We start from the raw sequence: 44,836 nt of genomic DNA, 5'->3' as shown, positions 1-44,836 counted from the left end.
GCTACCACCGTAAGTTTTTGCCAGAACAGTATTAATTGCAGCAGTCAGGGTAGTTTTACCGTGGTCAACGTGGCCGATAGTACCAACGTTAACGTGCGGTTTTGAACGTTCAAACTTTTCTTTAGACACGACTCTATTCCTTAATACCGCTCCCCCGTCACAAAGAGGAGGGAGCTAAAAAGATAGTAAACTCGAAAACTTATCTAGATTTACGAGCTTCAATAATAGCCTGAGCGACGTTGCTAGGCGCTTCGTTGTACTTCAAGAACTCCATGGAGTAAGAAGCACGACCTTGGGTCTGAGAACGCAGGTCAGTAGCATAACCAAACATTTCAGACAATGGTACTTGAGCACGAACAATTTTGCCCGTAGCTATATCATCCATACCATCGATCATACCACGGCGACGGTTCAGGTCACCGATGACGTCACCCATGTAGTCTTCTGGTGTTTCCACTTCGACTTTCATGATTGGTTCCAGCAGAACTGGTTTCGCTTTCATGAAGCCTTCTTTAAATGCCATGGATGCAGCAATTTTAAAGGCGATTTCTGAGGAGTCAACGTCGTGGTAAGAACCATCGAACAGAGCAACTTTAACGTCAACGATTGGATAACCAGCCAGAACACCGCTCTTCAGCTGTTCCTGAACGCCTTTATCGACGCCTGGGATGTATTCTTTAGGAACAACACCACCAACGATTTCGTTCGCGAACTCGTAACCAACACCACCTGCTTCCAGAGGCTCGATACGTAGCCAAACGTGACCGTACTGACCACGACCACCGGACTGTTTAGCGTGTTTACCTTCCTGCTCAACAGAAGCACGGATGGTTTCACGGTAAGCAACCTGAGGTTTACCTACGTTCGCTTCAACGTTGAATTCACGACGCATACGGTCAACCAGTACGTCGAGGTGAAGTTCACCCATGCCTGCGATGATAGTCTGACCAGTCTCTTCATCACTGCTCACGCGGAAAGATGGGTCTTCCTGAGCCAGACGGCCTAAAGCGATACCCATTTTTTCCTGGTCAGCTTTAGTTTTTGGCTCAATAGCAACAGAGATAACTGGCTCTGGGAATTCCATGCGCTCCAGAATGATTGGCTTGCTCAGGTCACAAAGAGTATCACCTGTAGTGACATCTTTCAGACCGATAGCAGCAGCGATGTCGCCTGCACGGACTTCTTTAATTTCTTCACGTTTGTTGGCGTGCATCTGAACGATACGGCCAAAACGTTCTTTTTTGTCTTTCACTGGGTTCAGTACGGTATCACCAGAGTTAACCACACCGGAGTAAACGCGGAAGAACGTCAGGTTACCCACGAATGGGTCAGTCGCGATTTTGAACGCCAGTGCTGAAAATGGTTCGTCATCGCGGGAGTGACGTTCCGCCGGAGTATCTTTACCGTCTGGCAGCATACCTTTGATGGATTCAACATCCGTTGGAGCTGGCAGATATTCGACCACTGCATCCAGCATTGCCTGAACACCTTTGTTCTTAAATGCAGAACCACAGGTAACCAGGATAATTTCGTTAGCCAGAACACGCTTACGCAGAGCTGCCTTGATTTCTTCTTCAGTCAGCTCTTCACCGCCCAGATATTTATCCATCAGTTCATCTGATGCTTCTGCTGCGGATTCAATCAGGTTCTGATGCCATTCCTGAGCCTGCTCAAGCATGTCAGCTGGGATATCTTCATATTCGAAGGTAATACCCTGATCTTCGTCGCTCCAGTTGATTGCTTTCATTTTCAGCAAATCAACAATGCCGGTGAAAGTATCTTCTGCACCAATTGCCAATTGCAGAGGAACAGGGTTAGCAGCCAGACGAGTTTTGATCTGCTCAACAACGCGCAGGAAGTTCGCTCCCATACGGTCCATTTTGTTAACGAACGCGATACGTGGAACGTTATATTTGTTCGCCTGACGCCATACAGTTTCAGACTGTGGCTGAACACCACCAACTGCACAGTAAACCATTACTGCACCGTCAAGAACACGCATGGAACGTTCTACTTCGATAGTGAAGTCAACGTGGCCTGGGGTGTCGATGATGTTGATACGGTGTGGCTCAAACTGTTTAGCCATACCAGACCAGAATGCGGTAGTCGCAGCAGACGTGATGGTAATACCACGTTCTTGCTCCTGTTCCATCCAGTCCATAGTAGCAGCGCCATCATGAACTTCACCGATCTTATGGCTTACACCAGTGTAGAACAGAATACGTTCGGTGGTAGTGGTTTTACCCGCGTCAATGTGCGCACTGATACCGATATTACGGTAACGAGTTATAGGGGTTTTACGAGCCATTTTTTCCTCTCTCGTGGGCGTTCAATTTAGAGAACGGGTAGCTGGACAGCCACCCGGAACATATTCACTGCCGATGGAATACCCAATAAAGGATTTTACCAACGGTAGTGTGCGAACGCCTTGTTAGCTTCTGCCATACGGTGAACGTCTTCACGTTTCTTCACAGCAGCGCCTTTATTTTCAGCCGCATCAGATAATTCATTTGCCAGGCGCAGAGCCATGGACTTATCACCGCGTTTACGAGCAGCTTCAACGATCCAACGCATTGCCAGAGCATTACGACGAACCGGACGAACTTCAACTGGAACCTGATAAGTAGAACCACCAACACGGCGGGACTTAACTTCTACAGTCGGGCGCACGTTATCCAGTGCCAGCTCGAATGCTTCCAGATGATCTTTACCGGAACGCTGAGCCAGGGTCTCAAGCGCACCATATACAATAGCTTCTGCGACAGACTTCTTACCGTCTATCATCAGGATATTTACAAATTTGGCCAGCAGTTCAGATCCGAACTTTGGATCTGGCAGAATTTTACGTTGACCAATTACACGACGACGTGGCATGGAAATACTCCGTTTCGAATTTCAGGGTTGTCCAAAACTCTACGAGTTTATTTTGACATTAATGTGAAAAATGTTTGGCCTTACTTAACGGAGAACCATTAAGCCTTTGGCTTCTTCACACCGTACTTAGAACGACCTTGTTTACGGTCTTTAACACCGGCACAGTCCAGAGCGCCGCGAACGGTGTGGTAACGTACACCTGGCAAGTCTTTAACACGACCGCCACGGATCAGGATAACGGAGTGTTCCTGCAGGTTGTGGCCTTCACCACCGATGTAGGAAGAAACTTCGTAACCGTTAGTCAAACGCACACGACATACTTTACGCAGTGCGGAGTTTGGTTTTTTAGGGGTGGTAGTATATACACGAGTACATACGCCACGTTTTTGCGGGCAAGCTTCCAGAGCAGGAACGTTGCTTTTCACAACTTTCGAGCTACGAGATTTGCGAACCAGCTGATTAATAGTTGCCATTATTAAAAAAGCTCCTGGTTTTTTGCTTCGTAAACACGGATTTTACCCTCTCTCTGCCATTATGACAAAACAAGAGGACGCGGAATTTTATTGCTGACTTGACGAGGTGTCAAGAAATATACAGTTTTTCTATATCGGCAAAATATTATCGGTAAAGTACTGCCAGTAAAGCGTTGGGCTGGTAAAGTTGCTGAAAAGTGCCATTCAGATCTACCCATCACCTCTACCATGCAAAATTTTGCTGATGTTTTACTGTTAAGCTAACAAAGCCATTGTAATCAATTACCATTACACGGTCTGAAATCTGTTCAATCAGCCCCCGTGCATCAAGATCTTCTTTTAAAACATAAATGCCTGCCCTCGTACGGAGCAACTCCGCCAAATAACGGTTATCATTAATGCCCAATAACACACCATTGTGCATCAATAAAACATCATCGGTATCAGATACAAGGCCAAGCATTGCATTGAAGTCACTATGGTAAGGTGAGCGACTGACAGTATATAACATGTTACCCGCCTGAAATAGATTAAAATTTCAACACAAAATCATAACCCGCCAACAATTCTCGGATTGCGGCGGCAGAAAGAAATTCAGCTTCCAGCACAAAATTGTTTGCTGGGCTGCCTCCCCGAATCACTAAATCATCCAGACAGACGTAACATTTATCAATGTCATAGAGCGGCAAGACCTTAAAGGTTGAGATATAGTCACGGGCCAGGATTTTATCCGGCTGCTGATTGGCCAATAATTGAAATACACCATCAGAAATAAAAAATACACCGATCTGCTCAGTCAATGCCGACGTCGCAAGCAGTGCATCCAGCCCTTCCCGGCCGGCAGAAGAGCCGTGAGGAGCTTCAGTAAAAATAAAGGCAATTTTTTTCATCGATACCCACGAAGATTCCCAAACCTAACCAGCGCTAAAATTGTATGACACGATCACATAACATCATGGCTTCTGCCAACGATCCCAATCCACTGAACTCAAATCCTTCAGCTAAATTAGCGGCGGGCAGATTCAATTCACGGGCTTGCTGTTCATCCACGACACCACGGCGCAATGCCGCAGCAACACAGATAAACAGATCGAATTGATGCTGGATTGCCAATGCCTGCCAGGCCCTGACCAAATCAAACTCATCATTGGCAGGGGCAACCCATTGATTGCCGTTTTGGACACCTTCGCGATAAAAAAACACGCTATGCAGTTTATGGCCAGAGGTGATCAATGCCTGAGCAAATTGGTAAGCGCTGCTGGCTTGTTGAGTACCGTAAGCTGGCCCAGTGACCAGCAAACAATAAGACAGTGACGACATTACTTCTCCGAACCCGCATATTCACCATTTTTGAACTGGCGAATATAGAGATATACCGTATGTTTGGAGATATTCAAACGATCAGCCACCTGATTAATCGCATCTTTAATATCAAAAATACCTTTCTCATAAAGGTTCAGCACAACCTGTCTGTTTTTCGCATTATTGGAAACATTGCGATCAGCATTCACTTCTTCAATTGTGAATTCCAGAGTTTGTGCTACCAGATCATCCACGGAAGAAGCAAAATTGACGTTTGAAGCAACTTCATGGGTTTTTTCCGGGATAAAGGTCTGAATAATTTCAGAGAAAGGCACATCAAGATTCATATTGATGCACAAAAGCCCAATGACTCGACGCTGGCGATTGCGGATAGCAATCGTGACAGATTTCATCAACGAGCCACTTTTAGCCCGTGTGAAATACGCCCTGGAAACGCTACTGTCTTCATCCGTAATATCATGCAGCATTCGCAACGCCAGATCGGTAATCGGAGAACCAATTTTACGCCCTGTATGCTCGCCATTAGCTATTCTGACGGCTGAACATTTAAGATCTTCCAGTGAATGAAGAACTATTTCACAATGCCCACCAATCAACATAGCCAGGCCATCCACAGCAGCTTCGTAAGATTTTAAAATTTCGTGATCAGTTTCACTAAATGGTTGGTTTTCCAGTAAATCAATATCACTGTTTTCACCAGAGATATTATCACCAGTTAATAGCGGGGTAGACATGTAATACACCATCCTTCAAATTCTGACTTTGCCTCACCAAAAACATCGGGGCAAGATTTATTATAAAATCACATTACTGCAACTCAGCATCTACTTCGGTAAACGCCTATTGTTACAAGAAAGTTAAATAGCCTTATGAGATAAGCGCTAAAAACAAACAGTTAAAAATGTTTGCTCTATATTATTCTATTCGGACTATTCAGAATAGTGACGTTAAAACCACATCGAACTGCCGTCAAGCTCTTGCTGAGTATAGCGCGGGGTTCAATCACAGCTTTATGCCGAATCCATCTGAAATACGAAAAGCAATATCCCATTTAATACCGTGGGAAATAATAAGCAAATAAATTTATTATTTTTTATCCATGCTTATTACTCATCAAATAGAGGTAAATATCAGCAGCAAATCGAAAGGTAGAAAAAATGTGTGATAAAGCAGGAGCCTTAAGCCCCTGCTAATATCTTTTTATTTTGCCTTGGCCGCAGGCTTAATATCCAGTAATTCAACATTGAAAACTAAAGTGGAGTTAGCTGGAATTTTAGGTAAATTAACCTGATCATAAGCCAGCTTAGGTGGAATAACTAATGTGATTTTTCCACCTTTCTTCACATGCTGTATACCTTCACTCCAACCTGGAATAACGCTATCCAAACGGATTGTCAGCGGCTCTTTACGGTCATAAGAGCTGTCAAAACCCTGACCATCAATCAAAGAACCATTGTAGTTAACAACGACAGTATCAGTCTCTTTAGGTGCGTTACCCGTACCTGCTTTTTCAATTTTGTAAAGAAGCCCGGTTTTGGTTTCCACTACGCCCGCTTGTTTAGCAAACTCTTTGCGATATTGGGCACCTTTTTCACCATTTTCACTGGCTTCTTTTTCTGCCTTAGCCAGTGCTGCACTTTTCACTTTAGATTCAAAGGCTATCAGGGTTTCCTGTATTTCTTTATCCGTCAGTTTGGCTTTATTATTTAATGCATCTTCAACACCAGCCAGCAACTTTTCTTTTTCTATATTGATACCGAGCGCTTTCTGTTCTTGCAATGAGTTGGCCATATAGCCTCCCAGAGAAGCACCCAGAGCATAAGAATTTTGCTGTTCTGCTGTTTTAAAAGCACTATTTAGTTTGACTTCGTCTTTGGTTTCGGTGTTAGCAGCCAAAACCTGGGGTACGCTAAATGCCACCGCTAGCGTTGTTGCCAGCAGAGTTGTTTTAAACAGTGATTTCATCCTATTCTCCAATAAGTTTGGGTGGGGTTGCCATCAGCATAGGGCATAACATTTACTATAACCGCCTAAGAAAACCAATGACAATATTTGCTATACCTTGCCATAAAAATCGTTGAGACAACATTAAAGCAAAGAGGTTTCGTGAAATTCTATTTCACTGGATATATGAGCATTATAGTGGCATCTTGACCGAATCATCGGTCCGTCATTTAAATTAATTGATTCAGAGGCAGGAGGAAAGATAATGGAATTATCTGAATTTGAGCGAAGATTTGAACAACTAGAAACCAAGCTGGCTTACCAAGAAGCCACCATTGAAGCATTGAATCAGGAAGTGATAAAGCAACAGCTCGAAACAGACAGATTGAAAGAACAACTAAAATTAATCGCTGAACGTCTGAAAACTCACCAGGCATCCATCATTGCACCGCTTTCTGAAGAAACACCGCCCCCCCATTACTGATATTCATCAGGGAAGCGACCCGCCAAGGAAGGCTAGACGCAAAATAAAGAAAGAGAAGCTTAAAACCCGCTTCTCTTTTTCTGCTTACTGATATTTCAGGTGACTAACGATTTTCAGTTAGCCCCGATTAATCTCAATGGCAGCTACCGCCGCAGCATCCGTGATCACCGTGATCGTGATCATGGTGATCATCACAGCCACCCTGACCATGTACATGGCCATGAGCCAATTCTTCTTCGGTCGCCTCACGGATCGCAACAATTTCAACATTGAATTTCAGATTCTGGCCAGCCAACATGTGGTTTGCATCAACAACCACTTCATCACCTTCTATCGCAGTGATTTCTACTGGAATAGGTCCCTGATCGGTGTCAGCCAGGAAACGCATACCAACCTGGAGATCATCAACGCCAACAAACACATCTTTTGGTGCACGCTGAACCAGGTTGTCATCATACTGACCGTATGCATCTTCTGCTTCTACGCTAACATCAAAATGTTCACCCACCTCACGGCCTTCCACTGCTTTCTCTAATCCGCTGATCAGAGAACCACGGCCATGCAGATAGTCTAACGGTGCACTCACCGAGGACTCATCAACTAAAACACCATCTTCTGTTCTTACTTGATAAGCCAGGCTGACCACCAAGTCTTTTGCTACTTTCATGACAACTCCTACATACCCGAGGGAAAAAATCCGTGAGGGAAAATTTTTACTGCTCAAAAAAATGCTGCCAATTGTAACGGAATTCTACGTTACTGTACCTAGGCAATGGCAAAATTTATCCACAATTCATTGTACATGTATTAAGTTACTGTGGTGTAAAGATCCCAATGACCTGTTCCTGGTCTCTGATATGAGATGTGACAGCGTCCTCCGTCTGCCTCTGTATATGGCCACAACGGACACACTCAACAACATCAACCTTATTTTCCTGCCACATTGCCAGCGTATCCTGTGATTGGCATTTTGGGCAAACTGCTCCTGCAATAAAACGCTTACGACTAATTGACATAATTCCCCCTAAGACGTGTCAGAACATCTATTTTCCGCTACCATGCACACCAGGTACTTAAAACTCAATACATATACCCAATAGATTTCAAATTGCGGCCCATCGATCACTATACGTATCAACGATCACTATGCATATCGATATACGATTGGTATGAGGAACGCAGTCAACAAAGCGGCAACTTGAAAGATGAAGGATATATAAATCTAACTATTAATTAACTTAACACATTATATATAGACGACATCTATGATTGTTTTCTCTTCACTGCAAATCCGTCGTGGCATTCGCATCCTGCTGGATAACGCCAACGCAACGATCAATCCTGGACAAAAAGTCGGATTAGTTGGCAAAAATGGCTGCGGTAAATCTACCCTGCTGGCATTACTGAAAGATGAACTTCAAGCTGAAAATGGCTCTGTCACCTTCCCCAACAACTGGGCACTGGCTTGGGTTAATCAGGAAACGCCAGCCCTGGAAACATCAGCGCTGGAATATGTCATCGATGGTGACCGTGAATTCCGGCAACTGGAGCAAAAACTCAAAATAGCCAATGAACAAAATGACGGTCACGCCATCGCCCACCTTCATGGTTTGCTTGATACTATTCAGGCATGGACAATCCGCGCCCGAGCCGCTAGCCTGCTGCACGGATTAGGTTTTTCCCAGGTTCAGCTAGAACAACCGGTACGTTCATTCTCTGGGGGCTGGCGTATGCGCCTCAACCTGGCACAAGCGCTGATCTGCCGCTCTGATTTGCTATTACTCGATGAACCGACCAACCATCTTGATCTGGATGCCGTTATCTGGCTGGAAAAATGGTTGAAGAGTTATACCGGCACCTTGATCCTAATTTCCCACGATCGCGATTTTCTCGATCCAATCATCGATAAAATTCTGCACATTGAACAGCAAGATCTATACGAATATACCGGTAACTACTCTTCCTTCGAACGGCAACGCGCGGCCAAACTTGCCCAGCAACAGGCGTTATACCAAAGCCAACAGGAAAAAGTGGCCCATTTGCAGAGTTATATTGACCGCTTCCGCGCCAAAGCCTCTAAAGCAAAACAGGCACAAAGTCGCATCAAAATGCTGGAACGCATGGAGCTTATCGCGCCCGCTCATGTCGATAACCCTTTCCATTTCAGTTTCCGCCAGCCGGAAAACCTGCCAAATCCACTCTTAAATATGGATAAAGTTAGTGCTGGCTATGGCGAAAAAACGGTATTGAACTCGATCAAATTAAATCTGGTGCCAGGTTCACGAATCGGCCTGCTAGGTCGCAATGGTGCGGGTAAATCCACGTTGATCAAGTTGCTGGCAGGAGAGCTTGCACCTCAGCAAGGAGAAATTGCCTTATCGAAAGGCATTAAACTGGGTTACTTCACACAGCACCAATTGGAATACCTACGGGCAGATGAATCTCCATTACAACATTTAGCCCGAATCGCTCCCAGAGAGACAGAGCAACAGCTTCGAGATTATCTGGGAGGATTTGGCTTCAAAGGCGATCAAGTGACCGACCCAAGCGGACGTTTTTCCGGTGGTGAAAAAGCGCGTTTGGTACTGGCTCTGATTGTCTGGCAACGTCCAAACCTCCTTCTGCTTGACGAACCGACCAACCACCTTGATCTCGACATGAGACAAGCATTGACTGAAGCACTGATTGATTTCGAAGGTGCTCTGGTCGTCGTATCGCATGACAGGCACTTACTGCGTTCTACAACAGACGAACTTTATCTGGTACATGATGGCAAAGTAGAACTTTTTAAAGGTGATTTAGACGATTATCAGCAATGGCTCACTGAACTGCAACGCCAGCAAATGCGGGATAGCCAGGAAAAAGAAAAATCAGAGAGCGAATCTTCAACAAATAGCACTCAAAATTACAGTGCTCAAGAGCGTAAAGATCAAAAACGGCGTGAAGCTGAATTCCGTAACCAAACGCAGCCATTGCGTAAACAGCTTACAACCCTTGAAAAACAGATGGAAAAACTGGGTACGGCATTGACAGAATTAGAAGAGAAGCTGTCAGACAATACGCTTTACGACCATGATCGTAAAACTGAACTGACTGAATGCCTGCATCAGCAGACGCAAACAAAATCCAAACTGGAAGATACTGAAATGGAATGGTTGGATATTCAGGAACAGCTCGAACAAATGACAACAGAATTTGATGCGAGTCAAGGAGTCAGTTAATTTTTCAGGTATAAACCTGTAAGTATATAATCGGGTATTGTCATTCAACACCCGATTATTCCCTATTTACAAAGAAAAAATATAAAATTGCTTGCAAACAGCCAGAATATTCGTCGTAAAAAATAATAATTCATCAATTATGCAGGAGATCATTTATAATTGAAAAATGTTTCAGATTTTCATTTTTTGCTCATTGACTGAGAAACCTTTTAAAAATCACACCTCAAGCTTGATTATCATGAGAGACAAAATGACAATATTCCGTATAAAACAAGGAATAATGACTGACTCATACATTAGCAACTAAGGCAGAAAAGTTTTCAGCATCTTCAATCAAAGGCTCATCTATGTATTTTGCCCATACCACCCCAAGATCAATTTTTTTATCCGTTTCAACAATTTCTAAAAAATTCATATAATACTCAGGGATAGAACTAATAATCCGTTTAGGCACACAGGTATAGGCATTATTTTTTGTAATCATCTCTACTATCAACATGATATCATTTGTTTTTAATAGCAAATGCATATTGTCACCAGTATAAATAGGAAAAACATTGAGGCAATCCGTTAACTCAACCTCCTCTTTTTTTTCTGGTGAATTTTTCGGAGTAACTCCGTTGCCAAACTTACGTAAGGCTATTCTGCATTTAGATACCAGATGACTTCCTTTCTTAAAGATATAGATCAACCTTTCCGTAAACACCTTTTTTGGCTCTAACGGAGCGCTAATAGATGATAGCGGCATCACTGCAACATGTAACATCCTTGCATTCAATAAATTTATCTGCTGCTCAACTGACAGTCCAGTCACCAATGACAGCACAACGCTCCCTTTTTTTTCCACGAACTGTCGCTCTATTTGAGAATAATTGTGGATAGGAAAACAAGAGCCGACGTATAAGTGCCTGACCATATCCTCTTTTGAATCGACATGAACCTGACTTTTGAAGCGTTCATAGTGAGATAAAAACTTCCGGGTATTTTCCAACGTCTTCTGCCCAAAATCTGTCAACCTTGTTCCATTTGGTCCCCTTATAAATAGTGATGCACCAAGAATATTTTCCAACCCGTGAATTCTCTTCGTCAAGGCTGGCTGAGAAAGATAAAGCCTCTCAGAAGCCTTATGATAATTAAGCGTTTCAGCCAAAACGATAAAAGCTTCAAGATTGCGTATATCCATGTTCTTTAGCCCAATGATTGTTGAATAACTACAAAACATTACAGATTCATGGTGATAGCATTTTAACTTAGTGTTTTGCCAAAGGTTTTATCAGGTAAAATGGTCAAAATGTTAACTAATAAAATGTTAGTTAATAAGAGGGCAATTCGCAAAATATTTATTATAATTATGTTTTAATTTCATTAAAAAATAATTTCAACAGTAACTAATTATTCTGGCAATGTGGATATCCTCCTTGTTAGTCATATTATTTATCACTCCATTTCATTTTTTAAACTACAGCGTCATTAATATTTATTAAGGTTAAAAACAATCGAGATATAGCCTATAAACAGATCCACAATGGATACTTTTCTTTATTGATAATCTGCCAAATCAAATGCTAGAGATCATTGAAAGTTAAAATATCATATTGTGAAACTATTGTGTGAATAATTTAATTGAAGAACATAAAGAAAAGCATATACACCTAGCTTACCCGTATAATGTAACAAACAGCAGATAATTTACATCCATTATATTATTAATCGCTCATCCATATTTTACTTTTATGGTCATTTTAATATTTACTCTTATTACGTGTTAATAAGAAAATGTGACATTAAAAAATAGCAATACGGCAATGACAGGCTTGATAGTGATAATGCATACTTATTCTTAACGATTTTTTAATCTTTTTTTATATCGGAATACTCTGTATTGAATTTTCATTTTATGGATAAAACGTGTTTATTTTTAGTCATCTAAGAAACCACCTTCAAACATCGTATCGACAATTTTTCCAATATATACTCGATAAACTTCAAGTTGCAATCCGCAAGACGACGCGAGGCCTTATATTTCCCCGCTGCGCGGGGGAATATAACACGTACCTTGAAGTTGGATTGATATAAAATAAAAAGCGGGAAATCGTGTTTTTAATCTATTTTGGTGTATATTTTCTATTAAACGCTCAGTAAGCTAATCTGACGTACATAATTCACTTCTTAATTTCAATAAAATATGACAGATAAATGATGAAAATCGACTTGAGCAATATGATAACAGAGAGTTGTAACCCCGCCAGTACCCACATTGATCAACTCTCAACTCTCGATATGCTCCGTGTTATCAACGATGAAGATAAAAAAGTGGCTATTGCCGTTGAAAAAACACTGCCTCAAATTGCCCGTGTCGTTGATAAAGTTGCCGAAGCATTTCGTCAGGGTGGGCGCTTAATCTATAGTGGAGCCGGCACATCTGGGCGCTTAGGTATCCTAGATGCCAGCGAATGTCCACCCACTTATGGTACAAAACCAGAACAGGTAATCGGCTTAATTGCCGGAGGGCATCAAGCCATTTTGCAAGCTGTCGAAAATGCGGAAGATAATCGGCAATTAGGTACAAAAGATCTTCAGGCATTACACGTTAATCAAAGAGATGTTCTGGTAGGGATCGCAGCCAGTGGCCGAACCCCCTATGTATTAGGTGCCATGGAATATGCCAAATCAGTTGGTGCTACTGTCGCCTGTATCAGCTGCAATCCAAACAGCTCAATGGTGCAATTAGCTGATATTGCCATCACGCCCGTCGTAGGGCCAGAAGTGATAACGGGTTCATCCCGCATGAAGGCAGGCACGGCACAAAAATTGATACTGAATATGATCACGACAGGTGCCATGATCCGTATTGGCAAGGTATATGGTAATTTGATGGTTGACGTAGAAGCCACCAATGCCAAATTAATCGAACGCCAGAAAAATATTGTCATGGCCGCCACGGAGTGCAGTAGAGAAATGGCAGAACATGCCTTAAACGCCTGTGGTGGTCATTGCAAGACCGCAATCGTCATGATTTTATCGGGTGTCAGCGCCGAACAAGCCAAAGCGTTACTGGCAGAACACCAAGGGCTTATCCGGCCAGCTATCTCAATAGACCGATAATCATTAAAATACTCAACGCCATTGACGGAATGGACTTCACTAACGCTATTTTTCAGGTGCAAAAATATTGACTTAACCAAACCAGATTAACGGCACACAAGCAGCAGTCAGAACACCCATTGCGACATTGAAGGTAAACCACGCGCGACGGCTTCTCAGTAACTGACCAATCAGTGAGCCGAGAACCAGCCAGATTGCACCAGCAAGAGTATTGACGATTAACATCACGATGCTGATAACAAAAATGGAATAGTTATACAGCTCTCCAGCCAGACTGTAACTACTGATTGCGCCCAATCCCATCAACCAGGTTTTTGGATTTAAGAACTGCAATAACCAACCCTGATAAATTTTGATAGGTTCTCCTGCCGACGTTGTGGTGTCCAGCCGCTTATAATGCGAAGTAGCTGTCTTCCAGGCTAGCCAGAATAAATACAGGCATCCGAGTATTTTCAGGCCCGTATGTAACGCAGGATAAATCAGCAGTAACGCAGCAACACCAAACGCAGACAGCAGCAAAATTGTCTGCATCCCCAAAATAATGCCCAGACAAAGCGGGATAGAACGGCGAATTCCAAAATTAGCTCCCGATGATGTCAGTAACAAATTATTTGGACCCGGTGTGACAGCGGAAATAAACATAAATATACTAAGCGAGAATATCAGGCTTAAAGTCATGGGTAGATTCCCCTCCCACCCAGGTGGTTGACATTTCTTTTCAAGAAAATAACAGTATGTTATTTCACATACAAGATAACTAATCATGAAATCAATTCATTATGAATCCCGGCCTACAACTCCATTGACACTGACTAAGTTTACCCAATGATGAATTACCGTATTTTCAGGAGCAATCACAATGATTATCCCGTGGCAACAATTGGAAGCCGATACACTCCACAACTTAATTGAAAGCTTTGTCTTGCGGGAAGGTACTGATTACGGCGAACAGGAAAAAACGCTCGAACAAAAAGTGCAAGATGTCAAACGTCAACTTGAGCGAGGTGAAGTTCTGCTGGTATGGTCTGAACTACATGGAACCGTTAATATCTTGTCTAAAGCGATGTTCCGCCCGTAAAGCTCGGTTTGTTTTATTCATTCTAATTGACTGATTCGCCAATTTTATTGATTAAGGAGTCTGTTCATGTCTGCCAAACACCCCATTATCGCAATCACTGGTTCCAGTGGCGCAGGAACAACCACGACCAGTGTCGCTTTTCGCAAGATTTTCCAACAATTTGACGTAACAGCCGCACTGATAGAAGGGGATAGTTTCCATCGTTATACTCGTCCTGAAATGGATGCCGAGATACGGAAAGCAAGAGAACAAGGCAGACATATCAGCTACTTTGGGCCAAAAGCTAACGATTTCGGTACGTTGGAAAAGACATTCCTTGAGTACGGAGAAACGGGCAATGGCCGCTGCCGAAAATATCTCCATACCTATGATGAAGCCGTCCCCTATAACCAATTACCAGGTACTTTCACACCGTGGGAACCTCTGCCATCAAATACAGACGTCCTATTTTATGAAGGACTGCACGGTGGTGTTGTCACGCCACAACACAATGTCGCCAGTCATGTTGATCTGTTGATTGGCGTTGTGCCTATCGTCAACTTAGAATGGATACAAAAACTCATCCGTGATACCGGTGAGCGTGGGCATTCCAGAGAAGCTGTCATGGATTCCGTTGTCCGCTCAATGGATGACTATATCCGCTACATCACTCCTCAGTTTTCACGTACCCACATCAATTTCCAACGTGTCCCTACCGTTGATACCTCTAACCCCTTCTCTGCCAAAGCGATTCCCTCGCTGGACGAAAGTTTTATCGTGATCCGCTTCCGTGGTCTCACTCAAATTGATTTTCCTTATTTACTCGCTATACTTCAGGGTTCATTTATTTCCAGCCTAAATACTATTGTCGTTCCGGGTGGAAAAATGGGACTGGCAATGGAATTAATTATGGCACCGCTTGTTAAACAATTACTGGAAGGCAAAAAAATCTCGTAATTTAATCCCCATTTAATTTTTAATAAGGCAGGTAACAAAAAATAATGTTACCTGTTTTATTAAAATAAATAGGCCATTTTTTGTGACATAATTTTTTCCCTTTTATAAATGTAAAATCAATAAAACCAACTCTTCTACCTGATTTCTGGTAATCTGGCAGTCAGTTTAATAGGCTGAAGCGATACAGGAGAAGACAGAAACGCTTTCCTGTGTTACAAACAAGGTTACAAGTAGGGACTGGCAAGGTATATGGGTTAAGATCAATATGCCCAAATTTTGACATCTTTATAATCAATATAAAATTCCCCGCTTGTCAGCTTTTCAGCAGGTTAATATGTTAACCTATTGACTTTATAAAGCCAGCCTGAAGAGGAACGACAGTTTCTCACATCATAAAGGCAGAAATAACAACAGAGGATAAAGCGAATGGTTCTCGGCAAGCCACAAACAGACCCAACTCTTGAATGGTTTTTGTCACACTGCCATATTCACAAATATCCATCCAAGAGCACGCTTATTCATCAAGGCGAGAAAGCAGAAACGCTTTACTATATTGTTAAAGGTTCAGTTGCTGTTCTAATAAAAGATGAAGAAGGTAAGGAGATGATTCTCTCTTATTTAAATCAGGGAGATTTCATTGGTGAACTTGGATTGTTTGAAGAGGGGCAAGAACGTACTGCATGGGTGCGAGCCAAAAGTGCCTGTGAAGTGGCTGAAATTTCCTATAAGAAATTTCGCCAGTTAATTCAGGTCAATCCTGATATTCTGATGCGTTTATCTGCCCAGATGGCAAGTCGCCTACAAACCACTTCCGAAAAAGTAGGTAACTTGGCCTTTCTGGACGTTACAGGCCGTATCGCCCAGACGTTGCTCAATTTGGCCAAACAGCCTGATGCAATGACTCACCCTGATGGTATGCAAATCAAAATCACACGTCAGGAAATTGGGCAGATTGTGGGTTGCTCCCGCGAAACGGTTGGCCGTATCCTGAAAATGCTGGAAGATCAAAACCTGATCTCTGCACATGGCAAAACCATCGTCGTTTACGGGACACGTTAATTCCCGATAAACCAGAAACTCAGCCAGTGCAATCCGTTACTTCGCACTGGCTTCTTTTTTACTTTTATTTGTTTAACCAGCGGAATATCGCCATTTCCAGCCGCATCATGCCGTCTGTAATTTCGTCCTCAGGAATGATCAATGATGGTGTAAAGCGCAAGATGCTGTCTCCTGCACTTAATAACATCAATCCCGATTCCGCCGCTTGCTGTATTATCTCTCTGGCCTTGCCCTGATATTCAGCTTTCAATACGGCGCCAATAAGCAAGCCTTTTCCACGAACTTCATGGAAAATACCATATTTTTGGTTCAGTTTTTCCAGAGCATGAATGAGCCTATCGTGCCGTTTTTCCACGCCCATCATCACTTCTGGCGTATTGATGATATCCAATACGACACAACCGATACTACACGCTAGCGGGTTTCCACCATAAGTCGTTCCATGCGCACCCGTTTCCATTGCTGCCGCTATTGTATCTGTCGTTAACATTGCACTGATGGGAAAACCGCCCCCCAGCGCTTTTGCTGTCGTCAGGATATCCGGCTGTACGCCATAATGCTGGTAAGCATATAATTTACCCGTGCGCCCTATTCCACTCTGGACTTCATCAAAGACCAACAAGACCTGATGTTTATCACACAATTCCCGCACTCCATGCAGAAACTTCATCGTCGCAGGAGTCACTCCCCCTTCTCCTTGAATTGGCTCCAAAACAACAGCGCAAGTGTGATCATTGATTTCTGCCCTGACGGCATCCAAATCGTTAAAAGGTACGTGAACAATATCAGCAGGTTTAGGTCCGAACCCATCGGCATATTTCGGCTGCCCTCCTACCGAAACAGTGAAAAAGGTGCGTCCATGAAATGCCTGATGGAAAGCAATAATTTTAGTTTTATTCGGATGATGACGAGTAATCGCATAACGACGTGCCAATTTAAATGCCGCTTCATTAGCTTCCGCTCCCGAATTAGCGAAAAAGACTTTCTGGGCAAAGGTCGCATCAATCAATTTCTGTGCTAAAGCTAAGGCTGGCTCATTGGTAAAAATATTGCTGACATGCCACAATTTTTCACCTTGCTGCTTCAGGACGTTCACCAAAGCCGGATGACAGTGCCCCAAAGCCAGAACCGCGATCCCTCCGGCAAAATCAATATATTCTTTACCCTGTTGATCCCATACTCGACTTCCTTGCCCTCTGACAGGAATAAAATTCGCCGGTGCATAAATGGGCAACATCACGTGATCATAGGTATTTCGTTTTGTTGCCTTATTTTCTGACATTTCCCCCACCTTATTTTTATCTTTACCATTTAAAAATGAAATAATAATCATAAAATATGAATAAAAAATCACTTAAGAGCAAATAAAAAAACACTGAATGAGGGAATATGGAGGTAACTGACTAATATTTGAGGAAATTATTCAACAATTCATGTCCCTGCTCACTCAGAATGCTTTCTGGATGAAATTGCACGCCTTCCAATGGCAAAGTACGATGACGTATTCCCATGATTTCATCTACGTCGCCATTGCGCTGACTCCAGGCCGTCACTTCAAATGAAGCAGGAAGCGTTTCTGCGGCAACGACCAGAGAGTGATAACGCGTGACCGTCAATGGACGATCTAATCCTTTAAATACCCCTTGCTGGCTATGATGGATCAGACTGGTTTTTCCATGCATCACTTCACGAGCTTTAACAACGCTCGCCCCAAAAGCCTGACCTATTGCCTGATGTCCCAGGCACACACCGAGGATGGGCAATTTCCCTGCAAAATGTGAAATCGCTTCCAACGAGATCCCTGCTTCATTTGGTGTGCAAGGCCCCGGAGAAATGACTAAATGAGTGGGAGCCAAATCTTCGATATCTTCAAGCTGAATCTCATCATTACGCTTAACTAAAACCTCTGTCCCTAACTCACAAAAATATTGATATAAATTGAATGTAAAAGAATCGTAGTTATCTATTATTAGTAACATAGGAGTATATCCTACTGATTATTATAGTCTTATAAGTTACCCTACCCCATAGGGGTATTATGCATTCTGTATAACAGTAAAATCAGGTAAAGCAGTATTAACAGCAATGGGGGGCTAATCATACCACAGAAGCACTTTTAAAATAGTGGTACGGAGACCGCATTACCATAATGCAGCATGATGTAACAACGTAGAAATGGCGGAGAGAAGGGGAATGCAAACGGTACTCAAACAACCAGTAATGATTATCCGAATACCGTATTATGTCGGTCTTCGGGCTGTTAAGGTTCAACCTTGGCAGACAAGATCACAATAGGTTTTGCCGGTACATTTTGGTAAGGACCAACGTTTTCTGTTTTGACCTGAGAAATTTTATCAACCACATCCATGCCCTTAACCACTTTACCAAAGACTGCATAACCGAAGTCACGCTGCCCGTGGTCAAGGAAAGCATTATCAGTCACATTAATAAAAAACTGGCTGGTTGCGCTATCCTTATCTGCGGTACGTGCCATAGCAATAGTACCCCGCAGATTCCTCAGGCCGTTATCTGCTTCATTTTTAATTGGCTCCCGGGTAGCTTTTTGCTTCATATCCTTTGTAAAGCCGCCGCCCTGGATCATAAAGCCCGGGATAACACGATGAAAGATGGTGTTGTTATAAAATCCCTCATTGACATACTCAACGAAATTCTTGGTAGTCATTGGAGCCTTATTGCTATCTAACTCAAGTTCGATTTCTCCAGCCGATGTGACCAGCTTCACGTGAGTTTCAGCGGCTAATGCTGGGACAGCTATCGCACTGATAGCACATGCAGCCATAAGCGACACAAAAATACGTTTAAACATTAATGGTTCCTTTATTTTTGAAATCAACAATAAAACTCATAACAACAAAACGCCTTAAGTGTAATTCCCTATAGCGTGAAGTTCCAAAGATTTACCTACATTTACGAGTATCTTAGATGAATAGAGGGAAAATCTACCGATAACTTTTATATTCGCATAGTTCAGCAAAGTCTATTTTGTGAATAACCCCATATTGATATGCTTTCCATGCTAAAACATAGAAATTGAAGATTGATATACACTCGACAGCATGATCAGAGTAATTCAAAATCTGTAAGCTCAGTTTCTTACACTGTGCCTTCGGATATTTTTTCCAGAATAGTCACCAACATGATCTATACCAATCCAACTTTAAGATGCGTGTTATATTTCCCCGCGCAGCGGGGAAATATAAGGCCTCACGTCGTCTTGCGGATTGCAACTTGAAGTTTATCGAGTATATAAGGAAAGTTTGAATCCCGAAAAAGTGTTGATTTGGCGAATTGTTCACAAAAAGAACCTATTACGGATTCCTCAAGTTACTCCTGTCCACAAGCAACTCCCCTCGGTATAATCATCGCGCTATTTTTGTGTATTCCTCAGGGAGATAACCATTTTGACCATCAAGAACTACAACTATCATATGACTCACTTTATTACGAGTGCACCTGACATTCGCCACCTGCCTCAAGATGTGGGTATTGAGGTCGCGTTTGCCGGTAGGTCAAATGCGGGTAAATCCAGCGCCCTGAATGCACTGACCCGCCAAAAGAGCCTTGCGCGTACCAGTAAAACCCCTGGCCGTACCCAATTAATTAACTTGTTCGAAGTAGAAGAAGGAGTCCGTCTGGTAGACTTGCCGGGCTATGGCTACGCCGAAGTACCAGAAGAGATGAAACGTAAGTGGCAGAAAGCGTTGGGGGAATACCTCCAGAAGCGTGAATACCTTCAGGGATTGGTGGTTTTGATGGATATCCGCCATCCACTGAAAGATCTGGATAGGCAAATGATCGAATGGGCGGTCGTGATGCAAGTCCCTGTCATGGTATTGCTGACTAAAGCTGATAAACTGGCATCCGGTGCCCGTAAAAGCCAACTGGCAAAAGTTCGTCAGGAATTAGCCTCTCTGGAAGGTGATATTCAGATCGAATACTTCTCCGCCCTGAAAAAAATCGGCATTGATAAACTAGAGCAAAAACTTAACCAGTGGTTCAATCAGCCAGCCATTGAGATGGAATAACATCCGCCTCTGCCCCATAAAAAAACGCCCCAGTCAAAAGAAATGACTGGGGCAGCTAATATTCAGCTAAATCCGATTACGTGAAGTAAAAGGTCTGAAAGATAGAACATCTTACCTCTGTACCCTACGCCGATAACTTTAACCTATTCTTTTAATCAAAAAAAGACTTTTTTGTAATTAATTTTCACTAATTACCTCGATTCAGCTGTTAACATTTAAGCAAATCAGGTTATTATGGCGTCATTAATGTAGTTTAATTACATATTTATGAGATCTAGATCTAATCTACAACCTAACTGAAATTCTTGTCACATGCCTTTTCGCGGCATAATTGAGATAATTCCAGTTCATTAAACAAGCAGTATTTTCATAAAAATCATTCAATAAAAAAAGAACCGCATTTCTACGGCTCTTTTTCTGCTTCTTAAGATAAAAAGGTATATCAGTGTGCCTGCTCCCAATTATCACCAATCCCAACATCCACATTTAACGGCACATCAAGCTGCATACTTTGTTCCATCAGCTCTCTGATTTTCTGCCCTGCGGTCTCCAGCTCTGATTCATGCACTTCAAATACCAGTTCATCGTGAACCTGCATGATCATGCGCACATTTGGCTGCTCACTGATAATCCAGTTATCTACCGCAATCATTGCCAATTTGATGATATCTGCTGCCGTCCCCTGCATAGGTGCATTGATGGCTTCACGCTCTGACGCCTTACGACGCATGGCATTACGCGATTTGATATCCGGCAGGTACAACCGGCGACCTTCCAGCGTTTCGACAAATCCCTGCTCAGCCGCCTGCGTCCGTGTACGTTCCATATAAGCCAGCACTCCCGGATAACGCTCAAAATAGAGATCCATATAGCGCTGCGCTTCACCACGCGGAATACCTAACTGGCGGGATAGGCCAAACGCACTCATGCCATAAATCAGGCCGAAGTTAATCGCCTTAGCACTGCGACGCTGTTCACTGGTCACTTGTTCCAATGGTACGCCAAACACTTCCGCAGCCGTTGCGCGGTGGATATCTTTGCCTTGGGCAAATGCCTCCAACAAGCCTTTGTCCTGTGACAAGTGCGCCATAATGCGCAATTCAATCTGCGAATAGTCCGCCGCCATAATGCGGTAACCTTCCGGTGCCACAAATGCCTGACGGATGCGGCGCCCTTCATCATTACGAACAGGGATGTTTTGTAAGTTTGGATCACGGGAAGAGAGGCGTCCCGTCGCAGTTACCGCCTGATGATAAGACGTATGAACGCGATTTGTCAGTGGGTGCACCATCAGAGGCAATTTATCCGTGTAAGTGGTTTTCAGTTTTGCCAGGCCACGATGTTCCAGAATCACTCTTGGCAATTTATGACTCTCTGCCAACTCTTCCAGTACTTCTTCATTCGTTGATGGTGCGCCATTTGGCGTCTTTTTCAATACAGGCAAGTTCATTTTTTCAAATAAGATGACTTGTAACTGTTTTGGTGACGCCAGATTGAATTCTTCCCCTGCCAACTCATAAGCAGACTTTTCCAGTTCATCCAGACGTGCAGTGATTTCCCTTGAATGTTCTGCCAACGTTTGGGCGTTGATCAGCACCCCTGTTCTTTCCATACGGGACAAAACCGGCACCAGAGGTATTTCGATCTTCTGGAAAACTTTTTGCAGCGTTGGCGCATTCTCTAACTGAGGATACATGACCTGATGTAGCCTAAGAGTCACATCCGCATCTTCCGCCGCATATTTTGCGGCTTCCTCCAATGGAATTTGATTGAAGGTGAGTTGCTTTTTGCCCTTGCCCGCAATTTCTTCAAATGTGGTGGTTTTATAGCCCAGATGACGATCAGCCAGGCTATCCATGTCATGCCGCCCCGCTACGCTGTTCAAAACATACGATTCCAGCATGGTATCGAAAACAATGCCATTTAAAGCAATGGCATAACGCGCTAAAACACCACGATCAAATTTCAGGTTTTGACCAATTTTAGGCAGATTGGCATCCTCCAGCAGCGGTTTTAATGCTGCGAGAACTTCGTGCAGCTCCAATTGCTGTGGCGCATCCAGATAATCGTGTCCCAATGGCAGATAAGCGGCTTCAACGTCTGATTTCCCCACGGCAATGGCAAAGGACATTCCCACCAGATTAGCTGTCAGGGTATCAAGACTGTCGGTTTCCGTATCAAAAGAGAATGCCGGAACTTGTTTCAGCTTTTCAATCCACTCATCAAAGGATTGACGCTCAAGGATGGTTTGGTAATTTTCCGGTGAAATTTTAACAGCGGCGGGTGCAGCAGCCACTGATTCTGACTTAGTGCCGGCTGCAACAGGTTTCTGTCCATTACCTGCCAACCAACTACCATTCTGTACGTCACTGATCCAACGTTTAAATTCATAATGACTGAACAGAGACAGTAACTCATCCGCATCCGGTGGGATAACAGAAAGATCTAAACAGGTCCTATCCAACTCAACGTCGGTTTTGATTGTTGCCAATTGGTAGGAAAGATAAGCCATCTCTTTATGCTGTTCCATTTTACCAGCCAGTGTTTTGGCTCCACGGAAACCAAGTGTGGCAATGTCATCAAGCCGGGCATAGATCTCATCCAATCCGCCAATCCCCTGCAATAGCCCCAGCGCGGTTTTCTCACCTACACCCGGCACCCCCGGAATATTATCGGAAGAATCCCCCATTAGGGCGAGAAAATCGATAATCAGCTCAGGAGGAATACCATATTTTCCCTCAACCTCTTCCGGTCCCAAAATAGTGTTGGTCATGGTGTTAATCAGCGTGATATTTGGCGTCACCAATTGCGCCATATCTTTATCACCTGTGCTAATCAGCACCGAACGGCCCTCTTTTTCAGCCTGCAAGGCCAACGTACCGATAACATCGTCAGCTTCAACGCCTGGCACAACCAGAATAGGCAGTCCCATTGCATTAACCATTTTGTGCAACGGTTCAATCTGCAAACGCAAGTCATCCGGCATTGGGGGTCGATGGGATTTATATTCAGCAAATAGCTCATCACGGAACGTTTTGCCTTTGGCATCAAACACAACCGCCACATGGCTGGGTTTATACTGCATAATCAAACTTCGCAACATATTCAGCACACCATACATGGCACCCGTCGGTTCTCCCGAACTGTTTGTCAGTGGTGGAAACGCATGATATGCACGATAAAGGTATGAAGAACCATCAACCAAAATCAGGGGATTGTCTGCTATCTGTGCCATAAAATTTTCTTCGTCGTTCTGTGGGATGAATAAAGAATAGAATGCCATACTGTGTCGTTATAGACGAATTTTGCGGGAATTTTCTCGTACTAACTTGCATTTTATGACAAATATTCTGATCAGTGCTCTGTGGATAACTTTGTGCACAAAAAAATGGCATATAAAACAGATTTATGTATATCACCGCAAAGAGAGGATAACAGGAGGTAAAAATCAATGAATTACGCGAAATATTAAATAAATATTACAACCGCTTTAAAATCACTGACTTGTGGATATTACCGGAGTTTATGTTATGAAAGGTGTTTTTTGGCAAGTATTGTGCCAACTCTCTCATGGCTGGCACAATACCTGTATTATTTTATATTAATACTCGCGTTTTTGTTTCGTTACGCTACCTTCTTGCAACTTATTTTTTGTTTACCAGATAGTTCACGACCTCAGAAAATTTCTGTGAGTAGTCCAAAGCTGAACGAGTGTCAATTCCGCCATTGTTGATCAGGTACTTACCATTAACAAACATCGCTGGAACACCACGTAAGTTGAAATCTTTGGCTGCCTGACGCTCTTTAGCAGCTACCGACTGCACGATAAAGCTGTTCAGGGCTGCATCATACTCTTCACCAGATATACCCGCTTTGATGAAGGCATTGCGGATATCGTCCTTGCTAGTGATGGTTTGGCTTTTCTGAATGCCATCAAACAAAATAGGAGTGACTTTATCTTCAATCTTCATGACAATGGCGACTGCCCAGGCATCGGTCAATGCTTTGCCCAACGGTCCCAGAAAATCCACATGATAACGTTCATGAGTCACACCTGCTGGTAAGTTTTTCTCAACCGTAGCAGGAACGTGATACGTATTTTCAAACTGATAGCAATGAGGACAATAAAAAGAAAAAAACTCCACCACCTGAGGCTGATTTGCAACCGGATCTTTTAACTCGGTATACTGTTTGCCTTCAGAAAAACCGGAAGCAGCAGCATTAAATGCCATAAATGCTCCCACCAGCGCTAGCCAAAATTTCTTCATAATGGTCTCCAAAAAAATTAATACATCGGATTAAGCTGTAAAGGCGGTTCCTGTAACAGCCTGACTTGTTCAGAAAAAAGACTCACTTGCTTATGCCAAAAATCACTATCAGCCATCCACGGAAACGCTTTTGGAAAAGCCGGATCTTGCCAGCGACGAGCAACCCAGGCTAAATAATAGACCATTCGCATCGCACGCAGAGGCTCTATTAATGCCAATGTCTTGGGATCAAATGCCATAAACTGACCATATGACTCAAGCAAGATATCCAACTGGATCACCCTTTCTTGTCGTGAGCCACTCAGCAACATCCACAAATCCTGAATAGCGGGACCATTGCGGGCATCATCAAGATCCACAAACCATGCTCCATCACGCCACAAGATATTACCAGCATGGCAATCACCATGCAGCCGCAATACTTGCCAGTTATCATGCCATTGGCTTGCGACTGCCTGATTCAATTCATCGAGTGCAACCAGAAAATTCTGTTTATGCCGGGCGGAAATGAGTTTACATTCAGCGAGATGTTGATACGGCTGATATAAATATTCATTCAGATTAAGGGTAGGACGAGCAGAAAATGGCTTTTTTGCCCCGATTTGATGCACTCTTCCCAGCAATCGCCCAACGTCTTCCAATTGGTCAAAACTATCTGACTCGTACTGACGCCCCCCCACACTGGGAAAAATGGCAAAAAAGAAACCGCCGTAATTCAGCACTGTCTGCCCGTCAAACATTAACGGGGCTGCCACGGGCAAATCAGCCTGCTGCAATTCATGGGCAAAATCGTGTTCTTCCTGAATTTGCTGCTGGCTCCAGCGCAGGGGGCGATAAAATTTCACAACATAGCGTTTGCGGTTCTCATCCATGAACTGATACACCCGATTTTCATAGCTGTTCAGTTCAGTCAGACCAGAATCAAGATACAGGCCAGATTGCCCCAATGCATCCATGATTAAATCTGGCGTAATATTTTGGAAATTAAAAGCTTTCGGTTCTGTCACAACACAGTTCTCTCTTTATCAATCTTCAATAATGCCCCGGGCACGCAACAATGCCGTCTTAAAATCTGCTTCATAATCTTTTTTCAACCCAGGGATTTCTGCATGGCTATCCGTACCGCGCATTTTCAGGTGATAAATCAAAATATCATCCGTTAATTCAGACAACTGCCCTGTGAATCCCGCTTCATCAGCCAGTTTTTGCAAAAGCGCCAGCAAATTTAAATTCGGCTCATTCTTCCATACTGGATGTAAAAGTTCGATAACTTCATTGAGGCGGTGATACTTCATTTTTAGTTCCTTATAAATCACGATACAAATTAGCAGGGTTAATGACTTTGAGAAAGCATTGGTCTGTCAATCAGCGTAAAGTTATACTGCCACCTCAAGCAGCATGGTGGGATATTGATTCACAATTGAAAGACAAAGGGTATACCAAACATTAAATATTTCATTGCCCAATATCAGGTGATTTTACATGACGCATCCAAAAATCAGTGGCGCAATTCTGGCTGGAGGATTATCCACCCGCATGGGAGGAAACGACAAAGGATTGCTGCAATTTAACAATGCACCACTCTACCAACACATTGCCACAAGATTGCAGCCGCAGGTTCATGAACTGTTGGTTAATGCCAATCGCAATCTGGCGGTTTATTATCAGAGTGGCTATCCCGTCATACCGGATATCATTGCCGATTTTTCCGGGCCATTGGCAGGTATGCTGGCGGTTTTAAAAAGCGCCATCCACGAGTGGGTGGTATTTGTTCCTTGCGATGTCCCCAATTTCCCGGAAAACCTGGTCGCAACACTGTGGCACTACAAACAAAACGCCTTGGCTGCTTATGCTCATGACTGCGAATGCGCACATCCTACTCTGGTATTAATGCACCGCAGACTAATCCCCCGCCTGGAAAACTATCTGGCTTTGGGAGACAGAAAACTGATGTTCTTTATGCAGATGATTAAGGCAAAAGCGGTTTATTTTCCCAATCCCAATGCGTTCACCAACTTAAATACACCTGAAGAATACCATCATTGGGAACGCCTTTAGGAGATGGCATGAACCACAGCACCAACAACACAACACTGCCTATTCTGGGTATCACCGCTTATAGTGGAACCGGAAAAACGACACTATTGAAGCACGTTATTCCACTGTTACGCCAGCAACACATCCGCGTTGGGCTGATTAAGCATACTCACCACAATATGGATGTCGATAAGCCCGGCAAGGACAGCTACGAGCTACGCAAAGCGGGGGCTGCACAAACATTGGTTGCCAGCCAGCAACGCTGGGCTTTGATGACTGAAACCCCAGAGTTGCCGAAACTGGATCTTGACTACCTTGCCCGTCAATTTGATGTCAATTTGTCGGATCTGATTTTGGTTGAAGGATTCAAACATGAACCCATCCCCAAAATCGCACTTTATCGAGATGGCTTAAACTCTACCGTTGATGAGCTTCTCGATCCGCATGTCATAGCAATTGCCAGCGATATTACGCTGGCAACACCACTTCCACAGTTTGATATTAATCGGCCGGAACAAGTGGCAGCGTTTATTGCCGAGTGGTTACATAATAAAAAAGAAGTAATACCTGATTATTAATGACATGAACGGCCTGATGTAACCTAAGCATAAAATGGCTCTTTGAAACCGAACCCTTTTTTAGGCGCATCAGGCGCGGGCATCCCTGCCCATATTGATGCCAGATAGATTTACGCAAGCCCAACATTATCTCTGGAGAGAAATGTAAATTTCTATTGATTGGCTATTATTAATAAATGTTGCGGAAAATGAAAAATTAGACAATAACCAATAATTAATATTAATCCTCATGAGGTACTTATATATGTCTTCATATATCAGAAAAATAAATTTATTTTTTGCATTATTTATGATTATCTCAATGAGTAATGCTTCAGAAGTGCATAACATAAATCCAGCGAAACCGGATACACATTTAGAACAAATGCATAAAACTATCGAAGCTGGTACATCACATAGCATTGCTGGTCATATCCAAACATTGGGGAATGTTTTATCATCACCTTCAAACCTTGCTGAACAAGCAAAATCCTATGCGTTGGGTAAATTTAATAATACTGTATCTTCCGAAGCTCAAAAATGGTTATCTCAGTTTGGGGCGGTGAGAGTTAACTTTGGATTAGACAGGAAATGGAAGCTGAAGAATAGTTCACTCGATATTTTACTGCCACTTTATGATAACAAAGCAGATTGGTTGCTTTTTTCCCAGTTAGGTTATCGTAATAAAAACAGTAGAAATACGGTTAATCTAGGTTTAGGTGGCCGCTATTTTAATAACAACTGGATGTATGGCTTAAATACTTTTTATGACCATGAACTGACCGTAGGAAATCAAAGATTAGGACTAGGTGGGGAATTTTGGGGGGATTATATTAAATTTTCAGCTAATGCTTATTATCGCTTAAGTAATTGGCAAGAATCTCGAAAATTTCAGGATTATTATGAACGTCCAGCCACGGGTTATGATATTAATGGCGAATTTTTCTTGTCGGTTTATCCTAATTTAGGAGCAAAACTGACCTATGAGCAATATTTTGGTGATAACGTGACGTTATTCAACCGTGATACGAAACAAAAAAATCCACGCCAAGCGAAATTAGACCTAACGTATACTCCGATCCCGCTGGTTACTATTGGCGTAGGTTATCGGCAAGGCGAAGAAGGACACACTGATACCCAGTTTCAGGCAAACTTAAATTATAAATTCGGAATTCCTCTGAATACTCAATTATCACCGGCTAATGTCGCATTGATGCGAACATTAGCAGGCAGCCGTTACGATTTTGTCGGAAGAAATAATGATATTGTTATGGCTCATCAAAAAAGAGAAAAAGACGAACTGTTCACGTTAGGACCAATTATTGGATATGGCCAGCAAGAAATACCCATTAATGCCCCTATCCACTCTTATACAAATATCAAACATATTAGCTGGGTTGTACCAGATAAAGCATTTAAAGATAATCACGGGAAACTCTCTTCCGATTCAGGTAGGAGTATTGTTATTACGCTTCCCAGTTATCAGGAAACGCATAAAATAGATTACAAATTGGATATATTGATCACTGATAATCAGGGAAAAACACAACCTATTCAGACCACTATAAAAGTTTTGCCTTTTTTGATCGATGGAGAAGTGAATATTACAGGTAATGAAAAAAATGGCTATACGTTTAGTGACCCCATTATTACTTATCAGGGGTCGCCCGATGGAGAATTTGTCAAGAATGCCAGAATTAACAAAGTGACCTGGACAACGGAGCCTGCTTTAGGTGATGAATCTGGCTTAAGCTTCAAATGGAATGATAAACCTGCCCAAACGAGTGAAAAAGGAGAATTGACAAATAAGGAGGGGAAATTAACGCCCAATATTTTAATCAGCAAAAAGCCACATAACGAAGTTAAAGTTTACATACAACTAGATGGTGCTCCACGGCAGGAAATAGGTACCGTGAAATTTAGCACGGTTAAATACCATGTTAAAAACCTCGCTATTGATAAGAAAAGTCCGCTGACCGCCAATGGTGAAGAGAGTTATACCTATACGGCCTATATCATAGATCAGGATGGAAATCCGGTAGCCGAGGGGCGGACCATTTCCAACGTCCAGTGGAATAAGGACAATAACAACCCGGGACTGAAATTCACGTTCAAGAATGGGGAGGATAAAACCGGCAAGGGCGGCACACTCACGGCAACCCTGAGCAGTACAGCCGATGTCGATAATGTGGTGGTTTCGCTGGCAGTGGAAGATAAGAAGTCCCCCCTTCCGGCAACCGCGGTGTCTTTTGTTGTTGATCCTAAACAATACCGTGTTAAAAACCTCGCTATTGATAAGAAAAGTCCGCTGACCGCCAATGGTGAAGAGAGTTATACCTATACGGCCTATATCATAGATCAGGATGGAAATCCGGTAGCCGAGGGGCGGACCATTTCCAACGTCCAATGGAATAAGGACAATAACAACCCGGGACTGAAATTCACGTTCAAGAATGGGGAGGATAAAACTGGCAAGGGCGGCACACTCACGGCAACCCTGAGCAGTACAGCCGATGTCGATAATGTGGTGGTTTCGCTGGCAGTGGAAGATAAGAAGTCCCCCCTTCCGGCAACCGCGGTGTCTTTTGTTGTTGATCCTAAACAATACCGTGTTAAAAACCTCGCTATTGATAAGAAAAGTCCGCTGACCGCCAATGGTGAAGAGAGTTATACCTATACGGCCTATATCATAGATCAGGATGGAAATCCGGTAGCCGAGGGGCGGATCATTTCCAACGTCCAGTGGAATAAGGACAATAATCACCCGGGGTTGAAATTCACGTTCAAGAATGGGGAGGATAAAACCGGCAAGGGCGGCACACTCACGGCAACCCTGAGCAGTACAGCATATGTCGATAATGTGGTGGTTTCGCTGGCGGTGGAAGAACAGACATCCCCTATTTTAGCTAAACCGGTTAAATTCATACTGGATGAAAAAGATTTAGAGATAAATATCAGCATATCTTCGACAGGACCATTAATGGCTAATAATTCTGATACATATATTTATACAGCTACAATTACTGATAAAAAAACAAATAGTAACGTATCAAATTATACGTTTGATTCAGTAGAATGGACTTTACCAGACAATATAACAGGTATGACTGTATCTAAAGATTCAGACGTTACTGATGCACAAGGGAATTTAGTTGCAAGGGTAAAAAGTCATGTAGGTATTGATGATTTTAGCGTGAAATTGACCCTCAATAAAAAAATAAGCAAAACTAGCGATAAAAGAACTTTTAATCCTATCCCCAAAAAAGCAGAGATATTTCTATATAATAACCAGAACTCCTCGGTTAATAGTGATAATAAAAACATAATCTTTTCTAATGCACACGCGCCTGTTAATGCCTTTTATTCTTTAAGTGGGGCATTAAGAAACTCAAATGGGGAGAAAATTACCAAATCAAACAATCAATCAGTTATTTTTACTTCAACCAATCCAGATATAACTTCTATTGATGCAGACACGGGCGAAATATCCTTTAATAAGCCAGGTAACGCAACATTGTCTGCTACAATAACAAACAAAAGCAATAGTATAAAAGAATTATATGTTTATATGACAAAAGTTAAAAGATATTTCTCACAAGATCCAAGTAGTTACGATGATATACAATGGAATAATGGAAAAAAATGTGAAACTAATGGCCTTGTTACACCAAACTTTAAAGCAGACATTTTTAATGACAATAGTAATAATAATGAAAATGTCCCCCCTGTGTTAGCGGTAGAATTTCCAGATATTAGTTTATGGAATTTGCTACCAACGGGTAGTAGCACTAATAGTTCTACATCTAGTGGTACTATATTCTTTTTTGTTAAGGATGATAGTAATGACTATCTAATCTATAACTCGTGGGATCATAGTACACCATCAGCTAGTTTAGGAGGAGGAGGATACCTACTTTGTGTAGTTAAGTAATGTTGATAGTTTGTTGCACTAATGCAATATATCATTAGTGCAACAAAAGCTAAATATATCTATCTTTAATACGTAGAATCTGTTATTAATTTATATTAACCTGATCTTCTTGGTCATAAGTAAAACGAACATCTTCACTCTTATCCCTAGGAAATGTTATTCTTATGACAGGTAGCAGTATACCGGTAGATTGATAAAAATCTTTTTGATCATGCTGCGCATCTTGTAATCCATCATTTTGATAAAAAAAAGCTTCTATCGGTAATTTTTCAGGAATATCTTGATCCCAAACAGCCAAAAGTAATTCATTGTTTAATGGCAAATCAATCAGTGAGCTAACTTTAATAGCCTGCATAAAGATATCTGCACTGCCATCACCAGTTACATCAAAACCACATTGAGCATTACGATCAGAATGATTGACATTTATGTAATTATTAACCCATTGTTCTGCTGTAGTAATATTCTGTTGTTGACAAGACCCTCTATTGGGATACCCTGAATAAGAACCACATCCTTTATCATTTCTAGCATCAGTACCTCCATCGATAGGAAAATAACAGAGAGTTTCAGGATTAATTTTAGGGTTATCTACATTATCAAAAACTTCAAGATAGGGAGAAAAAATATAACCATTATGATGATCAATTTCTAATTCACTAATTTTGACGTCAGATCTTAGGTAAGAAAATGAAACACTTCCCTTTCTTTGAGAAGTTGGGCTAGGATTCCATGAATGATATTTATCTGACGCAACAGTTCCTCTTATTAATATTCCCGAACATAAAAATACCGGAAGCCCGTCATCCCCACAAGATATTTGATTATCAAAATACCTTTGAGTTATTTTTTTCGCAACATCGTACCCAGTATCGGCGTTAGCATTAGCGACAGGCATAATAAATGCCATATACAGAAATAATTGAATAACCAATTTTATTCTTACCATAATATTCACCTATGTTTTTTAAATTATGATGAAATTTGTCAATATTTTAAAAGACATTGGCGCACAGGAATATAGATAATGAGAGCAATAATTATGTCTATCAATCTCAATATATTTCCTTTGTTATGCACCAACATCTTATTTAAAATATGATGATTTATTAAAAGTATGATAATTATTATAGAACTTGCCTTAATACCTCAGAAAAATCATACTCTACGCCCGGATGCATGCTTCCTACCGCATAATCAACCAGCACAATTTGTCCCCTATTTTCTTCTACCCAATCAGCTGAAAGCCGTGCACCCATTTGTTGTACATCATCAACGGGTTTATAAGAAGTTTGTATCATTGTTTTTCCAACAGCACGTATTTCTACTGATTGATCTGGTGTCATATTAGGATATTCAATGATTACGTGAACAGTTCCATCACCTCGATAGAAAAGTCTGGGTGGCGGTAAATTAAGTTTTTGCCCTTCAATATCCAGAGATAAAGTCCCTGAATATACAGCGGCATTTTGGCTTAATCCGTCAACTTTAAACCGGATTTTTGCTGCACTACCAATACTATTAATAAACTCCATCCGGGGAATATAAAATGTCAGCGGCATAATTTCATCTATTTCTTGTGATGGTGTTGAGTAAGGTGGTATATTATTACGACCTTGCCATAAAACTTGCACAGTTTGCCCTGAAGCCATGCCGGTATAGACTGGTACAGTTATCTTTAAATTATCTAACCGATAATAATCGCTTTTTGTTAGCAGTGTCCCATGATTACCTGTAGCTTCTGGAACAGTTGGAAAGTAATCAGGCAAACTGGATAATGCTGTCTCAATATTTACCGTTGCTATTTTAGATTGTACTGAATTACCCGATAGTTTTGTTACAGTATAATATCCTGTATACTCTCCATTTGTTGAAAAATCATCTATGGAAAATACAACCTCAAAAAAATCAGAGGGAATAATACTCATATTAGAAGAGAAAGGAAATGAAGTTATAGTATTACCTTTGTTGTCTGTCAAGTAACCCACAATTTTGTCGCCAGATTTTTCATCACCATAACCTGGAATTAGCATTGTTATGTATCTAGCCCCTTCAGCTTTTTGAGCATCTATATCAATCACACCTCCTAACGCTTGTGGGTAGGACGGTGGATTTAATTTATATTCATATGTCATATTTAGTATGTAAATGCATCCCATTGATATGAATTTATTCACAATTTTCAGCATTTACCCTTTTAAAATTATTGAAAGTATTTTATTAGCCGTCTATACTCATTAAAAACAAGTGACGGCTTGGTTTATAATGGAAAAAGAATAATATTTTATATTTAAATATTAATTAATTCCTCCCCCAGGCAGAGTCGTGTCTATATACCCTTGCCAATTATGACTGTATTTAATATTATTCCCATCCACTTTATAATATAAAATATAAATAACAGCTTCCCCGCCGGATATACTTGAATCAACATCTCCTGTTACAGTAATCGGGATAGATATATGTCCTTTCGATGTTGTAGCAGGAGCAGTTGCTTGAGGTAATTGAAGTTTATTCTTATAGGATATAGGACCTCTATTTGAGGATTTAATAAATACCTGAATCTCAACATTATCTCCAGGATTTACTTTCTGGTTATCTGCTGAGTCAGCTTCAATTTCCACATAAAGGGTATCTCCCCCATTAAATCTATATTGATTAATTGTCGTGAAATTAATCCCATCTCCTGGGTTTAAAATAGAATCCGGATTAATTCCATAGCTTGAATATATTTTAGGAAGATCAAAAACTCTATTTTTATCGGAGTCTGGTGGACCATACTGATAACCATCATACTTAAAAAGAATACCATCTGAATATCTAATATTTGAGTTTTCTCTTGCAATAATATAACTAAATGCACTTTCCTTTGATATGGGTAACATTGAGAATGGCAACTGATAAGAATAATCATCTAATTTTGACAAATCCGAAATTTCAACATAGTTTCCTACTACATTACCATTAACAAGATACAAAATATAATCTGTTTTTCTTATGCCATCATAAGAAGGGATTTTTATATTAAAATCCTCTTCATTATTTAATGGTTTTAAGGTATCACCATATAGTTCTGCTATATCAGGAGCTGTTAGATGTTCTTCAAATTCAGCACCTACTAAATCTAAAATAAATAAAGGATTTTTAGATTTTCGTTCAATAGATAAACCTTCTATTGAACTATAGAAAGCTAATACAGCTGGATGATTTTTTTGAGGAAACACATAAAATTTCAAATTACCCTGAGAATCTGTGGTTAGGGTAATCTGTTGATGTTTTTCAAAATTATTAGTATTAGGCTGTAATGGATGACCATCAGCATCCATTACAGCAACTTTTGATAAACTATCTAGACTATTTGCTGATATATTAATACTTAAATTTGGAATTACTATTCCTGAACTGTCTTTCACAGTTGTTGTTATTGTTACCCTATTAAGATTTGTCTGAACTGGCTTGTTTTCACCAGAGGGTGTTTCGATATAAAATTTATCTGTTGTTAGTGATAAAGTATCTGAATTTATATCTGAGACTTTCCAACTGAAAGGCTGAGATTTATAACCTGTATTTGATGTGCTTATAGTAAAAGTTTGTGGAGCCTTGAAAAATTGTGTATCTTTACTAACTTGAATAAGAAACTCAGCAGTAGCAGATTTATGCTCAATTTTAACTTCAACTGTACTTTTGTCAATAACTGTTATCCAATTACCGGTTGGAGTAAGCGTCACAGTATCTGTACTTACAAAATCTTTCGCTCCTTCTGATAAATTAATTGTTAATTTCAAATTTTGACCAGCAATTAATGTTGCATTTTTAGATAAGTCTGTTCCCTTATCTGTTACTACTGTTATTTTTTGATTGTTAGATGTCATTTTTTAATTTTCCTTTCTATTAACTTGGCTTAGGTTTTCATTTTTTGAAATGCAACTATCAACAACGAATTTAATAATAGAATAGGCATTTACTTTAGCAGAGCGTTATTTTCCACAATTAGTTTTATTTTTTCTCAACAATCATATTGATTGATTTTTATTGTATGTTACAATTTTAATCAGTAATTACCTTACCCCTAATTTTTTAAATTTAAAATCCTGTCTGTTTATTTCTTGACAGTATCTTATATTCAAATCATAAATTCAATGCATACATTAAAAATATAATTTTATGTTAAAATAATTATTTTATAGTATACGTACTCGCTTTTTATTGTATATTTATTATTAATTTGGTTTTTTGTATTATTTTTTACTGAAAAATAATGTGCAGAGGTTCAGGTTAAATAGGCGAGAGCATAGTTACACTAAAACGGAAGGCGCGACACTGACAAAACGGGTATCATCAAGCAAGGTGGGAAAATCGTTGTGGTGATACTTCCAGAGGCATTCCAAACAGAATGTTCCTTATCCAGAGTTCAGATACCCTCTGTTATCATTAATTATCCGATAAACAGAGGGTTAAACCCGTCCTACTTTCCAGTTAATGACAGACGACAATATTTCCTGTCACTCGATCTGATATCCTCTTTTGCCTTATTTTCCTTCCGGCATCAAACCAATAAACGTGGTTTTTTTACGGGGTTCAGTCATCAATACTTCTAGCCTTTCCACACAACGCAGGTAATGAGGCGTTTTCTTATGCGCTGCAACTGCCGCTTCGTCAGCATAGGCTTCATAGATATAGAAGCGAGTCGGGATATTCTCATCACGCAATACATCGAACCGTAAATTACCCGGCTCTTTAACCGAACCAAAGTGATTATCCCGAAATACTTCGATAAATTCGTCTATCTTGTCGGCCTTAACATTAATTTCCACTAATGTGACGTGCATATTATTTCCCCCTGGCTTTTTCACTCAGGAAAAGCTCATAAGCCTGAGCAGGTTTCTCATGATGATGCACCACGGCCTGCACCGCTTTCAGCATCGCAACAGGGGCTTCCGACTGGAAGATATTGCGTCCCATATCCACACCAGACGCCCCCTGATCAATCGCCTGATAGCACATATTCAACGCCTCCGGTTCCGGCAATTTTTTACCACCCGCAATCACAATCGGCACTGGACAACCCGCCACAATCCGCTCAAAACCGCTTTCGACATAATAGGTTTTGATGATGTTCGCCCCCATTTCAGCTGCAATGCGAGTCGCCAGCGAGAAGTAACGTTGGTCACGCGCCATATCTTTACCGACGCCCGTCACCGCCATTGTTGGCATGCCATAACGTGTTCCCTGATCCACCAGCTTGATAATGTTCTTGATAGATTGGTGTTCGTGTTCTGAACCGATATAGACCTGTGCTGCAACCGCACAGACGTTGAGGCGCAGTGCATCTTCCATCGCCACCGCAACAGCTTCATTGGAGAGTTCAGTCAGAATCGAGTTAGCCCCAGACGCACGCAGAACGACAGGTTTATTGGTTGCAGGCGGAACCTGACTGCGCAGGATACCGCGGGTACACATCAACACATCGGTATATTCAAACAGCGGGGCGATATTGATATCAATACGCTCCAGGCCTGTCGTTGGTCCCTGAAAATAACCGTGGTCAAATGCCAGCATCACCGTTTTATTGGTGGTGGGATTGAAAATCCGTGACAAACGGGACTGCATACCCCAATCCAGCGCACCACAGCCTTTCAGTTCAAACAGCGTGTTCTGTTGCGGTGTATTAATGCCAAAATCTTTACCCTCTTTGATATCATCTAAATCTGCCATTTCTCCCTCCAGAAAGGTGTCAGGGGCTGTATACCCGCCCCATGAATTAGAAACCGTACTGATTGATATTGTCTTTGGTGAAAATTACCCGCTCCAGCATAACAACAATGCCATTGCCTTTCGTTATAGCCAAATCGGGTAGTGGCAATTTCCCAATCCATAACGTTACTGACGTCAGTTATCCAACGACCCGATGCAAACCCCCTCCAAATACCAACACCACCAACTTAGCTCTAACACAACCAAACATGAACATTTATTTATTAAAAATATTTTTGTTCAAAACTCTAATTCATAATTATAGATTTTTGCAGTATTCCGATCACATTCTGTGAAAAAGTTAAAATTATGTTAAAGTTCATTCAGATCGCTATGAAAATTGATCGACGAATAGTACTCATCCACTCCCTGTGACATATCGAACAAAGGTAACGACAGACGAGGATAGCATCATGAATCAACGCGCTTATACCCCCCCATCAGGGAAGTATCTGATGGCGCTTGATGCAGGAACTGGCAGTATCCGGGCAGTTATATTTGATCTCGAAGGCAATCAGGTTTCCGTTGGACAAGCTGAATGGATACATCATCCCGTACCGAATGTTGCGGGTTCAATGGAATTTGATCTGAAAAATAACTGGCAACTGGCCTGCCAATGCATTCGGCAGGCACTGCAAAAGGCAGAACTGCCTGCCAAGTCGATTCAAAGTGTTGCCGCCTGTTCAATGCGGGAAGGGATTGTCCTTTATAATGGCGACGGCGATCCTATCTGGGCATGTGCCAACGTAGATGCCCGCTCCAGTCGTGAAGTCAGCGAACTGAAAGCGCTTTACAATAATACCTTTGAATATGATGTCTACCGCTATTCCGGCCAAACGTTGGCATTGGGAGCCATGCCACGCCTGCTTTGGCTAGCGCACTATCGCCCTGATATCTATCAACAAGCCAGTACCTTAACCATGATCAGTGATTGGCTGGCTTATATGCTAAGTGGCGAGCTGGCCGTTGATCCCTCTAACGCGGGCACAACAGGCATGCTGAATTTAGCCAGCCGCGATTGGTGCCCCAACCTGTTAGAAATGGCAGGATTGCGCTCTGATATCCTCTCTCCCGTCAAAGAAACGGGCACCTTGCTCGGCTATATTACGGCAAAAGCCGCGGCAGAATGCGGCCTGAACAGCGGTACTCCCGTGATTATGGGTGGTGGCGATGTTCAACTCGGCTGTCTTGGCATTGGTATCGTCAAGCCCGCCCAAACCGCAGTACTCGGCGGAACATTCTGGCAGCAAGTCGTCAACCTGCCTGAACCGATCACCGACCCCAACATGAACATCCGTATCAATCCGCACGTTATCCCCGGCATGGCACAAGCAGAATCCATCAGTTTTTTCACCGGTCTCACCATGCGCTGGTTCCGCGATGCTTTTTGCGCAGAAGAAAAACGGCTGGCGGAACGACTGGGCGTTGATGCCTACAATCTGCTGGAAGAGATGGCGGCAAGGGTTCCTGCCGGTGCACATGGCGTCATACCGATTTTTTCCGATGTTATGCGCTTTAAATCGTGGTATCACGCTGCGCCATCTTTCCTCAATCTCTCGATTGATCCAGAAAAATGCAACAAGGCAACGCTATTTCGGGCGCTGGAAGAAAACGCCGCTATCGTTTCGGCATGTAACCTTGATATGGTTTCGGCTTTCTCTGGTGTCCAGGCAGAATCGCTGGTCTTCGCAGGTGGTGGGGCAAAAGGCAAACTCTGGAGCCAGATTCTGTCTGACGTTACGGGGCTGCCTGTTCGCGTGCCTGTGGTAAAAGAGGCAACGGCATTGGGTTGTGCCATTGCGGCAGGGGTGGGGGTTGGATTATATGCTTCCATGCCCGCAACAGGAGAAAGATTGGTACGTTGGGAGCGGGAATATCAACCGAATTTAAACCACAGTGAGGTTTACCAGAAAGCGAAAAAAGACTGGCAGGCGGTGTATGCAGACCAACTGCATCTGGTGGATGACGGGCTGACAACTTCGTTATGGAAGGCACCGGGGTTGTGATTCAACATTTAATAAAAAACTTTCCACCTGATATGTAGTGCCTATCTCAGATAAAAAAGCCAGAATAACTCTGGCTTTTTTCAGCAATAAATAATGGGGAATTACGCTTAAAACCTATCCCATTATCTCATCGTCACAAACTCTTCTGCCGCCGTCGGATGGATAGCAACCGTATTATCAAAATCCTTCTTCGTTGCCCCCATTTTCAACGCAACCGCAAAACCTTGCAGTATTTCATCCATGCCAAAGCCGATACCGTGAATACCGACTATCTTCTCATTGGCTCCTATACAGACCAGCTTCATACGGCATGGCTGACGGTGCTGCGTCACTGCGGTGTACATTGCGGTGAATGACGATGTATAAACCTTAACCTGATCTTCACCATACTGAGCTTTTGCCTGTGGCTCCGTCAAACCTACCGTGCCAATTGGTGGATGGCTAAATACCACTGTAGGTATATTGGTGTAATCCAGATGCTCATCAGGTTTATTATTAAACAGACGCTCTGACAAACGACGCCCTGCGGCTATCGCAACTGGCGTCAACTCCACCGCACCCGTGTTATCTCCCACCGCATAAATACCATTAACATTGGTGTTCTGATATTTATCGACCTGAATATAGCTTTTTTCATTCAGTTCAACACCTGTAGCGGCCAGATTCAGTTTATCTGTCATCGGCTCACGCCCAATCGCCCAGATCAGCGTATCAACAACCTGCTCCCGGCCATCCTGCAATTTAACTGTCAGGCTGCCATCACTATTTTTAATCACGGACTGTAATATTGCTTCTGTATGCAGTATTGGCCCTTCATTTTTGATGACTTCCAACAGTGTTTCCACAATCAGGGGGTCAAAAGAACGCAAAGGTGCATGTTTACGGACAAACAGATGTGTTTCGCTACCCAGTGCATTCAAAACACCCGCGATTTCAACAGCAATATAGCCAGCCCCGACCACAGCAACGCGCTTCGGCAGTTCATTCAGCTCGAAGAAACCATCTGAATCAATGCCATATTCCGCCCCGGGAATATCTGGACGTACAGGACGCCCCCCTGTTGCGATCAGGATATGGTCAGCCGTGATTTTTTCGCCATTAACCTCGACAGTATGCGCATCAACAAAACGGGCAACTCCCTGAATAACATCGACCTTATTATTATTCAATACGCGTTCATATGACTGATGGATACGCTCAATATAAGCAGTGCGGCTGGCAATAAGTTTTTTCCAGTCAAAGTGATTGACGGTGGTATCAAAACCATAATCGGGACCATATTGATGAATAGATTCCGCAATTTGAGCAGCGTGCCACATCACTTTCTTTGGTACACAGCCCACATTAACACATGTTCCACCTAACGCCTTTGCTTCGATCAGGGCACATTTTTGCCCATATATAGCGGCACGGTTAATGGAAGCAATGCCGCCACTGCCACCACCAATTGCAATATAATCGTAATGTTTACTCATCTTAGGTCATTTCCGTCTAATCAATTAAGTTACTGCTAAAGCTCAACCTGACGTCATTATTACAAAAAGTTATCACTGACAGTGGACGATTCTAGCTCTTATTGCCATAGGCCACGGCTATAGAGTGATAACGCCACACTAAACCTTTACCTTATTCGGAGACAATCCACTCTACTGATGTATGTCCTGTACCTTCAGGAACCAGTACCTGATGCAACCACGGCAATACAGCCTTCATCTGTTGTTCTAATTTCCACGGTGGATTAATGACGATCATACCTGATGCCGTCATACCACGCTGATCACTATCAGGGCGAACACCAAGTTCAATTTGTAAAATCTTACGAATACCAGCGGCTTCCAGCCCCTTCACCAAGCGTTTAATCTGCTGGCGCAGAACAACGGGATACCACAGTGCATAAGTCCCTGTAGAAAAGCGCTTATACCCTTCCTGAATACCCTGAACGACATTCTGATAATCCGATTTCAATTCATAAGGCGGATCAATCAGTACAAACCCACGACGGCTTTTTGGTGGCAGCTTTGATTTTAATTGCTGGAAACCATCTTCCCGCAGGACACGGGCACGTCTGTCGCGGGAAAACTCCGTACGTAACAGAGGAAAATCGCTAGGATGCAATTCACTCAGATTAAGCTCATCATGCTCCCGCAATAAATGACGAGCAATCAGCGGAGAGCCTGGGTAATAACGTAAAGAGCCTTGTGGATTCAGCATCTTCACAACATCCATATACGCCGCCAATTCTTCGGGGATATCATCACGCTGCCAAATACGGGCAATACCTTCCAGATACTCTCCTGTACGTTCTGCACGTTCTCCACTCAAATGATAGCGGCCTGAGCCAGCGTGAGTATCCAGATACAGGAAAGGTTTTTCTTTTACTTTAAGTGACTCAATGATCAGGCTTTGTACTACGTGCTTTAACACATCAGCATGGTTGCCGGCATGGAAGCAATGGCGATAACTTAACATTGGATTTAACCCCGAGAGCAAAATATTGATAACTTGCCTGATGCCCTATCAGACAACTAAAGGGGCATTATAGCCTCATTCTTAACAAAAAAGATAAGTGCCTCTTTTTGCTCTCTTCGTTGTGAATCTAGAGGGGAGCTTTCAGGATCAAAGCAAGATCAGCGTATAAAATTTCAGATAAGTAACCTAAAAAACTTAGGAATAATTCATGATGTCGAAAACAGTGATCTTATCTGTATTGATCGTTTTCAGTATGAGTGTTGCCTATGCAAACCGGGGTAAAACGGGATGTGAGATTAAGAAAAAAACGTTGGAAAAACAGCTCCAGTATGCTCAGGCAGATAAAGATAAGCGTCTGATAAAAGGATTAATGCGCTCTTTGGAAAACATAAAGACTACATGTGCTCTGGAAGAGCTTCTTCAAGCACAAAACAATAAGCCAGAAACCGTAAAAGGCAACGCGAAAAATAATACAACAGGGAACTCAGCTGACAAGAACAGTTCACCACCGTTGAAACAGCCAAGTAGCAAAAGGCCATCTCACAAACCGTCTAAAAGCAACAAAATAGACATAAGAAAGAAAAAATAAATAAAAAAGTGCGGGCCAGGTACAAAACACGGCCTGCATCTAATCCTGTATTTATTTTATCATCCAATAGGTTTATAGCTCCCTCCCACTAATTTGCTGCACATTAGAAGGAAAGATATTGTAATAGATTTTATCACTCATAAGCGGTTCATTTTCAATTTTCACAGAAAGAATGGAGTTATCTTTAGAAATAGCATAATGGCTAAAATAATTCCCTTCCCTTTCATAAGGATAATAAAAATTAGGCTTAATGAATTTTTTCATATAAGACTCATCTGGTGGATGATACTCATCTGAATAAATCACCTTCTGATCTCTGACAAAAATAATTTTATAAAAAAGGCTGGTTTCGTAATTAAACTTTGCCCCGATAATTTTTTCAATATCCTCCGGCGCTATGCCTTTGTCGATGATATACATTTTGTCCCAGTCAAAAGGAATAATTTTATTCATATCAATCAAACAGGTTGTATTTCTCTGGCAATGCTTATCGGCATAAGCAATAATCCCTAATCTGCTGTTTTCAAAAGACAAAAATAAAATAGCAATTCCCAGTATTAACGAAAAAATAATCACATTACTTTTGTTGACACCACGGAAAAACATCATTCCCCCCTTCATAATCAAATTTGATATGAGAAAACGGCCTTGGAATTTTAACCTTTAAAATCAACTAATTGATTGATATTATTCCTTATGAATTTTACAACTGCATTTTTATCGCCACATCTTGCTTCACGGCACTGATAAACACAGGCAAAAAACACGCCCTTCTGCCTTTCCAACAGCAGCCTGATTTTTTTAGGGTTTACAATTGCTATGAAGGTATATCTTGAATTGTGGAGACAATTCGACATCACTTATTACTTACAAGCGATTGTTATACAATTGCTATTTGATATCTTAAGTGCGGTTTACAAGATAAAAACAGATGTCCACTTCCAATCTCTAGCATCAAGAGAGTTATACAGGGACACTCAGGATGACTAAAAAGTATAGTAATTGTACCCGCGTTTTTTTTGATTTCAAATAGAAAAATATGGTAAGCAAATAATAAATTAGATAAATAGTTGCTAACGTGATTTTATGATAGTTTTAGAGCAATCTCGTGTATCTGATTTGTTATATTAAAAAATAATCATAAAAAGAAAGGAAATACAGGTAATTTATGCATATCAGTGTACTTTTGCATTCACCTACCTTAGGGAACCGCTACAACATGCAGCCGGAACAGCGGCAGGTAATAAAGGAAGTACTGGAAGGGATGATCATCAAGTATGAAGCTGAACGCTGGTCTTCCAGAATGAAGTAAAAACGATTAACGCAACGTATTCGGGCGGGCACCCGAACACGCTGCTAACCATAAACAACTAATAAGGAGTTGAATGATGGCTAAGGCGCATTCTAGGCAAAACCGTGCAGTAAATAAAGCTACAAAAACAGAACGTTATTACACCGTGGGATACGTGCCGCAAAATAACAAAGCCAACGCCCCGCCTGCAATCCACCTTAAAGGCCAGTGGCTTAAGGCGGCTGGCTTTGATAAGGGCTGTACCCTGACCGTGAAGATACTGGATGGCTGTCTGGTGCTCATTCCTGACAGCAACGACACCCGCACCATCAAGCAACAGTACCGGCGCCAGCAAGACCAGCTCAGTGAGATCAAGCTCAAGATGCGCGAACTGCTTGGAGATTATAAGGCAGGATAATCGTAAAAAGCCGGAAGATCATGCAGATCTTTCCGGCTTCAATCTTAGATATAAGACACTAATCTATTATAAATAAACTAATCACCCTCAAATAATCCTATATATTTCAGTCCATTGTATTGTTTTTTATATGGAGGGTTTACGTGTGGTTCTGAATCCTGATACCAAAAGATGGCATTTGCTTCTTTTATTCCTAATCTGTCACATATGTCTTTTATTGATTGAAATTCATCTTGATCAACAGCAGCATCAACTAAAATTTCATCTATAGAGACACTTTCATCACGGCGCGGAATTATTCCTATAAAGTCCTCATCGTACCATTGAAGACCAACATCCTTACAAAACTGACAAAGTTTATAGTTAGGATCATCAAAATTGCCTTCAACAGAATAATCTAGCTCAAAATATTTTATATATTCGTCTTCAGAGGAAAAATTATTTCCAATCCATAAATGCACTCTATTTTCAGTTGTCATTTTCCACACTTACCTTTATATATCATATGATTACGATGATGCTTACCATTATTTTCTTGGCATCAAATTTACTTTTAGCGTTTTTCAGATCTGCAATTAATTTATTATGAAAATGCCTACCCGCTCTACTTCCATGATGCCCGCCATCTGGTACAGGATGTCCTTTGGAATCTGTTACATTTGTGAACGTAATCTTATCTGTATCTACAACATATTTTTTTAGCTCTTCTGCTGTAAAACCTAATTCTTTTGCTTTAGCAGCTAAAGAAACAGGAAACATCTCATGTTTTCCTCCGGCTCCTCTTAAAGCGGAAGAAACAGATGCTTTATTACTTATAATGTCTTGAACTGTAGCTTTATCAAACCATTCATTAAATTTACCAGGTTCCCATGCGGCCCATCCAAGCGGATCTATAAATCGTGCCGGGTTTTTCACGTAAGCATAATGATTATCGCCCCCCGCTAGTCCAACCGGATCGGTCATGCTGATAAGG

The 44,836-nt window shown here is 41.9% G+C and carries 42 protein-coding genes and 3 pseudogenes; 14 read left to right on the top strand and 31 right to left on the bottom strand.

Annotated elements, in window-relative coordinates; all coding sequences use genetic code 11:
• The 9 genes from ABLA76_RS09590 to fkpA all read right to left on the bottom strand — a co-directional run.
• Positions 1–129, bottom strand: a 129-nt coding sequence (locus ABLA76_RS09590) for a GTP-binding protein (RefSeq protein WP_348987752.1), incomplete at its 3' end; no start/stop codon positions are given.
• Between the two features lie 70 nt (positions 130–199).
• A complete protein-coding gene (gene fusA / locus ABLA76_RS09585; protein ID WP_285809183.1) occupies positions 200–2,308 on the bottom strand; it encodes an elongation factor G in 2,109 nt (702 codons plus the stop codon).
• A gap of 95 nt (positions 2,309–2,403) precedes the next feature.
• On the bottom strand, positions 2,404–2,874 hold the full coding sequence (gene rpsG / locus ABLA76_RS09580; RefSeq protein WP_285809182.1) for a 30S ribosomal protein S7: 471 nt from the start codon (positions 2,872–2,874) through the stop codon (positions 2,404–2,406).
• Between the two features lie 98 nt (positions 2,875–2,972).
• Complete coding sequence (rpsL, locus tag ABLA76_RS09575) at positions 2,973–3,347, bottom strand: 30S ribosomal protein S12 (protein ID WP_010848548.1); 375 nt, start codon at positions 3,345–3,347, stop codon at positions 2,973–2,975.
• Between the two features lie 223 nt (positions 3,348–3,570).
• Positions 3,571–3,858 carry a sulfurtransferase complex subunit TusB gene (tusB, locus tag ABLA76_RS09570; RefSeq protein WP_285809178.1) on the bottom strand — a complete coding sequence of 96 codons (288 nt, stop codon included), beginning with the start codon at positions 3,856–3,858 and terminating at the stop codon, positions 3,571–3,573.
• Positions 3,859–3,877: 19 nt separating this feature from the next.
• Complete coding sequence (gene tusC, locus ABLA76_RS09565) at positions 3,878–4,237, bottom strand: sulfurtransferase complex subunit TusC (protein WP_348987749.1); 360 nt, start codon at positions 4,235–4,237, stop codon at positions 3,878–3,880.
• 34 nt (positions 4,238–4,271) lie between these two features.
• A complete protein-coding gene (tusD, locus tag ABLA76_RS09560) occupies positions 4,272–4,667 on the bottom strand; it encodes a sulfurtransferase complex subunit TusD (protein ID WP_348987748.1) in 396 nt (131 codons plus the stop codon).
• Positions 4,667–5,404 carry a transcriptional regulator gene (locus ABLA76_RS09555; RefSeq protein ID WP_047770762.1) on the bottom strand — a complete coding sequence of 246 codons (738 nt, stop codon included), beginning with the start codon at positions 5,402–5,404 and terminating at the stop codon, positions 4,667–4,669. The genes tusD and ABLA76_RS09555 overlap by 1 nt, the downstream gene beginning before the upstream one ends.
• A gap of 466 nt (positions 5,405–5,870) precedes the next feature.
• On the bottom strand, positions 5,871–6,635 hold the full coding sequence (gene fkpA, locus ABLA76_RS09550) for an FKBP-type peptidyl-prolyl cis-trans isomerase (RefSeq protein WP_285809172.1): 765 nt from the start codon (positions 6,633–6,635) through the stop codon (positions 5,871–5,873).
• 244 nt (positions 6,636–6,879) lie between these two features.
• On the opposite strand from fkpA, the gene ABLA76_RS09545 reads away from it, so the two are divergent.
• On the top strand, positions 6,880–7,098 hold the full coding sequence (locus ABLA76_RS09545; RefSeq protein WP_193852040.1) for a SlyX family protein: 219 nt from the start codon (positions 6,880–6,882) through the stop codon (positions 7,096–7,098).
• 133 nt (positions 7,099–7,231) lie between these two features.
• Here the strand turns inward: ABLA76_RS09545 and slyD are convergent, their stop codons facing one another.
• Positions 7,232–7,765 (bottom strand): peptidylprolyl isomerase, encoded by a 534-nt coding sequence (gene slyD, locus ABLA76_RS09540; protein ID WP_348987747.1) that lies wholly within the window; start codon positions 7,763–7,765, stop codon positions 7,232–7,234.
• Positions 7,766–7,910: 145 nt separating this feature from the next.
• Positions 7,911–8,114, bottom strand: coding sequence for a YheV family putative zinc ribbon protein (locus ABLA76_RS09535; protein ID WP_047770758.1), 204 nt, complete (start codon positions 8,112–8,114; stop codon positions 7,911–7,913).
• Between the two features lie 249 nt (positions 8,115–8,363).
• Here ABLA76_RS09535 and ABLA76_RS09530 point away from each other — a divergent pair, with 249 nt between their 5' ends.
• Positions 8,364–10,319: an ABC transporter ATP-binding protein gene (locus tag ABLA76_RS09530; RefSeq protein ID WP_348987746.1), complete on the top strand. Its 1,956-nt coding sequence runs from the start codon at positions 8,364–8,366 to the stop codon at positions 10,317–10,319.
• Positions 10,320–10,608: 289 nt separating this feature from the next.
• On the opposite strand, the gene ABLA76_RS09525 is transcribed toward ABLA76_RS09530, so the two are convergent.
• Positions 10,609–11,502, bottom strand: a complete 894-nt coding sequence (locus ABLA76_RS09525; RefSeq protein WP_348987745.1) for a LysR family transcriptional regulator — start codon at positions 11,500–11,502, stop codon at positions 10,609–10,611.
• Positions 11,503–12,518: 1,016 nt separating this feature from the next.
• On the opposite strand from ABLA76_RS09525, the gene murQ reads away from it, so the two are divergent.
• Entirely contained in the window at positions 12,519–13,424 is a 906-nt protein-coding gene (gene murQ / locus ABLA76_RS09520) for an N-acetylmuramic acid 6-phosphate etherase (RefSeq protein ID WP_348987751.1), read from the top strand.
• A 72-nt stretch (positions 13,425–13,496) separates the two neighbouring features.
• Here the strand turns inward: murQ and ABLA76_RS09515 are convergent, their stop codons facing one another.
• A complete protein-coding gene (locus ABLA76_RS09515; protein WP_348987744.1) occupies positions 13,497–14,102 on the bottom strand; it encodes a LysE family translocator in 606 nt (201 codons plus the stop codon).
• A gap of 181 nt (positions 14,103–14,283) precedes the next feature.
• Between ABLA76_RS09515 and ABLA76_RS09510 the strand changes: the two genes are divergently transcribed.
• From ABLA76_RS09510 to crp, 3 genes are all read left to right on the top strand, one after another.
• Positions 14,284–14,502, top strand: coding sequence for a YheU family protein (locus tag ABLA76_RS09510; RefSeq protein ID WP_348987743.1), 219 nt, complete (start codon positions 14,284–14,286; stop codon positions 14,500–14,502).
• A 66-nt stretch (positions 14,503–14,568) separates the two neighbouring features.
• Complete coding sequence (locus ABLA76_RS09505; RefSeq protein WP_348987742.1) at positions 14,569–15,438, top strand: phosphoribulokinase; 870 nt, start codon at positions 14,569–14,571, stop codon at positions 15,436–15,438.
• A gap of 426 nt (positions 15,439–15,864) precedes the next feature.
• Positions 15,865–16,497, top strand: coding sequence for a cAMP-activated global transcriptional regulator CRP (gene crp, locus ABLA76_RS09500; protein WP_004240730.1), 633 nt, complete (start codon positions 15,865–15,867; stop codon positions 16,495–16,497).
• A gap of 64 nt (positions 16,498–16,561) precedes the next feature.
• On the opposite strand, the gene ABLA76_RS09495 is transcribed toward crp, so the two are convergent.
• The 3 genes from ABLA76_RS09495 to ppiA form a co-directional block, all read right to left on the bottom strand.
• Entirely contained in the window at positions 16,562–17,779 is a 1,218-nt protein-coding gene (locus tag ABLA76_RS09495) for an aspartate aminotransferase family protein (RefSeq protein ID WP_348987741.1), read from the bottom strand.
• A 121-nt stretch (positions 17,780–17,900) separates the two neighbouring features.
• The gene (locus ABLA76_RS09490; RefSeq protein ID WP_047770751.1) at positions 17,901–18,476 is read right to left on the bottom strand and encodes an aminodeoxychorismate synthase component II; all 576 of its coding nucleotides are present in this window, start codon (positions 18,474–18,476) and stop codon (positions 17,901–17,903) included.
• Between the two features lie 281 nt (positions 18,477–18,757).
• Positions 18,758–19,324, bottom strand: a complete 567-nt coding sequence (ppiA, locus tag ABLA76_RS09485) for a peptidylprolyl isomerase A (protein ID WP_348987740.1) — start codon at positions 19,322–19,324, stop codon at positions 18,758–18,760.
• Positions 19,325–19,919: 595 nt separating this feature from the next.
• Here ppiA and yihA point away from each other — a divergent pair.
• Complete coding sequence (gene yihA, locus ABLA76_RS09480) at positions 19,920–20,543, top strand: ribosome biogenesis GTP-binding protein YihA/YsxC (protein ID WP_047770749.1); 624 nt, start codon at positions 19,920–19,922, stop codon at positions 20,541–20,543.
• A gap of 442 nt (positions 20,544–20,985) precedes the next feature.
• Here yihA and polA read toward each other — a convergent pair whose 3' ends face one another.
• The 4 genes from polA to ABLA76_RS09460 all read right to left on the bottom strand — a co-directional run bounded on the left by polA (position 20,986) and on the right by ABLA76_RS09460 (position 26,106).
• Positions 20,986–23,778, bottom strand: coding sequence for a DNA polymerase I (gene polA, locus ABLA76_RS09475; protein ID WP_348987739.1), 2,793 nt, complete (start codon positions 23,776–23,778; stop codon positions 20,986–20,988).
• A 409-nt stretch (positions 23,779–24,187) separates the two neighbouring features.
• Entirely contained in the window at positions 24,188–24,811 is a 624-nt protein-coding gene (gene dsbA, locus ABLA76_RS09470; RefSeq protein WP_047770747.1) for a thiol:disulfide interchange protein DsbA, read from the bottom strand.
• Positions 24,812–24,828: 17 nt separating this feature from the next.
• Positions 24,829–25,818, bottom strand: coding sequence for a serine/threonine protein kinase (locus ABLA76_RS09465; RefSeq protein WP_348987738.1), 990 nt, complete (start codon positions 25,816–25,818; stop codon positions 24,829–24,831).
• Between the two features lie 18 nt (positions 25,819–25,836).
• A complete protein-coding gene (locus ABLA76_RS09460; RefSeq protein WP_047770746.1) occupies positions 25,837–26,106 on the bottom strand; it encodes a YihD family protein in 270 nt (89 codons plus the stop codon).
• A gap of 187 nt (positions 26,107–26,293) precedes the next feature.
• Here ABLA76_RS09460 and mobA point away from each other — a divergent pair, with 187 nt between their 5' ends.
• From mobA to ABLA76_RS09445, 3 genes are all read left to right on the top strand, one after another.
• The gene (gene mobA, locus ABLA76_RS09455; protein WP_348987737.1) at positions 26,294–26,869 is read left to right on the top strand and encodes a molybdenum cofactor guanylyltransferase MobA; all 576 of its coding nucleotides are present in this window, start codon (positions 26,294–26,296) and stop codon (positions 26,867–26,869) included.
• Positions 26,870–26,877: 8 nt separating this feature from the next.
• Positions 26,878–27,426 carry a molybdopterin-guanine dinucleotide biosynthesis protein MobB gene (gene mobB, locus ABLA76_RS09450; RefSeq protein WP_348987736.1) on the top strand — a complete coding sequence of 183 codons (549 nt, stop codon included), beginning with the start codon at positions 26,878–26,880 and terminating at the stop codon, positions 27,424–27,426.
• 244 nt (positions 27,427–27,670) lie between these two features.
• The gene (locus tag ABLA76_RS09445) at positions 27,671–31,336 is read left to right on the top strand and encodes an inverse autotransporter beta domain-containing protein (RefSeq protein ID WP_348987735.1); all 3,666 of its coding nucleotides are present in this window, start codon (positions 27,671–27,673) and stop codon (positions 31,334–31,336) included.
• 85 nt (positions 31,337–31,421) lie between these two features.
• On the opposite strand, the gene ABLA76_RS09440 is transcribed toward ABLA76_RS09445, so the two are convergent.
• From ABLA76_RS09440 to lsrF, 6 genes and pseudogenes are all read right to left on the bottom strand, one after another.
• Positions 31,422–32,285 (bottom strand): N-acyl homoserine lactonase, encoded by an 864-nt coding sequence (locus tag ABLA76_RS09440; RefSeq protein ID WP_348987734.1) that lies wholly within the window; start codon positions 32,283–32,285, stop codon positions 31,422–31,424.
• A 178-nt stretch (positions 32,286–32,463) separates the two neighbouring features.
• Complete coding sequence (locus ABLA76_RS09435; protein WP_348987733.1) at positions 32,464–33,525, bottom strand: hypothetical protein; 1,062 nt, start codon at positions 33,523–33,525, stop codon at positions 32,464–32,466.
• Between the two features lie 108 nt (positions 33,526–33,633).
• A complete protein-coding gene (locus ABLA76_RS09430) occupies positions 33,634–35,208 on the bottom strand; it encodes a hypothetical protein (RefSeq protein WP_348987732.1) in 1,575 nt (524 codons plus the stop codon).
• Positions 35,209–35,634: 426 nt separating this feature from the next.
• A pseudogene (locus ABLA76_RS09425) lies at positions 35,635–35,730 on the bottom strand (IS982 family transposase); the annotation flags it as partial.
• A 135-nt stretch (positions 35,731–35,865) separates the two neighbouring features.
• A complete protein-coding gene (gene lsrG / locus ABLA76_RS09420; protein ID WP_348987731.1) occupies positions 35,866–36,165 on the bottom strand; it encodes a (4S)-4-hydroxy-5-phosphonooxypentane-2,3-dione isomerase in 300 nt (99 codons plus the stop codon).
• A gap of 1 nt (position 36,166) precedes the next feature.
• A complete protein-coding gene (gene lsrF, locus ABLA76_RS09415) occupies positions 36,167–37,051 on the bottom strand; it encodes a 3-hydroxy-5-phosphonooxypentane-2,4-dione thiolase (RefSeq protein WP_047770742.1) in 885 nt (294 codons plus the stop codon).
• Positions 37,052–37,503: 452 nt separating this feature from the next.
• Between lsrF and lsrK the strand changes: the two genes are divergently transcribed.
• Positions 37,504–39,096 (top strand): autoinducer-2 kinase, encoded by a 1,593-nt coding sequence (gene lsrK / locus ABLA76_RS09410; RefSeq protein WP_348987730.1) that lies wholly within the window; start codon positions 37,504–37,506, stop codon positions 39,094–39,096.
• 122 nt (positions 39,097–39,218) lie between these two features.
• On the opposite strand, the gene gorA is transcribed toward lsrK, so the two are convergent.
• Positions 39,219–40,571: a glutathione-disulfide reductase gene (gene gorA, locus ABLA76_RS09405; RefSeq protein WP_348987729.1), complete on the bottom strand. Its 1,353-nt coding sequence runs from the start codon at positions 40,569–40,571 to the stop codon at positions 39,219–39,221.
• Positions 40,572–40,722: 151 nt separating this feature from the next.
• A complete protein-coding gene (locus ABLA76_RS09400) occupies positions 40,723–41,565 on the bottom strand; it encodes a 23S rRNA (adenine(2030)-N(6))-methyltransferase RlmJ (RefSeq protein WP_348987728.1) in 843 nt (280 codons plus the stop codon).
• A gap of 208 nt (positions 41,566–41,773) precedes the next feature.
• Here ABLA76_RS09400 and ABLA76_RS09395 point away from each other — a divergent pair, with 208 nt between their 5' ends.
• Positions 41,774–42,154: a DUF1090 family protein gene (locus ABLA76_RS09395; RefSeq protein WP_047770738.1), complete on the top strand. Its 381-nt coding sequence runs from the start codon at positions 41,774–41,776 to the stop codon at positions 42,152–42,154.
• A 72-nt stretch (positions 42,155–42,226) separates the two neighbouring features.
• On the opposite strand, the gene ABLA76_RS09390 is transcribed toward ABLA76_RS09395, so the two are convergent.
• A complete protein-coding gene (locus ABLA76_RS09390; RefSeq protein ID WP_348987727.1) occupies positions 42,227–42,763 on the bottom strand; it encodes a hypothetical protein in 537 nt (178 codons plus the stop codon).
• A 607-nt stretch (positions 42,764–43,370) separates the two neighbouring features.
• On the opposite strand from ABLA76_RS09390, the pseudogene ABLA76_RS09385 reads away from it, so the two are divergent.
• Positions 43,371–43,466, top strand: a pseudogene (locus ABLA76_RS09385) (RstR family transcriptional regulator); the annotation flags it as partial.
• A gap of 76 nt (positions 43,467–43,542) precedes the next feature.
• Positions 43,543–43,863, top strand: a complete 321-nt coding sequence (locus ABLA76_RS09380; RefSeq protein ID WP_348987750.1) for a SymE family type I addiction module toxin — start codon at positions 43,543–43,545, stop codon at positions 43,861–43,863.
• Positions 43,864–43,940: 77 nt separating this feature from the next.
• On the opposite strand, the gene ABLA76_RS09375 is transcribed toward ABLA76_RS09380, so the two are convergent.
• Both ABLA76_RS09375 and ABLA76_RS09370 read right to left on the bottom strand, forming a co-directional pair.
• Complete coding sequence (locus ABLA76_RS09375) at positions 43,941–44,342, bottom strand: immunity 22 family protein (protein WP_348987726.1); 402 nt, start codon at positions 44,340–44,342, stop codon at positions 43,941–43,943.
• A 22-nt stretch (positions 44,343–44,364) separates the two neighbouring features.
• Positions 44,365–44,836: pseudogene (locus tag ABLA76_RS09370) on the bottom strand (hypothetical protein); the annotation flags it as partial.

Source organism: Xenorhabdus sp. SGI240, from assembly GCF_040081915.1.
GTDB lineage: Bacteria > Pseudomonadota > Gammaproteobacteria > Enterobacterales > Enterobacteriaceae > Xenorhabdus > Xenorhabdus bakwenae.
Note: the sequence above shows the minus strand (reverse complement) of the source record. Positions and strands in the feature narration are given on the sequence as shown.

Bases quoted from the DNA above. Each gene is read 5' to 3' on its own strand.
- fusA (WP_285809183.1), bottom strand. From the start codon at position 2,308: ATGGCTCGTAAAACCCCTATAACTCGTTACCGTAATATCGGTATCAGT.
- rpsG (WP_285809182.1), bottom strand. From the start codon at position 2,874: ATGCCACGTCGTCGTGTAATTGGTCAACGTAAAATTCTGCCAGATCCA.
- rpsL (WP_010848548.1), bottom strand. From the start codon at position 3,347: ATGGCAACTATTAATCAGCTGGTTCGCAAATCTCGTAGCTCGAAAGTT.
- tusB (WP_285809178.1), bottom strand. From the start codon at position 3,858: ATGTTATATACTGTCAGTCGCTCACCTTACCATAGTGACTTCAATGCA.
- tusC (WP_348987749.1), bottom strand. From the start codon at position 4,237: ATGAAAAAAATTGCCTTTATTTTTACTGAAGCTCCTCACGGCTCTTCT.
- tusD (WP_348987748.1), bottom strand. From the start codon at position 4,667: ATGTCGTCACTGTCTTATTGTTTGCTGGTCACTGGGCCAGCTTACGGT.
- ABLA76_RS09555 (WP_047770762.1), bottom strand. From the start codon at position 5,404: ATGTCTACCCCGCTATTAACTGGTGATAATATCTCTGGTGAAAACAGT.
- fkpA (WP_285809172.1), bottom strand. From the start codon at position 6,635: ATGAAATCACTGTTTAAAACAACTCTGCTGGCAACAACGCTAGCGGTG.
- ABLA76_RS09545 (WP_193852040.1), top strand. From the start codon at position 6,880: ATGGAATTATCTGAATTTGAGCGAAGATTTGAACAACTAGAAACCAAG.
- slyD (WP_348987747.1), bottom strand. From the start codon at position 7,765: ATGAAAGTAGCAAAAGACTTGGTGGTCAGCCTGGCTTATCAAGTAAGA.
- ABLA76_RS09535 (WP_047770758.1), bottom strand. From the start codon at position 8,114: ATGTCAATTAGTCGTAAGCGTTTTATTGCAGGAGCAGTTTGCCCAAAA.
- ABLA76_RS09530 (WP_348987746.1), top strand. From the start codon at position 8,364: ATGATTGTTTTCTCTTCACTGCAAATCCGTCGTGGCATTCGCATCCTG.
- ABLA76_RS09525 (WP_348987745.1), bottom strand. From the start codon at position 11,502: ATGGATATACGCAATCTTGAAGCTTTTATCGTTTTGGCTGAAACGCTT.
- murQ (WP_348987751.1), top strand. From the start codon at position 12,519: ATGAAAATCGACTTGAGCAATATGATAACAGAGAGTTGTAACCCCGCC.
- ABLA76_RS09515 (WP_348987744.1), bottom strand. From the start codon at position 14,102: ATGACTTTAAGCCTGATATTCTCGCTTAGTATATTTATGTTTATTTCC.
- ABLA76_RS09510 (WP_348987743.1), top strand. From the start codon at position 14,284: ATGATTATCCCGTGGCAACAATTGGAAGCCGATACACTCCACAACTTA.
- ABLA76_RS09505 (WP_348987742.1), top strand. From the start codon at position 14,569: ATGTCTGCCAAACACCCCATTATCGCAATCACTGGTTCCAGTGGCGCA.
- crp (WP_004240730.1), top strand. From the start codon at position 15,865: ATGGTTCTCGGCAAGCCACAAACAGACCCAACTCTTGAATGGTTTTTG.
- ABLA76_RS09495 (WP_348987741.1), bottom strand. From the start codon at position 17,779: ATGTCAGAAAATAAGGCAACAAAACGAAATACCTATGATCACGTGATG.
- ABLA76_RS09490 (WP_047770751.1), bottom strand. From the start codon at position 18,476: ATGTTACTAATAATAGATAACTACGATTCTTTTACATTCAATTTATAT.
- ppiA (WP_348987740.1), bottom strand. From the start codon at position 19,324: ATGTTTAAACGTATTTTTGTGTCGCTTATGGCTGCATGTGCTATCAGT.
- polA (WP_348987739.1), bottom strand. From the start codon at position 23,778: ATGGCACAGATAGCAGACAATCCCCTGATTTTGGTTGATGGTTCTTCA.
- dsbA (WP_047770747.1), bottom strand. From the start codon at position 24,811: ATGAAGAAATTTTGGCTAGCGCTGGTGGGAGCATTTATGGCATTTAAT.
- ABLA76_RS09460 (WP_047770746.1), bottom strand. From the start codon at position 26,106: ATGAAGTATCACCGCCTCAATGAAGTTATCGAACTTTTACATCCAGTA.
- mobA (WP_348987737.1), top strand. From the start codon at position 26,294: ATGACGCATCCAAAAATCAGTGGCGCAATTCTGGCTGGAGGATTATCC.
- mobB (WP_348987736.1), top strand. From the start codon at position 26,878: ATGAACCACAGCACCAACAACACAACACTGCCTATTCTGGGTATCACC.
- ABLA76_RS09445 (WP_348987735.1), top strand. From the start codon at position 27,671: ATGTCTTCATATATCAGAAAAATAAATTTATTTTTTGCATTATTTATG.
- ABLA76_RS09440 (WP_348987734.1), bottom strand. From the start codon at position 32,285: ATGGTAAGAATAAAATTGGTTATTCAATTATTTCTGTATATGGCATTT.
- ABLA76_RS09435 (WP_348987733.1), bottom strand. From the start codon at position 33,525: ATGCTGAAAATTGTGAATAAATTCATATCAATGGGATGCATTTACATA.
- ABLA76_RS09430 (WP_348987732.1), bottom strand. From the start codon at position 35,208: ATGACATCTAACAATCAAAAAATAACAGTAGTAACAGATAAGGGAACA.
- lsrG (WP_348987731.1), bottom strand. From the start codon at position 36,165: ATGCACGTCACATTAGTGGAAATTAATGTTAAGGCCGACAAGATAGAC.
- lsrF (WP_047770742.1), bottom strand. From the start codon at position 37,051: ATGGCAGATTTAGATGATATCAAAGAGGGTAAAGATTTTGGCATTAAT.
- lsrK (WP_348987730.1), top strand. From the start codon at position 37,504: ATGAATCAACGCGCTTATACCCCCCCATCAGGGAAGTATCTGATGGCG.
- gorA (WP_348987729.1), bottom strand. From the start codon at position 40,571: ATGAGTAAACATTACGATTATATTGCAATTGGTGGTGGCAGTGGCGGC.
- ABLA76_RS09400 (WP_348987728.1), bottom strand. From the start codon at position 41,565: ATGTTAAGTTATCGCCATTGCTTCCATGCCGGCAACCATGCTGATGTG.
- ABLA76_RS09395 (WP_047770738.1), top strand. From the start codon at position 41,774: ATGATGTCGAAAACAGTGATCTTATCTGTATTGATCGTTTTCAGTATG.
- ABLA76_RS09390 (WP_348987727.1), bottom strand. From the start codon at position 42,763: ATGATGTTTTTCCGTGGTGTCAACAAAAGTAATGTGATTATTTTTTCG.
- ABLA76_RS09380 (WP_348987750.1), top strand. From the start codon at position 43,543: ATGGCTAAGGCGCATTCTAGGCAAAACCGTGCAGTAAATAAAGCTACA.
- ABLA76_RS09375 (WP_348987726.1), bottom strand. From the start codon at position 44,342: ATGACAACTGAAAATAGAGTGCATTTATGGATTGGAAATAATTTTTCC.